Origin of the sequence: Nitrospirillum goiasense (genome assembly GCF_034427435.1) — a bacterium.
In the GTDB taxonomy this organism is placed as follows: domain Bacteria; phylum Pseudomonadota; class Alphaproteobacteria; order Azospirillales; family Azospirillaceae; genus Nitrospirillum.
The window spans coordinates 1,625,438-1,680,487 of record NZ_JAXQNP010000002.1; the positions used below are offsets into that span (position 1 = coordinate 1,625,438).

Annotated in this window: 52 protein-coding genes, 1 tRNA gene, 1 other RNA gene and 3 pseudogenes (2 of these 57 only partly in view); 26 read left to right on the forward strand and 31 right to left on the reverse strand. The window is 67.9% G+C overall.

The features are described from left to right. Together ULB03_RS10020 and ULB03_RS10025 are read left to right on the forward strand one after the other, a co-directional pair. Positions 1-2,174, forward strand: partial view of a PAS domain S-box protein gene (locus ULB03_RS10020; RefSeq protein WP_322483013.1) — the 3' portion only. 895 nt of this gene lie to the left of the window's left edge; only the last 2,174 of its 3,069 coding nucleotides appear in the window; its start codon lies beyond the left edge, outside the window; the stop codon is at positions 2,172-2,174. Next, positions 2,167-3,003: pseudogene (locus ULB03_RS10025) on the forward strand (response regulator); the annotation flags it as partial. The gene ULB03_RS10020 and the pseudogene ULB03_RS10025, both read left to right, overlap by 8 nt. A 131-nt stretch (positions 3,004-3,134) precedes the next feature. Here the strand turns inward: ULB03_RS10025 and rnpB are convergent. The 9 genes from rnpB to ULB03_RS10070 form a co-directional block, all read right to left on the reverse strand. Next, positions 3,135-3,565, reverse strand: an RNA gene (rnpB, locus tag ULB03_RS10030) — RNase P RNA component class A. 87 nt (positions 3,566-3,652) lie between these two features. Beyond that, positions 3,653-4,357 carry an N-acetylmuramoyl-L-alanine amidase gene (locus ULB03_RS10035; protein WP_322483014.1) on the reverse strand — a complete coding sequence of 235 codons (705 nt, stop codon included), beginning with the start codon at positions 4,355-4,357 and terminating at the stop codon, positions 3,653-3,655. Positions 4,358-4,362: 5 nt separating this feature from the next. Further along, a complete protein-coding gene (locus ULB03_RS10040; protein WP_322483015.1) occupies positions 4,363-5,235 on the reverse strand; it encodes a DMT family transporter in 873 nt (290 codons plus the stop codon). Next, the gene (locus ULB03_RS10045; protein WP_322483016.1) at positions 5,232-5,762 is read right to left on the reverse strand and encodes a GNAT family N-acetyltransferase; all 531 of its coding nucleotides are present in this window, start codon (positions 5,760-5,762) and stop codon (positions 5,232-5,234) included. The genes ULB03_RS10040 and ULB03_RS10045 overlap by 4 nt, the downstream gene beginning before the upstream one ends. Before the next feature lie 8 nt (positions 5,763-5,770). Then, entirely contained in the window at positions 5,771-6,076 is a 306-nt protein-coding gene (locus ULB03_RS10050; protein WP_322483017.1) for a type II toxin-antitoxin system TacA family antitoxin, read from the reverse strand. 53 nt (positions 6,077-6,129) lie between these two features. After that, positions 6,130-7,947, reverse strand: a complete 1,818-nt coding sequence (locus ULB03_RS10055) for an ATP-binding cassette domain-containing protein (RefSeq protein ID WP_322483018.1) — start codon at positions 7,945-7,947, stop codon at positions 6,130-6,132. 27 nt (positions 7,948-7,974) lie between these two features. Continuing rightward, positions 7,975-8,757 carry a TerB family tellurite resistance protein gene (locus ULB03_RS10060; protein ID WP_322483019.1) on the reverse strand — a complete coding sequence of 261 codons (783 nt, stop codon included), beginning with the start codon at positions 8,755-8,757 and terminating at the stop codon, positions 7,975-7,977. A 130-nt stretch (positions 8,758-8,887) separates the two neighbouring features. Beyond that, positions 8,888-9,232 (reverse strand): cupredoxin domain-containing protein, encoded by a 345-nt coding sequence (locus ULB03_RS10065; RefSeq protein ID WP_322483020.1) that lies wholly within the window; start codon positions 9,230-9,232, stop codon positions 8,888-8,890. A gap of 26 nt (positions 9,233-9,258) precedes the next feature. After that, the gene (locus ULB03_RS10070; RefSeq protein WP_322483021.1) at positions 9,259-10,482 is read right to left on the reverse strand and encodes a hypothetical protein; all 1,224 of its coding nucleotides are present in this window, start codon (positions 10,480-10,482) and stop codon (positions 9,259-9,261) included. A 246-nt stretch (positions 10,483-10,728) separates the two neighbouring features. Here ULB03_RS10070 and ULB03_RS27410 point away from each other — a divergent pair, with 246 nt between their 5' ends. The 4 genes from ULB03_RS27410 to ULB03_RS10085 all read left to right on the forward strand — a co-directional run bounded on the left by ULB03_RS27410 (position 10,729) and on the right by ULB03_RS10085 (position 13,566). Beyond that, positions 10,729-11,043 (forward strand): DUF4339 domain-containing protein, encoded by a 315-nt coding sequence (locus tag ULB03_RS27410; RefSeq protein ID WP_416211106.1) that lies wholly within the window; start codon positions 10,729-10,731, stop codon positions 11,041-11,043. After that, positions 11,025-11,768: an AIM24 family protein gene (locus ULB03_RS10075; RefSeq protein WP_322483022.1), complete on the forward strand. Its 744-nt coding sequence runs from the start codon at positions 11,025-11,027 to the stop codon at positions 11,766-11,768. Before ULB03_RS27410 ends, ULB03_RS10075 begins: the two co-directional genes overlap by 19 nt. Before the next feature lie 51 nt (positions 11,769-11,819). Then, positions 11,820-13,226 (forward strand): class II fumarate hydratase, encoded by a 1,407-nt coding sequence (gene fumC / locus ULB03_RS10080; RefSeq protein WP_322483023.1) that lies wholly within the window; start codon positions 11,820-11,822, stop codon positions 13,224-13,226. Between the two features lie 109 nt (positions 13,227-13,335). After that, positions 13,336-13,566 carry a hypothetical protein gene (locus ULB03_RS10085; RefSeq protein ID WP_145749856.1) on the forward strand — a complete coding sequence of 77 codons (231 nt, stop codon included), beginning with the start codon at positions 13,336-13,338 and terminating at the stop codon, positions 13,564-13,566. Positions 13,567-13,581: 15 nt separating this feature from the next. Here the strand turns inward: ULB03_RS10085 and ULB03_RS10090 are convergent, their stop codons facing one another. The 4 genes from ULB03_RS10090 to ULB03_RS10105 form a co-directional block, all read right to left on the reverse strand. Continuing rightward, positions 13,582-13,989, reverse strand: coding sequence for a type II toxin-antitoxin system VapC family toxin (locus ULB03_RS10090; protein WP_322483024.1), 408 nt, complete (start codon positions 13,987-13,989; stop codon positions 13,582-13,584). Then, positions 13,982-14,236: an AbrB/MazE/SpoVT family DNA-binding domain-containing protein gene (locus ULB03_RS10095; protein ID WP_322483025.1), complete on the reverse strand. Its 255-nt coding sequence runs from the start codon at positions 14,234-14,236 to the stop codon at positions 13,982-13,984. Before ULB03_RS10095 ends, ULB03_RS10090 begins: the two co-directional genes overlap by 8 nt. A 65-nt stretch (positions 14,237-14,301) precedes the next feature. Further along, positions 14,302-15,000 carry a dethiobiotin synthase gene (gene bioD, locus ULB03_RS10100; protein WP_322483026.1) on the reverse strand — a complete coding sequence of 233 codons (699 nt, stop codon included), beginning with the start codon at positions 14,998-15,000 and terminating at the stop codon, positions 14,302-14,304. After that, positions 14,997-16,178, reverse strand: a complete 1,182-nt coding sequence (locus tag ULB03_RS10105; protein ID WP_322483027.1) for an aminotransferase class I/II-fold pyridoxal phosphate-dependent enzyme — start codon at positions 16,176-16,178, stop codon at positions 14,997-14,999. Before ULB03_RS10105 ends, bioD begins: the two co-directional genes overlap by 4 nt. Before the next feature lie 550 nt (positions 16,179-16,728). Here ULB03_RS10105 and bioB point away from each other — a divergent pair. From bioB to ULB03_RS10120, 3 genes are read left to right on the forward strand one after another with little or no spacing between them, the layout of a single operon-like run. After that, a complete protein-coding gene (bioB, locus tag ULB03_RS10110; protein ID WP_416211108.1) occupies positions 16,729-17,808 on the forward strand; it encodes a biotin synthase BioB in 1,080 nt (359 codons plus the stop codon). Positions 17,809-17,810: 2 nt separating this feature from the next. Continuing rightward, positions 17,811-19,124: an adenosylmethionine--8-amino-7-oxononanoate transaminase gene (locus ULB03_RS10115; RefSeq protein WP_322483028.1), complete on the forward strand. Its 1,314-nt coding sequence runs from the start codon at positions 17,811-17,813 to the stop codon at positions 19,122-19,124. Continuing rightward, positions 19,121-19,336: a ribbon-helix-helix domain-containing protein gene (locus tag ULB03_RS10120; RefSeq protein WP_088871844.1), complete on the forward strand. Its 216-nt coding sequence runs from the start codon at positions 19,121-19,123 to the stop codon at positions 19,334-19,336. Before ULB03_RS10115 ends, ULB03_RS10120 begins: the two co-directional genes overlap by 4 nt. Here the strand turns inward: ULB03_RS10120 and ULB03_RS10125 are convergent, their stop codons facing one another. Further along, positions 19,337-20,161, reverse strand: a complete 825-nt coding sequence (locus tag ULB03_RS10125) for a helix-turn-helix transcriptional regulator (protein ID WP_322483029.1) — start codon at positions 20,159-20,161, stop codon at positions 19,337-19,339. A 134-nt stretch (positions 20,162-20,295) separates the two neighbouring features. On the opposite strand from ULB03_RS10125, the gene ULB03_RS10130 reads away from it, so the two are divergent. Beyond that, a complete protein-coding gene (locus ULB03_RS10130) occupies positions 20,296-21,090 on the forward strand; it encodes a class I SAM-dependent methyltransferase (protein ID WP_322483030.1) in 795 nt (264 codons plus the stop codon). On the opposite strand, the gene ULB03_RS10135 is transcribed toward ULB03_RS10130, so the two are convergent. After that, positions 21,087-21,272, reverse strand: a complete 186-nt coding sequence (locus ULB03_RS10135; protein ID WP_040847295.1) for a DUF1192 domain-containing protein — start codon at positions 21,270-21,272, stop codon at positions 21,087-21,089. The genes ULB03_RS10130 and ULB03_RS10135 overlap by 4 nt on opposite strands. Positions 21,273-21,430: 158 nt before the next feature. Here ULB03_RS10135 and ULB03_RS10140 point away from each other — a divergent pair. Continuing rightward, positions 21,431-22,407 (forward strand): annotated as a pseudogene (locus ULB03_RS10140) (NAD(P)H-quinone oxidoreductase). Positions 22,408-22,623: 216 nt separating this feature from the next. Next, positions 22,624-23,259 carry a DUF1013 domain-containing protein gene (locus ULB03_RS10145; protein ID WP_322483031.1) on the forward strand — a complete coding sequence of 212 codons (636 nt, stop codon included), beginning with the start codon at positions 22,624-22,626 and terminating at the stop codon, positions 23,257-23,259. Positions 23,260-23,415: 156 nt separating this feature from the next. Here the strand turns inward: ULB03_RS10145 and ULB03_RS10150 are convergent, their stop codons facing one another. Then, entirely contained in the window at positions 23,416-24,504 is a 1,089-nt protein-coding gene (locus tag ULB03_RS10150) for an alkene reductase (protein WP_322483032.1), read from the reverse strand. Between the two features lie 264 nt (positions 24,505-24,768). Here ULB03_RS10150 and ULB03_RS10155 point away from each other — a divergent pair. Continuing rightward, positions 24,769-25,364, forward strand: a pseudogene (locus ULB03_RS10155) (UbiX family flavin prenyltransferase). 236 nt (positions 25,365-25,600) lie between these two features. Here ULB03_RS10155 and ULB03_RS10160 read toward each other — a convergent pair. Then, positions 25,601-26,629 carry a glucokinase gene (locus ULB03_RS10160; protein WP_322483813.1) on the reverse strand — a complete coding sequence of 343 codons (1,029 nt, stop codon included), beginning with the start codon at positions 26,627-26,629 and terminating at the stop codon, positions 25,601-25,603. A gap of 848 nt (positions 26,630-27,477) precedes the next feature. On the opposite strand from ULB03_RS10160, the gene ULB03_RS10165 reads away from it, so the two are divergent. Continuing rightward, a tRNA-Val gene (locus ULB03_RS10165) sits at positions 27,478-27,552 on the forward strand. Positions 27,553-27,700: 148 nt separating this feature from the next. On the opposite strand, the gene ULB03_RS10170 is transcribed toward ULB03_RS10165, so the two are convergent. Further along, a complete protein-coding gene (locus ULB03_RS10170; RefSeq protein WP_322483033.1) occupies positions 27,701-28,453 on the reverse strand; it encodes an enoyl-CoA hydratase-related protein in 753 nt (250 codons plus the stop codon). A gap of 347 nt (positions 28,454-28,800) precedes the next feature. Here ULB03_RS10170 and ULB03_RS10175 point away from each other — a divergent pair, with 347 nt between their 5' ends. Beyond that, a complete protein-coding gene (locus ULB03_RS10175; RefSeq protein ID WP_322483034.1) occupies positions 28,801-29,766 on the forward strand; it encodes an RNA polymerase factor sigma-32 in 966 nt (321 codons plus the stop codon). Positions 29,767-29,776: 10 nt separating this feature from the next. Here the strand turns inward: ULB03_RS10175 and ggt are convergent, their stop codons facing one another. The 3 genes from ggt to ULB03_RS10190 all read right to left on the reverse strand — a co-directional run bounded on the left by ggt (position 29,777) and on the right by ULB03_RS10190 (position 34,280). Further along, positions 29,777-31,624, reverse strand: a complete 1,848-nt coding sequence (ggt, locus tag ULB03_RS10180) for a gamma-glutamyltransferase (protein ID WP_322483035.1) — start codon at positions 31,622-31,624, stop codon at positions 29,777-29,779. Positions 31,625-31,937: 313 nt separating this feature from the next. After that, on the reverse strand, positions 31,938-32,525 hold the full coding sequence (locus tag ULB03_RS10185) for a cold-shock protein (protein WP_322483036.1): 588 nt from the start codon (positions 32,523-32,525) through the stop codon (positions 31,938-31,940). Between the two features lie 294 nt (positions 32,526-32,819). Beyond that, complete coding sequence (locus ULB03_RS10190) at positions 32,820-34,280, reverse strand: sigma-54-dependent transcriptional regulator (RefSeq protein ID WP_322483037.1); 1,461 nt, start codon at positions 34,278-34,280, stop codon at positions 32,820-32,822. Positions 34,281-34,530: 250 nt separating this feature from the next. Between ULB03_RS10190 and ULB03_RS10195 the strand changes: the two genes are divergently transcribed. Both ULB03_RS10195 and ykgO read left to right on the forward strand, forming a co-directional pair. Beyond that, positions 34,531-35,529 (forward strand): SAM-dependent methyltransferase, encoded by a 999-nt coding sequence (locus ULB03_RS10195; RefSeq protein ID WP_322483038.1) that lies wholly within the window; start codon positions 34,531-34,533, stop codon positions 35,527-35,529. A 97-nt stretch (positions 35,530-35,626) separates the two neighbouring features. After that, positions 35,627-35,752 (forward strand): type B 50S ribosomal protein L36, encoded by a 126-nt coding sequence (gene ykgO, locus ULB03_RS10200; protein WP_012973122.1) that lies wholly within the window; start codon positions 35,627-35,629, stop codon positions 35,750-35,752. Positions 35,753-35,987: 235 nt separating this feature from the next. Here the strand turns inward: ykgO and ULB03_RS10205 are convergent, their stop codons facing one another. The 4 genes from ULB03_RS10205 to ULB03_RS10220 form a co-directional block, all read right to left on the reverse strand. Beyond that, positions 35,988-38,054, reverse strand: coding sequence for a M13 family metallopeptidase (locus ULB03_RS10205; protein WP_322483039.1), 2,067 nt, complete (start codon positions 38,052-38,054; stop codon positions 35,988-35,990). Positions 38,055-38,138: 84 nt separating this feature from the next. Further along, on the reverse strand, positions 38,139-40,226 hold the full coding sequence (locus ULB03_RS10210) for a M13 family metallopeptidase (protein WP_322483040.1): 2,088 nt from the start codon (positions 40,224-40,226) through the stop codon (positions 38,139-38,141). Positions 40,227-40,417: 191 nt separating this feature from the next. After that, a complete protein-coding gene (locus ULB03_RS10215) occupies positions 40,418-40,903 on the reverse strand; it encodes a TIGR02444 family protein (RefSeq protein ID WP_322483041.1) in 486 nt (161 codons plus the stop codon). Beyond that, complete coding sequence (locus tag ULB03_RS10220) at positions 40,896-42,002, reverse strand: ATP-dependent 6-phosphofructokinase (protein WP_322483042.1); 1,107 nt, start codon at positions 42,000-42,002, stop codon at positions 40,896-40,898. The genes ULB03_RS10215 and ULB03_RS10220 overlap by 8 nt, the downstream gene beginning before the upstream one ends. Positions 42,003-42,186: 184 nt before the next feature. Here ULB03_RS10220 and ULB03_RS10225 point away from each other — a divergent pair, with 184 nt between their 5' ends. The 3 genes from ULB03_RS10225 to ULB03_RS10235 all read left to right on the forward strand — a co-directional run bounded on the left by ULB03_RS10225 (position 42,187) and on the right by ULB03_RS10235 (position 44,184). Further along, a complete protein-coding gene (locus ULB03_RS10225; protein WP_145729585.1) occupies positions 42,187-42,387 on the forward strand; it encodes a YdcH family protein in 201 nt (66 codons plus the stop codon). 256 nt (positions 42,388-42,643) lie between these two features. After that, positions 42,644-43,108 carry a 5-(carboxyamino)imidazole ribonucleotide mutase gene (purE, locus tag ULB03_RS10230; RefSeq protein WP_322483814.1) on the forward strand — a complete coding sequence of 155 codons (465 nt, stop codon included), beginning with the start codon at positions 42,644-42,646 and terminating at the stop codon, positions 43,106-43,108. Further along, positions 43,105-44,184, forward strand: a complete 1,080-nt coding sequence (locus ULB03_RS10235) for a 5-(carboxyamino)imidazole ribonucleotide synthase (RefSeq protein ID WP_322483043.1) — start codon at positions 43,105-43,107, stop codon at positions 44,182-44,184. The genes purE and ULB03_RS10235 overlap by 4 nt, the downstream gene beginning before the upstream one ends. A 22-nt stretch (positions 44,185-44,206) precedes the next feature. Here ULB03_RS10235 and ULB03_RS10240 read toward each other — a convergent pair whose 3' ends face one another. Beyond that, a complete protein-coding gene (locus tag ULB03_RS10240) occupies positions 44,207-44,395 on the reverse strand; it encodes a DUF4169 family protein (RefSeq protein WP_322483044.1) in 189 nt (62 codons plus the stop codon). A 285-nt stretch (positions 44,396-44,680) separates the two neighbouring features. Here ULB03_RS10240 and ULB03_RS10245 point away from each other — a divergent pair, with 285 nt between their 5' ends. Both ULB03_RS10245 and ULB03_RS10250 read left to right on the forward strand, forming a co-directional pair. Further along, positions 44,681-45,799, forward strand: coding sequence for a patatin-like phospholipase family protein (locus ULB03_RS10245; protein ID WP_322483045.1), 1,119 nt, complete (start codon positions 44,681-44,683; stop codon positions 45,797-45,799). 257 nt (positions 45,800-46,056) lie between these two features. Further along, the gene (locus ULB03_RS10250) at positions 46,057-47,955 is read left to right on the forward strand and encodes a propionyl-CoA synthetase (protein WP_322483046.1); all 1,899 of its coding nucleotides are present in this window, start codon (positions 46,057-46,059) and stop codon (positions 47,953-47,955) included. A 324-nt stretch (positions 47,956-48,279) separates the two neighbouring features. On the opposite strand, the gene ULB03_RS10255 is transcribed toward ULB03_RS10250, so the two are convergent. After that, complete coding sequence (locus tag ULB03_RS10255) at positions 48,280-48,756, reverse strand: Hsp20 family protein (RefSeq protein WP_322483047.1); 477 nt, start codon at positions 48,754-48,756, stop codon at positions 48,280-48,282. Between the two features lie 342 nt (positions 48,757-49,098). Between ULB03_RS10255 and ULB03_RS10260 the strand changes: the two genes are divergently transcribed. After that, on the forward strand, positions 49,099-49,557 hold the full coding sequence (locus ULB03_RS10260; RefSeq protein ID WP_322483048.1) for a DUF1465 family protein: 459 nt from the start codon (positions 49,099-49,101) through the stop codon (positions 49,555-49,557). Between the two features lie 274 nt (positions 49,558-49,831). Here the strand turns inward: ULB03_RS10260 and rpmE are convergent, their stop codons facing one another. Beyond that, positions 49,832-50,053: a 50S ribosomal protein L31 gene (gene rpmE, locus ULB03_RS10265; RefSeq protein WP_040848326.1), complete on the reverse strand. Its 222-nt coding sequence runs from the start codon at positions 50,051-50,053 to the stop codon at positions 49,832-49,834. A 286-nt stretch (positions 50,054-50,339) separates the two neighbouring features. Between rpmE and ULB03_RS10270 the strand changes: the two genes are divergently transcribed. From ULB03_RS10270 to ULB03_RS10280, 3 genes are all read left to right on the forward strand, one after another. Next, positions 50,340-52,163 (forward strand): ABC transporter transmembrane domain-containing protein, encoded by a 1,824-nt coding sequence (locus tag ULB03_RS10270; protein ID WP_322483049.1) that lies wholly within the window; start codon positions 50,340-50,342, stop codon positions 52,161-52,163. A 71-nt stretch (positions 52,164-52,234) separates the two neighbouring features. After that, positions 52,235-52,618 carry a type II toxin-antitoxin system RelE/ParE family toxin gene (locus tag ULB03_RS10275; protein ID WP_322483050.1) on the forward strand — a complete coding sequence of 128 codons (384 nt, stop codon included), beginning with the start codon at positions 52,235-52,237 and terminating at the stop codon, positions 52,616-52,618. After that, positions 52,599-52,931: a helix-turn-helix domain-containing protein gene (locus ULB03_RS10280; RefSeq protein WP_322483051.1), complete on the forward strand. Its 333-nt coding sequence runs from the start codon at positions 52,599-52,601 to the stop codon at positions 52,929-52,931. The genes ULB03_RS10275 and ULB03_RS10280 overlap by 20 nt, the downstream gene beginning before the upstream one ends. Positions 52,932-53,034: 103 nt before the next feature. Here ULB03_RS10280 and ULB03_RS10285 read toward each other — a convergent pair whose 3' ends face one another. The 3 genes in view from ULB03_RS10285 to livM are tightly spaced (each overlapping or abutting the next) and all read right to left on the reverse strand, a layout consistent with a single transcriptional unit that may run on beyond the window. After that, entirely contained in the window at positions 53,035-53,760 is a 726-nt protein-coding gene (locus tag ULB03_RS10285; RefSeq protein WP_145729574.1) for an ABC transporter ATP-binding protein, read from the reverse strand. After that, entirely contained in the window at positions 53,760-54,605 is an 846-nt protein-coding gene (livG, locus tag ULB03_RS10290; RefSeq protein ID WP_322483052.1) for a high-affinity branched-chain amino acid ABC transporter ATP-binding protein LivG, read from the reverse strand. The genes ULB03_RS10285 and livG overlap by 1 nt, the downstream gene beginning before the upstream one ends. After that, positions 54,602-55,050, reverse strand: the end of a protein-coding gene (livM, locus tag ULB03_RS10295; RefSeq protein WP_322483053.1) for a high-affinity branched-chain amino acid ABC transporter permease LivM. Its footprint extends 868 nt past the window's final position; only the last 449 of its 1,317 coding nucleotides appear in the window; the start codon falls outside the window, past its right edge; the stop codon is at positions 54,602-54,604. The genes livG and livM overlap by 4 nt, the downstream gene beginning before the upstream one ends.

Genomic DNA, 55,050 nt, shown 5'->3' on the forward strand with positions numbered 1-55,050 from the left:
ATCCGCGCTGGCTGGTGGTCACCCATCGCTCCCCGGCGGATGTGGCCGCGGCGCGCGCGGAGATCTGGGAATTGATGGCGGGCGCCGCGGCCCCCTTGCTGGGACTGTTCGCGCTCCTGTCCTGGTTCTCGGCGGCGCATACCCGCGCCCGGGAGCAGGCGGCGCGCGCCGCGCTCGCCGCCGAGGTGGCGGAGCGGGAGGGCAAACGCCGCGTCGCCGACCTTGAGCAGGCCCATCGCGCCAGCGCTATGCTGGCCGCCATCGTCACCTCGTCGGACGACGCCATCGTCAGCAAGACGCTGGAGGGGCGCATCACCAGCTGGAATCCTGGTGCCGAGCGGCTGTTCGGCTACACCGCCGAGGAGATGATCGGCCAGTTCGTGACGGCCATTTTCCCGGCTGACAAGCTGGAGGAGGAAGAGGCGATCCTGGACCGGGTGCGCCGGGGTGAGACCGTGGGGCATTTCGATACGGTCCGCCGCCACAAGGATGGCCATCTCGTCGACATTTCCGTTGCCGTCTCCCCCATCCGCGACACGGCGGGCCGGATCGTCGGGGCGTCCAAGATCGCCCGGGACATCGCAGAACGGAAACGGGCCGTCGACCAGATGGCCGACTATCGCCGTGATCTGGAACAGCAGGTCGCGGAACGCACGCAGGAGATCGTCGCGGCCAACAGCCGGCTGGAGGCGGCCCTGCGGCAGGCGAACGCGGCCAACGACGCCAAGAGCCGGTTCGTGGCCAACATGAGCCATGAGCTCCGCACTCCCATGAACGCCGTCCTGGGTTTCCTGGCACTGGTGCTGGAGCGCGACCTGCCGCCCGAGATCCGGCGGCAGCTGCTGATGGCCCACCGCGCCGCGCAGGCCCTGCTGGCCCTGATGAACGACCTCTTGGACCTGTCCCGCCTGCAAAGCGGCAGCCTGGTTCTGGAGCCTGTGCTTTTCGACCTGCGCGGGCAGATGCGGGCCTGCTTGGACCAGGTCCGGGAAAAGGCGCGGGAGAAGGGGCTGACCCTGGCGCTGGACTATGTCCTGAGGCCCGATCAGGCACACATCGGCGACCCCGCCCGCGTCCGCCAGATCGTCCTCAAGCTGCTCGACAACGCGATAAAATTCACCCAGAGCGGCCATGTGCGGCTATCCGTGCAGGCGGGCCCCAAGCCGGGGCTGGTGGAACTGGTGGTCAGCGATACCGGGATCGGCATGACGGCGGACCAGGTGGACCGCATCGTCGACCCCTTCTTCCAGGCCGACAGCCGGCCGGCCCGCCGGTTCAATGGACTGGGCCTGGGCGTGTCCATCTGTAAGGAACTGGCGGAGCTCATGGGCGGGGCCATCGCCGTGGAAAGCCGGCCGGGCCAGGGCAGCACGTTCCGGGTCCGCCTGTGGCTGCCGGCCGCGCCGGCGGGGCTTCCCGTGTCCGTCGGGCCTGTCGCCCCGACGGAACGCGCGGCCGCCGCGCGTTCCTTCACCGTCCTGCTGGTCGATGACGTGGTCGAGAACCTGGAGCTGGCCCAGCTTCATCTCAAGGATCGCGGCCATGCCGTCGTCACCGCCCGGGATGGCGAGGAGGCGGTGGCGCTGTCGCTGGACCAACGCTTCGACATCATCCTCATGGATGTGCAAATGCCGCGCTGCTGCGGGAAGGAAGCGACCCGCCGCATCCGTGCGGGCAACGGCGCCTGCGACCCCACCGTTCCCATCATCGGCCTCAGCGCGGACGAGAGCGTGGGGGAACGCCAGGCCTGCCTGGATGCCGGCATGACCGCCTATGTCACCAAGCCGGTCGATTACGACGCCCTGGCCGACCTGATGCAGCGGCTGGTGCCCGGCGGCGTCGCGGCGTCGCCGGCCGGTCCGTTCCCATCGCCGGCGGCCCCGCCCGCTCAAGGGGCGCCCGTCCTGGACGGGGCCGCGTCCCCCGCCGCGCGCCGGGCATTAACCGCATTGCGCGACGCCTTGGAAAGTGATGACGTGGAGCGTATCGACCCCGCCCTGCACAACCTTCGCGAAACCGGATTGGCGGGCCGGCAGATGAGGACACTGGAACGCCTGGTGCACGAATTCGAGTTCGAGCAGGCCCGCGCCATGGTCGCCGGCCTGGATGAGGCCCTGGCCGCCCGGGGGACGACTCCGGCAGCCGTCGACCAAGGATTATCCGCCCATGGATAAGCTATGGAAGATACTGATCGTGGACGACGAGGCGGTGAATCTCCACGTCCTGCGTGACATCCTGTCCGACAACTATGCCCTGGTCTTCGCCAAGGGCGGTCAGCAGGCGCTGGAGTCCGCGCACCGGCACCGGCCGGACCTGATCCTGCTGGACGTCATGATGCCCGACATGGATGGCTATGAGGTCTGCCGCCGGCTGAAGGCGGAGCCGGAGTTGCGCCATATCCCGGTGATCTTCGTGTCCGCGATGGGAACGGTGGAGGATGAGGCCCGCGGCTTCGAGGCGGGGGCCATCGACTATGTCACCAAGCCGGTCTCGGCCCCCCTGGTGCGGGCGCGCGTGCGCACCCACATCGCCCTGGTCGACCAGGCGTCCATCCTGGACCGGCTGTGCGTCGCCGGTGAGTACAAGGACCAGGAAACCGGCGACCATGTGCGACGCATCGGTCATTACGCGGAATTGCTGGCCCGGGCGCTGGGGTGGGGCGAAGACGCCTGCCAGGCCCTGCGGCTGGCGGCGCCCATGCACGACATCGGCAAGATCGCCATACCCGACAGCATCCTATTGAAGCCGGGCCGGCTGGACGCGGAGGAGATGGCCGTCATGCGCACCCATCCCGAGCGGGGGGCGGCGATCATCGGCAGCAACGGCCCGGCCCTGTTGCGGCTGGCCGCCAGCATCGCCCTGACCCATCACGAAAAATGGGATGGAAGCGGCTATCCCCGGGGCCTGGCGGAAACGGACATTCCCATCGAGGGACGCATCGTCGCCCTGGCGGACGTCTATGACGCCCTGCTGTCCCCCCGGCCGTACAAGCGGCCCTGGTCACGGGCGGAGGTCACCGCCCACCTGACCTCCGAGGCGGGCCGCCATTTCGATCCCGCGCTGACGCCCCTGTTCCTGGAGGCGGTGGCGGCCGACCGTGCCGCCGCTGGAGGCGGTTATCCTGGGGGCGGTAATCTGCCAGACGGTCTGTAAGCCGGGTTCTGTCCTGCGGCCCGTCCCCCCGCGAAGGGGGCAGCGGCCGTGGGATGGCCATTCATCTGGGACGCCTGTCGCCAGGCGCCTCGCGCGACCTACCCGGGCGGCGGCTCGGAAGATGCTTTGGCCGGTTGCCCGGCCATGCCGCCCCTATTCGATCTTGCTCCCGGTGGGGTTTACCGTGCCGCCCCTGTTGCCAGGGGCGCGGTGCGCTCTTACCGCACCCTTTCACCCTTACCCGACGTCCATCCCCCGAAGGAGGTGGCCGGCGGGCGGTTTGCTTTCTGTGGCACTTTCCCTAGGGTCGCCCCCGCCAGGCGTTACCTGGCACCGTTCTTCCGTGGAGCCCGGACTTTCCTCCCCCCGGCGGCTTTCGCCATTGCCGGAAGGCGGCCATCCGACCGTCTGGCAGGCGGCGACCCTAGGCGCACGGGGGCATGGATGCAAGCGCGCAAAACAGGGCCCGTGGCATGAGAGGTCTACCCGGTATGGACGGTCAGGCCACCGCCTGTCCCGCTTGGGCGAGCAGGCTGCGCAGGCGGCGCACGGTTTCGGCGTCCGCCGGCTGGCCCAATGCCTCCGGGTGCCAGTGGCGCTGGAAGGCGGTCAGCGTCTCGGTGAAGGTCGCGATCCCCAAATCATAGCCCAGTCCGGCCAGCAGGCCGGCCACCTGGTCCTGATTCCCATCCCAGTCGGGCCCCGGTGCGGCAATGTCCGGCCACAGGCCGATGCCAGCGCCTGCCAAGGCTCGCCAGTCGAACAACTCACCGGGATCCTGCTTGCGGGCGGGCGCCATGTCGGAATGGGCGATGACGTTGCCGGCCGGGATGGGATGCCGCGCCAGGATGCCCTGGCAAAGGTCGGCCACGGCGCGCATCTGCGCGTCGGGGAAGGGGCGATAGCCGTACTCGTGCCCCGGGTTCACGATCTCCACCCCGATGGAGCGGCTGTTGACATCGCTGATCCCGCGCCAGGTCCCGCGGCCGGCATGCCAGGCGCGGCGGCCCTCATCCACCAGCCGCCAGACGGTGCCGTCCTCCGCCACCATGTAATGGGCGCTGACCTCCGCCGCCGGGTCGCACAGCCGGTCCAGGGCGGCCTCGGCCGACGCCATGCCGGTGTAGTGCAGCACCAGCACGTCGACGCTGGTGCCATCCGGCCGGGGGCCGTGGTTGGGCGAGGGGCGGTCACGGAAGCGCATGCGGGTCAACTCGCCGTTCGGGCGGTCACCAGGCGGGGACGGCGCAGCAGCACCACGCCCACGCCGGCGATGGTCACCAGCGTGCCCGCCGCCAGGTGCCAGGACAAGGGCTCATCCAGCAGCATCACCCCGCCCGCGACACCGAACGCCGGCACCAGCAGCATGAAAGGCATGGTCTGGTTGACGGCATAGCGCTGCACCAGCGGGAACCACAGCACATAGGCCAGGATGGTGGAGATCAGCGCCATGAACAGGATGGAGGCCCAGGCCGCCGGTGGCGCCGTCTGGATGGCCGCCCACTGCCCGTCCTCCAGCACCGCGGACATCAGCACCAGTTGCGGCACGGCGAACAGGGCCATGTAACCGTTCAGCGTGAACGGATCCATGGGCGGCATCCATTTCAGTTGGATGCTGGAAAAGGCGAAGGCCGCCGCCGCCAGCACCACCAGCCCCAGATGGGCGGGATCATCCGTGCCGCCGGGGTGGTAGGCGATGATGCCGACGCCGGCGATGGCCGCCGCCATGCCCACCGCCCGGCGCCAGCCCAGCCTGTCCTTGAAGAACACCGCCGCCATGAGGGACGCGAAGGGCACCTGCAACTGGATGGCGACGGAGGCCGCGGCGGCGCTGCATCCCATCAGGCCGCTGAACACCAGGGGGAAGTGCAGGCCCCCCAGCACGAAGGAATAGGCCAGCACCGGCCGCACGTGGGCCCAGGGCAGCCGCCGCCAGGGCACCAGCACCAGCGCCACCAGCGCGAAGCGGATGGCCATGGCGGTGATGGGATGGAACTGGCGCAACGCGAATTTGGAGACGGAGAAATTGATTCCCCAGATGGCCACGACGGCCAGGGCGCGCAGGACGTCCAGCGGCCTCACGTACCACTCTCCTGGAAGAGTGGCGCGATGTCGGCCAAAGGCCGGAACAATCTTCGGGGTGTGTCGGGCAGGGGGAGGAAACTCATGCGTTCATAAAACCGGCGGGCATTATCATCGTAAGCGTCAACGAGCACGGCAAATGACGCGATTTCGCTTCGCAAACAACGGTGCAACGCGTCCGCCAGCAGATATCCACCATATCCATGGCCATGGTGGCGCTTGTCCACCGCCAATCGACCCAGCAGCGTGGCCGGCACCAAGGGATAGCGTGGGAGTTTGCGCGCCGTCTCCGGCGGCAGGTCCGCCAACTGCAAGGAGGTGGCGGATAAGGTGTAGTAACCGGCAACGGTTCCGTCTGGAAGAACAAGAACAAAGGGAGCGGCGATGTTCTTGCGGGCGTCTTGCCCTATCTGCGTCTGGAAATACCGGTCCAGCACTTCCACGCCGCTGGCAAAGGGGCGTCGGTCATGATGCGGGCCAAGTACCTCGACCCGCAGGGAACGCAGTCCGGGATCGGGCGCCGTCATGCCGACCGTCAGGCGCCGGTGGCGTCACGGTAGCGGCGAATTGTGTCGCGCAGCCGGTCGTTCACCGGTTGCGGCTTGCTCAGCGCCTCCACGAAAGCCTGACTGTCCCGGATCGACAGTTCCAGGCGCTGGTGTTCGTCGATGGCGCGTCGCGCCGCGTCCTGCACGCTGGTCAGGACGAAATCGGTGATCGACCGCCCCTGCAGTGCGGCCGCGCGCTCTATCAGATCTTTCTGCTCGGCGGTGATGCGCGCTTCCAGCCGTTCGCTGCGGACACGGCGCTGAGGGGCATCTGTCGCGGGGTGGGCCATCATATCCTCCGTTCCTGCATTGTACGGCTAGTGGCCGGGCATGCAAAGGGAGAACCTCACGCCCCGCTCTCCAGCTCCTCCTTCAGCGCCTCCAGCTCCAGCCAGCGCTCCTCGGCCGTGGCCAGGTCCTGGTGGACCTTGTCCAGATCAGCGGTGGCCTTCTGGAAGGCCGCCGGGTCGCGGGCGTAGAGGGTGGCGTCGGCCAGCTTGGCCTCCAGCTTCTTCACCTGGTCGCCCAGCTTGTCCATCAGCGCCGGCAGCTGGTCCAGCTCGCGCTGTTCCTTGTAGCCCAGCTTGCGCTTGGCCTTCGGGGCCTCCGCCGCCTTGGGGGTGTCCGCCGTCCTGGCCGCGGTGCCGGCGGCCGGGGTGCGGGCCGGACGCTGGACCAGATAGTCGCTGTAGCCACCGGCATATTCCGCCACCACGCCATCACCCTCGACCGCGATGGTGGAGGTGACCAGCCGGTCCAGGAAGTCACGGTCGTGGCTGACCAGCAGCAGGGTGCCGGGATAGTCGCTCAAGACCTCTTCCAGCAGGTCCAGCGTGTCCATGTCCAGGTCGTTGGTCGGTTCGTCAAGCACCATCAGGTTGCTGGGCTGGGCGAACAGCTTGGCCAGTAGCAGGCGGTTGCGCTCGCCACCCGACAGCGCCCGGGTCGGCTGTTCCAGCATGCCGCCGTCGAACAGGAAGTCGCGCATGTAGGAGGCGACGTGGCGGGGTGTGCCGCCCACCACCACGCTGTCGCCGCCGAAGGGCAGCAGCACCTGGCGGATGGTCTGGTTGGGGTCCAGTTGGGCGCGGCGCTGGTCGAACACCACCGTCTCCAGGTTGGTGCCTAGGCGGATGCTGCCGCTGTCCGGCGCCAGTTCGCCCATCAGCATCTTCAGGATGGTGGTCTTGCCCGCCCCGTTGGGGCCGATCAGCCCCACCCGGTCGCCGCGCAGGATACGGGTGGAAAAGTCGCGGACGATGACGCGGGTGTTGCCGTCCGCATCCTGGAAGCTCTTGGCGATGTTGGTCGCCTCGATCACCAGCCGGCCGGAGTTTTCGGCATCCGACACCGCCAGCTTCACCTGGCCCTGGCGGTTGCGGTCGGCGCGGTCCTTGCGCAGGCCCTGAAGGGCGCGGACGCGGCCCATGTTGCGGGTGCGCCGGGCGCTGATGCCCTCGCGCAGCCACTTCATCTCCACCGCGATCTTGCGGTCCAGCTTGGCGTAGGCCAGGTCCTCGGCCGCGAAAACCTCATCCCGCCAGGCCTCATACTCGGCGAAGGGGCGTTCCGTCTCGCGCATGGTGCCGCGATCCAGCCACATGGTCTTGCGCGCCAGGGTGTTCAGGAAGGCGCGGTCGTGGCTGATCAGCAGCAGACCGCCGCGAAAGGCCTGCAGCGCCTTTTCCAGATACTCGATGGTCGGCAGGTCCAGGTGGTTGGTCGGCTCGTCCATCAGCAGGACGTCGGGATCGCTGACCAGGGCCTGGGCGATGGCGGCGCGGCGCGCCTCACCGCCCGACAGGGTCGCGGCCGCGCGGTCGCCGGGCAGGTCCAGTTCGTCCAGCACCGCCTGCACGCGATAGGGCGCGTCCTCCGCCAATCCGGCGCTGACGAAGTCCGCCACCGTGGCATGGCCGCTGAAATCCGGTTCCTGATGCAGATAGCCGATGCGGGCGCCGGGCTGGATGTAGCGTTCCCCCTTGTCCAGGTCGACCAGTCCTGCCAGGGCCTTCAGCAGGGTGGATTTGCCGCTGCCGTTGCGGCCGACCAGGGCGATCTTGTCCCCCCGGCCGATGGCGACGTCCACGTCCTGGAACAGGGTGGTGGCGCCCAGGGTGATCTGGGCGTTCTTCAGGGCGACGATGGGCGGGGTGGGGGCCATGGAGACTTTATGCTCTGAGATGCGGGGTTACTGGTGCGGGCCGGTGGGCGTGCCGGCCCGCAGGCTTTGGATCTTGTCATAGGCGGCGTTCAGCGCGGCCGTCTTTTGGGTGGCGACCTCCACGAACTCCGCCGGCAGGCCCTGGGCCATGACCGTGTCGGGATGGTTGTCGCGCAAGGCCTTGCGCCAAGCCAGCTTGATTTCCGCATCGCTGGCGGTACGGGGCACGCCCAGCACGGTGTAAGGATCGTCCAGCGGGTCGTCATACCCGCAGGCGGCCCCGCCGTGAATGCGGCGGATGCCCTCGAATGTGGCGTCCGGAATGCCGAAGAGGCGGGCGACCTCCGCCAGGAAGGTCAGTTCGGCCGGATGAAGGCGGCCGTCGGCGGCGGCGATGTGGAACAGGCAGCCCAGCAAATCCTCCAGCACGGTCGGCCGGTCGTGGAACATGCCGGCCAACTGGCGGGCGTACGGCTCGAAGCCCACGCTGTCGCGCCTGGCCATGTCGAAGACGCGGCCCACATGGCGCGCCTCCTCCGCCGGGATCTGGAACACGCGCTTGAAGGCGTCGATTTCCGCCCGCTCCACCACGCCATCGGCCTTGGCCATCTTGGCGCCCAGGACGATGACGCCGATGGTGAAAGCCATGCTGCGCGTTTGATCCGGCTGGCCGTCCGGGCCCGGCGGCACCGGTGGCTGGGATGCCCAGGCGTCGGCCGCATGGCCGGCGGCCACCCCCAGCAGCGCACCCAGCGGGCCGCCCACGGCGAAGCCCGCGACCCCGCCCACGATCTTTCCCCAGATGCTCATCGATCCCAGCCTCGGCCATAGCTTGGCCCGCCGGATTTGCCGGGCCGGCCGCACCATAGCCGGCCGGCCCGGTCACGCCAATGGGCTCAACCTGCCGGTACCGGGTTCGCCCCTGGACCCGCCCCTGGGTTCATTGCTGCACGGTGACCAGCAATTCCATGTTGTGATGGATGTCGCAGCTGACGACGACCAGCTTTTCCGTGGTGTCGAAGACGATCTTGTTTTCCTGTCCCGGCGCCTGCAGGTCCAGGTCGAACAGAAAGTGCGGGGTGTAGGAGACGACGTGGTGCGGCTGGTTGTCGTCGTTGCGGATGATGACGATGTCGCCGCGCTTGATGGTCAGGGTCGAGGGCACGAACTGCCCGTTCTTCTGCGTGACGGTGTGGGTCGCCGGCTCCGCCTGCGCGGTGACGGAGGCGAGGCCCAGGGCCATGGCGAGGGTGGCGGTACGGATGGTGGCACGGATCAGGGACATGGTGTTCAGTTCCTTGAGGGACGGGATCAGATGCTGAGGCGGACGGACAGTTGGAACTGCCGGTTCGCCGTGTCGGACGGCTGGTCCAGGGCGGTGCGCAGGGGACGGTTGCTGTCGATGTTCAGCAGCTCGCCGGTCAGGGTGAGGTAGCGCGTGGCGCGCCACGCGGCGCTCAGCACCTCCGCCTTGCCGTGCTCGCTGTAATTGACGCGATCGGTGGGGCCGCGCTCGGCGGTGCCGAAGGCGTCGACGCGAAAGCCGAAGCGGAAATCCCGCCAGTCATAGCCCAGAAGGACGTAGGCGGACTCGAACTCCGTCGTGCTGCGGCTGTCGGGGGTGGCGGCGATGATGGTGACGCCGCGCATCGCTTGCGACATCACGACGAAGCCATAGGGCAGCCGCTGTTCCAGCCCGGCACTCCAGAACCGCGTGTTCCAGGCCACCTGCACCCGGCTGGCGGTGGGGTCGGCGTTGTTATCATAGCGCATGATGGACAGCCGGGGCAGGCCCGGCAGCTGCCAGGTGGCGCCAGCATACCAGCCGGGGGCGTCGTCGATTTCACGATACATGTCGAGGCGGATGGGCGGCTGGCCGGGGGCGCCGGTCAAGGCGTCGGGCGCGCGCGGGCGGTCCAGCAGGCCCACGGGCCTATCATTGAAGGTCCAGCCACGCAGGGACAGGAGCACGCCGGCCGGGTCGTTCCAGCCGTAGACGGCGCCGAACAGATCCACCCGGCCCATGTCGCCGTGCCAAGTGTAGTTGATCTCGCCGCCGATGGTCCGCAACTCATCCCCCACCCAGCTGTTGATGGCGGACGGCGTCAGCGTGTAGGTGGGCGTCCAGCCCGGCCCGTCGTTCTCCAGCGAGATGGGCGGGAAGAAGGCGCCCACCTTGATCGTGATGTCGCGGGTGAAGCCGGGATGCCAGCGGGCATAGGATTCGATGACGTCGAACACCGTCTTCTGGTCCGGATCGATGCGCACCTGGCCTTGGACATCCAGGCCCTGCGCCACCTTCCACACGCCCATGAGATCGGCCTCGGCGAATTTCCCGGTGACGGAACCCGACTTGTCGTCCCCGCCATAGCGGGTCTTGCCCAGGCCGCCGTCCAGCCAGGATTTCTCAGCGCTGGTGGCGACGGTGCGGAAGTCGGCGAAGCCGTTGAGATAGAGATCCATGGCCTGTGCCGGCAGGGCCGACAGGCCCGTCAGCATGACCGCCGCGCATGCGGGCAGGTGGGATGCGCGCATTCCCGTTGTGCTCCTTTTCGGTTCGGGCCCTTTGAGTCGGCCTTACAGGAAAGACGGGGGAGCGAACGGAATATTCCCTGAGAGGTACGGAATCTTTTGTTTGTGGCGGGGGGGGGCCACATGACCGGCCCCGGATGGGGCCAGCGCTGGCCGGGGCGGTGGCATCTTGGTAAAAGGGGGCGATACCAAGGGCGGGTCCGCGGGGGACATGAACGGCCCGGTTGGACAGGGAAAGGGCGTGGCACCATGGCGGAATGGTTCTTCCACAACGGTCAGCAGCAGGCGGGGCCCCTGGATGACGCGGCGGCGCGCAATTTCGCCCGCGCCAATCCAGGCGCCCATTGCTGGCGGGAGGGCTTCACCGACTGGCTGCCCGTGGGCCAGGTGGCGGAGCTTTATGGCGGTACCGCGTCATCCTCCCCCCGCCGCCCCCGCCGGGCGGTGGCGGCATCTGGGGCGCCTTCACCGGCGGCGGCAATCCCTTCGCCTCTTCCGCGCCGGGCCCGGCCAGCGCCCTGGACTACACCATCCATGGCCATGAGATGCAGTATGTGGCGGTGACCCTGGCGCCCGGCGACAGCGCCATCGCCGAGGCGGGCGCCCTGCTGTACAAGGACGCCAGCGTCGAGATGGCCACCATCTTCGGCGACGGTTCCGCCCGCGATGGCGGCAGCGTGCTGGACCAGCTCTGGGGAGCGGGCAAGCGCGTGCTCTCCGGCTCCACCCTGTTCACCACCGTTTTCACCCAGCGGGGCACCGGGCCCGGCACGGTGGCCTTCTCCGCCCCCTATCCCGGCACCATCTCGGCCCTGAAGCTGTCGGATTACGGCGGGCGCCTGATCTGCCACAAGGACAGCTTCCTGGCGGCGGCGCGCGGTGTCGCCATCGGCATCTATTTCCAGCGGCGCATCCTGACCGGCCTGTTTGGCGGCGACGGCTTCATCATGCAGAAGCTGGAGGGGGACGGCATCGTCTTCATCCACATGGGCGGCACCCTGGTGGAGCGCACGCTGGCCCCCGGCGAGGTCATCCACGTGGACACGGGCTGTTTGGCCGCCATGACCGCTGACATCGATTTCGACGTGGAGCAGGTGGGCGGGATCAAATCCATGCTGTTCGGGGGCGAGGGGCTGTTCTTCGCCCGCCTGCGCGGTCCCGGCAAGATATGGCTGCAAAGCCTGCCCTTCTCCCGCCTGGCCGGCCGCATGCTGGCCTCTTCCCTGGTGGGAACCCGGGAGGAGGGGGGTGTGTTCGGCGCCATAGGCAACATCCTCGACAAGCGCTGACATCGGGCGCCGGGGTAAGCTCGGCGTCCCACAGCCTGGAGGATCAATCCCATGACCACCCCATCGCCCCACGGTTTCCGCACCGAAACCGACAGCTTTGGCCCCCTGGAGGTTCCCGCCGACCGCTACTGGGGCGCCCAGACCCAGCGGTCCCTGGGCAACTTCAAGATCGGGGGGCATCGTATGCCCCCGGCCCTGATCCACGCCCTGGGCATCCAGAAGCAGGCGGCGGCCCAGGCGAACGTGAAGCTGGGCGAACTGGATGAGGCGTTGGGCCGCGCCATCATCCAGGCGGCGGCGGAGGTGGCGGCCGGCAAGCTGGACGACCATTTCCCCCTGGTGGTGTGGCAGACCGGCTCCGGCACCCAGAGCAACATGAACGCCAACGAGGTCATCTCCAACCGCGCCATCGAATTGCTGGGCGGGGAGATGGGGTCGAAAAAGCCGGTGCACCCCAACGACCACGTGAACCGCGGCCAGTCATCCAACGACAGCTTCCCCACCGCCATGCACATCGCGGCGGCGGTGGAACTGCACCGCACCCTGGTGCCGGCGCTGGAGCATCTGCGCGACGCCCTGGCCGCCAAGGCCGACGCGTTCAAGGCCATCGTCAAGATCGGCCGCACCCATCTGCAGGACGCCACACCCTTGACCCTGGGCCAGGAATTCTCCGGCTACGCCCAGCAGCTGGCCTATGGGGTGGAGCGGGTGAAAGCCGCCCTGCCGGCGCTGCTGCGCCTGGCCCAGGGCGGCACGGCGGTGGGCACGGGCCTGAACGCCCGCAAGGGCTTCGACGCCGCCTTCGCCGCCGAGGTGGCGGACCTCACCGGCCTGCCCTTCGTCACCGCGCCCAACAAGTTCGAGGCGCTGGCGACGCACGACAGCCTAGTGGAGGTGTCGGGCGTGCTGAACACGCTGGCGGTGTCGCTCATGAAGGTGGCGAACGACATCCGCCTGCTGGGCTCCGGCCCGCGCTGTGGCATCGGGGAACTGAGCCTGCCGGAAAACGAGCCCGGCAGTTCCATCATGCCCGGCAAGGTCAACCCGACGCAGTCGGAGGCCATGACCATGGTGTGCGCCCAGGTGATGGGCAACCACACCACCGTCACCATCGCGGGCGCCACCGGCCATTTCGAGCTGAACGTCTTCAAGCCGGTCATCATCCACAACGTGGCTGAATCCATCCGTCTGCTGGCTGACGCCGCCGTCAGCTTCACCGACAATTGCGTGGTGGGCATCACCGCCAACGAGGACCGCATCGCCAAGTCGCTGCACGAAAGCCTGATGCTGGTGACCGCCCTGAACCCGCACATCGGTTATGACAAGGCGGCCAAGATCGCCAAGAAAGCCCATGCCGAGGGCACCACCCTGAAGGCCGCCGGCCTGGCCCTGGGCTTCCTGACCGAGGCGGAATTCGACGCCTGGGTGAGGCCGGAGGACATGATCCACCCCAGCTGATCCTTGGATGTGGGGCAAGGGGATGCAAAATTCCCCTTGCCTAAATTCCTGTTCTGTGCCTTGATTGTTCCCAGTTTGTTCTTTCGCGTTGTCAGCGATGGAGGACGATATGGCCGGCGCGTTTCAATGGGGACATCTGGACCAGGGAAGCATCGTGGCCGACATGGCCACCGCCGTGGCGGTCTATGCCAACCCCCGCGATGAGATCGTCATCCGCCGCCAGGGCGGTTTCGACGCCGAGGATGACGTGGTGGTCGTGCCGCTGAAGGTGGCCGAAGCCCTTCTGCGCCGCATGGAAAACCTGATCCGTGAGATCCGGGCGGAGACGGCGCTGAGCTGAGGTTCTCAAAAGCCATCAGCCGTGCGGCTGGCGGATCGCGATAATCTCTAGTTGCAAAGCCGCCGCCACCTTTAGCCAGGCGGTGTCGGCGGTTAGTACCTTGGCTTGGCGTTCTTGTCCCAGTGCCAAACAGGCCCGGTCACCCAGGGAAAGGCCAGCAGCCCTCGTAGCAGGGCGGAGTTGGGCCGCCAGAACGGCATGCTGGGGGGAGAAATCGACCAAGTTGATGCCCAACGACAAAACGGCATCGGCCGCGTCGTCTACCGGCCAACCTTCTTCGTGAAGTTTAGTCACCACTTCAGAAAAATTGACGGATGTAATCCAGGAGTTCGACAAGGCGGCGACAACGTGGTCGGCACCTGGTTCGGCTTTTATCAAAGCCAGAACGGCGGATGCATCGAGGACGAAAGGCCCTTCACTCATGTGCGGCTTCGGCCCGCCGCTCGGCGATCAATTCGTCAACCAGGCTGCGATCAGGTGAACCATAGCGGCGGGCGAGCTTCTGCACCCTGGCGACGGCGGCCTCGATAGTTTCCAAGACGATGCGGCCGTCTTCAACCCGGGCCAGCAATTTACCACCAGCTTCCAGTCCCACCGCCCGGCGCACCTCCAACGGAACAACCAGCCGACCATTTGCCGCCATGGTCGCGGCTTGAGGTTTCGGTGTCATTTTTGGCCTCCAGTGGCACGGATTACAAAATATGCCATTTGGGGCTGTTTAAGACAACCTGATCCTCACAGCCCCAACGTCGCCAGCAGCGCGTCGAACGCCGCGTCCGCCTCTTCCACCCTGTCCACCCTCGGCACCGCCGTCAGGGGGATGCCGGGGGCGAAGCGGGTCAGGGTGGCCAGGGTTTCGGCCATGGGCACGGTGGCGCCGGGGGTGGCGCTGACGGCGATGGCAGCGACGTGCAGGCCCCGGCGGGCCAGCACGTCCAGGGCGGTCAGGGTGTGGCTGAGGGTGCCGAGATAGCTGCCGGTGACCAGCAGCAGGGGCAGGTCCAGCGCCACCATCCAATCCAGCACCGTGCGGCTGTCGTCCAGCGGCACCATGGCGCCGCCCACGCCCTCGATGAACAGCGGGGCGGCGGCGAAGGCCGCCTTCTCCCGGCACCATTCGATCATGCCGTCCACGTCCAGGGGACGACCCTCGCGCGCCGCCGCCATGTCGGGCGAGAGCGGCGCGGCGTAGCGGTGCGGGCTGATGCGTGCCACCTCGGCCGGCGTCACCGGCCGGCCCATGGCGGCCAGCAGCTGGGCGGGATCGCTGGCCGCCAGGCTGGCGGCATCCTCCACATCGATACCGCTGACCACGGGCTTCAGGGCGGTGGCGGCGATACCCTTGGCGCGCAGGCGGCGCACCAGGCCGGCTGTCACGAAGGTCTTGCCGATGTCGGTGCCGGTGGCGGTGACGAAGAAGGCGGGGACGGTCATTCGGGGCTCTCGACACTTTTAAGCGGCAGGATGCGGTCGCGGATCAGGCCGGCCAGGCGCTCGATCTCCGCATCCGGCGTGCGGGCGGTGAAGGTGACGCGCAGGCGGGCGGTGCCGGCCGGCACGGTGGGTGGGCGGATGGCGGTGACCAGCAGGCCCTCCTCCTCCAGCAGGCGCTGGGCCCGCAAGGTGACCTCGGCGCCGCCCAGCACGATGGGCACGATGGGGCTTTCGGCAGCGGGCAGGTTCAACAGGGCGGTGAACCGCCGGGCCTTGGCCAGGGGCAGGGCGCACAGGTCGGGGTCGCCCTGGATGATGTCCAGCGACGCGATGGCGCCGGCCACCGTGGCGGGTGGCAGGCCGGTGGAATAGATCAGCGTGCGCGCCCGGGTCTTCACCAGGTCGATGACCGCCTGGGACGCGCAGAGATAGCCGCCATAGCCGCCCACCGCCTTGCTCAAGGTGCCCATCTGCAACGGCACCTGCACCTTGTCACCGAAGGCGAAGCTGGAGCCGCGGCCCTGGGCCAGCACGCCGATGCCGTGGGCGTCGTCGGTCATCAGCCAGGTGTCATGCCGCTCGCACAGGCTGGCCAGGGCGGGCAGGGGGGCAAGGTCGCCGTCCATGGAAAAGACGCCGTCCGTCACCAGCAGGGCGCGGCCGTGGCGCGGCCGGTAGGTGGCCAGCACCTGGGCGGCATGGCCCACGTCGTTGTGGCGGAAGATGCGCAGCGTGGCGCCGGACAGCTTGGCACCGGCCCAGATGCAGGCGTGCGCCAGCTCATCCACCACCACCAGATCCTTGGCGCCGACGAAGGTGGGGATGATGCCGGCATTGGCGAGATAGCCGGAGCCGAAGACGCAGGCCGCCTCCGTCCCCTTCAAGGCCGCCAGCTTCTGCTCCAGCACGGTGTAGAGCGGGTGGTTGCCGGTGACGAGGCGTGAGGCGGCGGCCCCCACGCCATACCGCTCCACCGCCGCCACCGCCGCCGCCTTCACCCGGGGATCGTGGGCCAGGTTCAGGTAATCGTTGCAGGAGAAGGACAGCAGGCGCCGGCCGCCGCGCGTGATCCACAGCCCGCCTTCGCCGTCGCGATCGCTGTCCACCAAGCGGCGGCGCAGCGCGGCGGCGTCCATCTCGGCCAGCTTGGCTTCGGCGAATTCGGTCAGGGACTGCATGGGCGCGCCATTGATTGAGAAGGTCGGGCGGAGCTTAGCCGCAAGAGTCCGCGATACGCGTGCGAAAGTGCGGCGCCTGGGTTGCGGGTGTCAAACGCCGCCCCCATCTCCGCCTATGGATGACGTGAGCAGGGGAAAGGTCGTGCCACTTTTTCGCCGGCGGGAGGCCAGAACACGCGCCTATGGCAAGTGGGCGGTCATCGATATCGCGCTAGGGCTGCTGTTCGGCTTGTTTTGACGCAGGACAGGTGAGGGGGCTGTGGCTGAGGAAGAGTCTCGGTTGGCTGAACGCCTGAACGATTGGTCCTGGCTGTTCGAGATTGTCGGCCAGGTGGTGATCTCAATTCTTGAAGCCGTGTTCCCCTAGAGTCGCGCAATCATCTGTCGCGCCAGGCAGGTTGGCTCTCACCAAGTTTCCCCGCATTCGCCCGCAGCAGGCGCCGCCCCGGTTTTTCTTGACCGGTCCCCACCGCTGCCGTTAGGTGCGGGCTGGCCTTGAGCTTCGGCCCGGCCCCGGTATCGCCCCGGTATTCCCCAAGGAAACGCACCCGTGACCGCCATCGACATCAGCCGCCCCGCCGCCTTCACTCCGGTCCTGGACAGCGACGACGTGCGCACCGACTGGACGCGCGCCGAGATTCAGGCGCTGTTCGACCTGCCCTTCACCGAGCTGGTGTTCCGGGCCGCCGCCGTCCACCGCCGGCGGTTCGATCCCACCCAGGTCCAGATCTCCACCCTGCTGTCCATCAAGACCGGCGGCTGCCCCGAGGATTGCGCCTACTGCCCGCAGAGCGCGCACCATGAGACGGGCCTGAAGGCGTCGAAGCTGATGGAGGTGCAGAAGGTGCTGGCGGAGGCCAAGGCCGCCAAGGACGCCGGCGCCAGCCGCTTCTGCATGGGCGCCGCCTGGCGCAGCCCCAAGGACCAGGACCTGGAATCGGTCTGCGCCATGGTCGAGGGCGTGAAGGCCCTGGGCATGGAGACCTGCGTCACCCTGGGCATGCTGAACTCCGGCCAGGCCCTGCGCCTGAAAGAGGCGGGGCTGGACTACTACAACCACAACCTCGACACCTCGCCCGAGTTCTACGGCAACATCATCACCACCCGCACCTACCAGGATCGGCTGGACACCCTGGCCAACGTGCGGGAGGCCGGCATCAACGTCTGCTGCGGCGGCATCGTCGGCATGGGCGAGGATCTGACCGACCGCGTGGGCATGATCCACACCCTGGCCACCCTGCCGCAGCACCCCGAGAGCGTGCCGATCAACATGCTGGTGCAGGTGGACGGCACGCCGCTGGATGGCGAGGCCGCCCTGGACCCCATCGAGTTCGTCCGCACCATCGCCGTGGCCCGCATCACCATGCCGGCCTCCATGGTCCGCCTGTCGGCTGGCCGCGAGGGCATGAGCGACGAGACCCAGGCCCTGTGCTTCCTGGCCGGCGCCAACTCCATTTTCTACGGGCCCAAGCTGCTGACCACCGCCAACCCGGTGGCCGACCATGACAAGCAGCTGCTGGCCCGCCTGGGCATGACCACCATGGACGTGGTGGAAGAGGGCTGCGCCGATGAGGATCATGCCCATGCCCACCCGGCTGAGGGCGGCTGCTCCGGGGCGTGTGGCCACTGATCATGGCTAACCGAGGGTCGTTTCCTATCCGGAATGATCGGGGCGGGAACGATTGGTTTCCGCGGGGCGGCCAGCACATCTGGCTGCCCTACACCCAGATGAAGACGGCCCTGCCGCCCCTGCCCGTGGTGGCGACGGAGGGGGTACGCCTGACCCTGGCCGATGGCCGGCAACTGGTGGATGGGGTGGCCAGCTGGTGGACGGCCTGCCACGGCTACAACCACCCCCACATCCGCGAAAAGGTGGCTGAACAGCTGGCGCGCATGCCGCACGTCATGTTCGGCGGCCTGGCGCATGAACCGGCCTACACCCTGGCCACCCGCCTGGCGGCGATGCTGCCCGGCGACCTGACCCGTGTGTTCTTCTGCGACAGCGGCTCCGTCTCCGTCGAAATCGCCATGAAGATGGCGACGCAATACTGGCTGAACCGGGGCGTGCCCGGCCGCACCAAGCTGGCGGCCTTCCGCGGCGGCTATCACGGCGATACCATCGCCACCATGGCGGTGTGCGACCCGGAGGAGGGCATGCACAGCCTGTTCGCCGGCTTGCTGCACGAACACCTCATCCTGGACCTGCCGGTGGATGAGGAGTCCACGGCGCGGTTTGAGCGCGAGCTCGCCGCCCATGCCCACACCCTATCCGCCATCCTGGTGGAACCGCTGGTGCAGGGGGCGGGCGGCATGCTGTTCCATGACGCCCAGGTGCTGCGCACCCTGCGCGCCGCCGCTGATCGCCATGGCCTGCTGCTGATCTTCGATGAGATCTTCACCGGCTTCGGCCGCACCGGCGCGATGTTCGCGTGCCAGGCCGCCGGGGTGGTGCCAGACATCGTCACCCTGTCCAAGGCGCTGACCGGCGGCACCATGGCCCTGGCCGCCACCGTGGCCAGCGACCGGGTGTTCCAGGCCTTCTGGTCGGACAACGCCCAGGCGGCGCTGATGCACGGCCCCACTTATATGGCCAACCCCCTGGCCTGCGCCGCCGCCAACGCCTCCCTCGACCTGTTCGAGAGCGAGCCCCGGCTGGCCCAGGTGGCCGCGATCTCCCAGGGCCTGGGGGCGGGGCTGGAGCCCTGCCGCGACCTGGCCGGCGTGACGGACGTGCGTACCCTGGGCGGCATCGGCGTGGTGGAGCTGGAGCGCATCGCCGACATGAACGGCCTGAAGCGGCGTCTCATCGACCGGGGCGTCTGGGTGCGACCCTTCGGCCGCATCGTCTACCTCACCCCGTCCTTTACCATGGACGCCGACGACCTGGCCTTCCTGACCCGCGCCGTGGTCGACGCCGTGACCGAGCATCAGCGAGCCACCGCATGACCCTGCGCAAGCGTTCCGTCCTGATCGCCGGCCACCCCACCAGCGTGACGCTGGAGGAGCCGTTCTGGGAAACGCTGAAGGACATGGCCGTGGCCCGCAGCCTGTCGATCAACGCCCTGGTGGAGGAGATCGACGGCAACCGCGACGGCAACCTGTCCAGCGCGCTGCGCGTCGCGGCGCTGCTGTGGGTGAAGGGCAAAGTCCCGGCCTGATCAGGCGGCCGGCACCCCAGGTAGTGGAACCAGCGTCACCAGCTTCACGTCCGCCTGTCCCGCCAGGGCGAAGGTCAGCTGCTCATAGCGCAGGGGGCCGTCGGCGGGGTGGTGGAAGGCGCGCTCACCGCCGGCGCGGGCGGTGACGGTGTGGGCGTGCCACAGGCCGGCGAACAGGGGGCTGCGCTGGCTGAGGTCCGCCACCAGGGCCTGCATCGCGGGGTCATCCAGATGATGGCTGTAGTCCACCCGGAACTCCGCCACCACCCGTCGCGCCCGCTCCGCCCAATCGGGGATCAGGGCCTGGGCGGCGGGGTTCAGGAACAAATAACGCAACTGGTTGCGGTCGCTGTCGGGGCCAGGCGGGTCCAGCCAGCCGTTGAACAGGCGCGCGGCCGCCGCGTTCCAGGCCAGGGCGTTCCAGGTCCGGTCCAGCAGATAGGCGGGGTGGGCGATGCCCCGCACCAGGGCGTCCAGCGCCGCCGGCACCGGGGCGTCGTCGCCCGCCGTCTTCCCCTGCGGATCATGCTTGCCGGCCAGGTCGAACAGATAGGCCCGTTCCGCCGCCGACAGGCGCAGGGCCTGGGCCAGGCGGCCCAGCGCGGCGGGGGAGATGGAGACGTCGCGGCCTTGCTCGATCCAGGTGTACCAGGTGACGCTGACACCGCTGAGCTGCGCCAGTTCCTCCCGCCGCAGGCCGGGCGTGCGGCGGCGGGGGCCGGGCGCCAGGCCCAGGGCCGCCGGTGACAGCCGCTCCCGCTGCGCCCGCACGAACTCCCCCAACTCCCGCCGTTTGGAGCTGTCCTCGGTCGATCTGTCCGGCATGGGGGTGCCCTTGGGAAAGGGGGTAGCGATTGATACCAGTATAAACCTGGATCTGGTACCAGTTTAAGGGCTTGGGTCAGTCTGCTGTTCCACCCCGGCGCGCCGGGGCTGTCTCAACGGGAAGGAAATCGGGAATGACCACCCAGCATGCACCGCAACCGGTTGGCGGACGGGACCAGGAATCGCTGGTCGCCGGCCAGTTCGGGCCGCAGGCCGCCGCCTATGTCGCCAGCGCCGTCCACGCCCAGGGGGAGGATTTGCGCCAGTTGGCCGGCCTGGTGGCGGGCAAGGGTTACAAGACGGTCCTGGATTTGGGCTGTGGCGGCGGGCACGTCGCCTTCACCGTGGCGCCCCATGTGGGCCAAGTGGTCGCCTGCGACCTGTCGCCCGACATGCTGGACGCCGTGGCGGCGGAGGCCGGGCGGCGCGGCCTGGCCAATATCGAGACGCGGGTGGGCCGGGCTGACGCGGTGCCGGCCGACGACGCGGCCTTCTGTGCCGTGGTCAGCCGCTACAGCGCCCACCACTGGCCGGACCTGGCTGCGGGCCTGGCGGAGGCGCGGCGGGTGGTGAAGCCGGCCGGAATCGCCATCTTCATGGACGTGGTGACGCCGGGCCAGCCGCTGCTGGACACCTTTCTGCAATCCGTCGAGCTGCTGCGCGACCCGTCGCATGTGCGCAATTACGCGGTGGCGGAGTGGCGGGCGGCCCTGGCGGGGGCGGGCTTCCGCGTCACCGGCGTGACGCAACGGCGCCTGCGGCTGGAGTTCACCAGCTGGATCGCGCGCATGAACCCGCCGGACAGCCATGTGGCGGCCATCCGCTCCCTGCAAGGGCGCATGGCGGACGCCGTCACCGGGCATTTCGCCATCGAGGCCGATGGCACCTTCACCCTGGACACGGCGACGTTCGAGGCGGTGCCCGTCTAGCTTTTGAAAAACGCGGCGGCGGCGTTCAGCGAGGCCTGCTTGGCCTTGATGGCGTCGTCCACCCGCGCGATCTCCGCCTCCAGGCTGTTGCGATATTCGCGCAGTTCCCCCACCGACAGGCGGGCGATATCCAGGAAGCTGCTGGGGCGGCTCGGCGGCGGGGCGATGTCGTCGGTGTCCATGGGGCGGTTGCCTTATCCTGGGGAGGGCTGGCCCTCCAGCGTGTTGGTTGTCCCAGCGTGTTGGTTGTCACTGTGCCGCCGGGGGCCTACATGGTGCAAGACCCCAAGCGGCGAGGGGCCATCCCCCGCCGGATGTAAGAAGCGGAGATCTGGAAGCCATGCGCGCCATCGCCATTACCGAACCCGGCGGGCCTGAGGTCCTGAAGCCCATTGAGCGGCCGCTGCCGCAGCCGGGCCCCGGCCAAGTCCTGATCCGGGTAGCCGCCGCCGGCGTCAACCGGCCGGATTGCCTGCAGCGGGCGGGCCTCTACCCGCCGCCGCCGGGCGCGTCCGACCTGCCGGGCCTGGAGGTCGCGGGCACCGTCGCGGCCTTGGGCGAGGGGGTGACGGGCTGGGCCGTGGGCGATGCCGTCTGCGCCCTGGTGAACGGTGGCGGCTATGCCGACCACGCCGTTGCGCCGGCCGGCCAATGCCTGCCCGTGCCCGACGGCTTCAGCATGGTGGAGGCGGCGGCCCTGCCGGAGACCTTCTTCACCGTCTGGACCAACGTCTTCGATCGCGGCCGGCTGGCGGCGGGGAAAGCTTCCTGGTCCATGGCGGCACCAGCGGCATCGGCACCACGGCCATCCAGTTGGCGAAGGCCTTCGGCGCCCGCGTCTTCGCCACCGCCGGCGGGCCGGACAAGGCCAAGGCCTGTGAGGACATCGGCGCCGAGCGCGGCATCGACTACAAGACGGAGGATTTCGTCGCCGTGGTGAAGGAGGCGACGGGCGGCCGGGGCGTCGACGTCATCCTGGACATGGTGGGCGGCGATTACCTGCCCCGCAACATCGACGCCCTGGCCGACCAGGGCCGTCACGTCACCATCGCCTTCCTGCGCGGGGCCAAGGTCACCCTGAACATGGTGCCGGTGATGACCAAGCGCCTGGTCCTGACCGGGTCCACCCTGCGGCCCCGCACGGCGGAGGAGAAGGCCGCCATCGCCGCCAGCCTGGCGGAAAAGGTGTGGCCGCTGCTGGCGCAGGGGAAGGTGCGACCGGTGATCTACAAGACCTTCCCCTTGGAAGAGGCGGCGGCGGCGCACGCGCTGATGGAAAGCAGCGGTCATGTCGGCAAGATCGTTTTGACCGTTTAAGGCCGCGATCTACCCAGGGCAAGAGGGGCCGGGCCTATAAAAAGGCGTGGCCTCGCCCGCCGCGTGCCTCTATATAGCAAGTGTACGCGTCACAGTTTTCCGTCCGGCTGCGTGGGGCCTTCAGCCCGCGCGACGGGCGGATATTGCTTTTCGCGACCTTGTTCACGGGTTTTGATGCGTGTTGGCGGGACATTCCGCCACGGGTTAGGAGGAAGCATGGCACTGCCCTTGATGCCGAAGGCGACCGCGGTCTGGTTGGTTGAAAACACCGCGCTGTCCTTTGAGCAGATCGCCGAGTTCTGCGGCATGCACTCGCTGGAAGTGCAGGCCATCGCCGATGGCGAGGTGGCGATCGGCATGGTCGGGCGCGATCCGGTGGGCAACGGCGAGTTGACCAAGGACGAGATCGCGCGCTGCGAGAAGAACCCGGACCTGAAGCTGCAAATTCGTATCCACGACCTGCCGCAGCCGATCGCGCGCGCCAAGGGCCCGCGCTACACCCCGGTGACCAAGCGCGGCGACAAGCCCGACGGCATCGCCTGGCTGCTGAAGAACCATCCGGAACTGTCGGACGCCGCCATTTCCCGCCTGATCGGCACCACCAAGCCGACCATCGCCGCGGTGCGCGACAAGACCCACTGGAACACCAGCAACATCAAGCCGCGCAGCCCCGTGCTGCTGGGCCTGTGCAGCCAGCGTGAGCTGGAGGCCGCCCTGTCCCGCGCCCGTCGTGGCCTGCCGGAACCGGAGCTGGAGACGACCACCCTGCTGGAAACGGCCGAGGACCGCGCCCTGGCCGCGGAGCAGGCTGCCCTGGAGGATGAGGAGCACGAGGAGGAGATCGAGGAGTGATCCTCTGATCCCTTCGCGGACACAGGAAAAAGGGCGGCCCCGCGAGAGGCCGCCCTTTTTCTTTTCCGGACCATATCCCGAGTCCACCCCACCGGCATGAGAGATGTCATGCCGGTGGTAGACCGCGCCGGCCGGCGCCGGAGGAACACTCTCAACTCAAGCCGCGTTGGGCCAGTCGGTGTAGCCCTTGGCGCCACCGCCGTAGAAGGCTTCCTGCGGGGCCTGGGCCAGGGGCGCGCCGGTCTTCAGGCGGTGGACCAGGTCGGGGTTGGCGATGAAGGGGCGGCCGAAGGCCACCATGTCGGCGCGGCCCTCGGCGATGGCGCGGGCCGCCAGGTCGTGGTCATAGCCGTTGTTGGCGATGTAGGCGCCGCCGAACTTCCGGCGCAGGGCCTGGAAGTCGAAATGCTGCGCGCCGTTGGGGCCACGCGTCTGCCCCTCCACGCAATGCAGATAGGCCAGGTTCAACTCGCCCAGGCGTTCGGCCAGGAAGCCGTAGGTGCCGTTGGGGTCGCTGTCCAGCGGGGTGTTGCCCGCCGCCTGGGTGATGGGCGACAGGCGCAGGCCCACGCGCTCCGGCCCCCACACCTGGGCCACGGCCTGGGCCACCTCCACCGTCAGGCGGGTGCGGTTCTCCACGCTGCCGCCATAGCGGTCGGTGCGGTGGTTGGTGCTGTCGCGGATGAACTGCTCCAGCAGGTAGTTGTTGGCGGAATGGACCTCGACCCCGTCGAAGCCGGCGGCCTTGGCGTTCTCGGTGGCGCGGCGGTAATCGGCGATGATGCCGGCGATCTCCTCCGTCTCCAGCGCGCGGGGCAGGGTGGGCTGGGCGAAGCCGCCCTCGACATAGGTTTCACCGCCCGCTTGCAGGGCGCTGGGCGCCACCGGGGCGGCGCCGCCCTCCTGCAGGCTGGTGTGGGAGATGCGGCCCACATGCCAGAGCTGTAGCACGATGTGGCCGCCGGCCTGGTGCACCGCGTCCGTCACCGCCTTCCAGGCCGTCACATGCTCCGGCGTGTAGATGCCGGGGGTGTAGGCATAGCCGCGCCCCTGGCGGGAGATGTTGGTGGCCTCGGTGATGATCAGGCCGGCGCTGGCGCGCTGGCGGTAATACTCCACGGCCAGCGGGGTGTGGACCCCGTCCATGCCGGCGCGGGCGCGGGTCAGGGGCGCCATGGCGATGCGGTTGGCGACGGGGATGGCGCCGATGTGCGTCGACGCGAAAAGATCGGGGGTGGTGGTCATGATGGAACCCATTCCTATCGGGGGCGTGCCGGGTGGGTGGCGGCCCGGGTGGGGGGCGGCGGTGGGGCAGGGACGGTGGGTAACCGCCCGCCCCTGAACATAGGTCCAGACGGCCGCCGCTTTTAGACCGCAGTTGTGACAAGACCCTTCGCGATACGGAAAGAATACCGCCTCGTTCTCAACGGCATGGATTGGTCCGCCGCAAATCCGGTGGACGCGATGCGGGGGCGGCGTTAGATCCCGAGGATCATGGACAGAGGTATCATGACCACCGCACCCTCCCGCCTTATCGTCGGTATCAGTGGCGCCTCGGGCGTGCTTTACGGCATCCGCCTGCTGGAAATGCTGCGGCCCCTGCCCATCGAAACCCACCTGGTGATGAGCCGGTCGGCGGAGATGACGCTGGCGCATGAGACGGACCTGAAGCCCGCCGACGTGCGGGCCCTGGCCGACGTCAACCATGCCGTCGCCAATGTCGGCGCCGCCATCTCCAGCGGCAGCTTCCGCACCCTGGGCATGGTCATCGCCCCGTGCTCCATCCGCACCATGAGCGAGATCGCCACCGGCGTGACCTCCAGCCTGCTGACCCGGGCGGCGGACGTGGTGCTGAAGGAACGCCGGCGCCTGGTGCTGATGGTGCGCGAGACGCCGCTGCACCTGGGCCACCTGCGCACCCTGACGGCCCTGGCCGAGATGGGGGCGGTCATCGCCCCCCGGTGCCGGCCATGTACATCCGGCCGGACAGCGTGGACGACCTGGTGGACCATACCGTCGGCCGCGTCCTGGACCTGTTCGATATCGACAGCGGCCGCCTGCGCCGCTGGGGTGAGGCGCCGCCGGAGGATGCGGAGGCGGACTGATACCAGCGGCACGAGACAGTGACTCGTGCCGCTGTAGGCCCCGACCGGGGCCGCCGGAGCGAGCACCGCAGGGCACAGCGAGGACAAGCCTAGGCGGACGGACGTCCGCCGCCCGGCGTCTGAGGGAGCATTTGAACGGTCACGTTCAAATGCCGCGCGTATGAGCACATGAAAACGGCGCCACCGATCATCGGGGCGCCGTTTCAGTGAGGCCATGACCCGGTTGCGGATGGCGATCAGCCGTCCAGCTTGGCGGTCAGGCCCAGGAAGGCCGGCAGCGGGTGGGTCACCACATAGGTGGGGATGGGGCCCAGGTAGTCACGCATGCGGCCCTTTTCCACGAAGCGCTTGCGGAAGCGGCTGTGGGTGAAGAAGGGCAGGATGCGCGGGGCGATGCCGCCGGCAATGTAGACGCCCCCGCGTGCGCCGATGGACAGGGCGAGGTTGCCCGCCACCGTGCCCAGCATGCCGCAGAACAGGTCCAGCGCCTCGATACAGGCGGGGTCGCCGGCGTGCTGGGTGCCAGCGGCCGTGACCTGCGCGGCGGTCAGGCGCGCCGGCTCCCGGCCGTCGGCCAGGCACACCGCCTCATAGAGGTTGACCAGGCCGGGGCCGGACAGCACGCGCTCCGCCGACACGTGGTCGAACTGCTTGCGCAGCACCGCCAGGATGGCCGACTCGCGGTCATTGATCGGGGCCATGGTGACGTGGCCGCCTTCGGTCGCCAGGGCGGTCCAGCCCGGCTGGCCGTTGCTGCGCTTGCGCGGGACCAGGGCGGAGACGCCCAGGCCGCTGCCGGGCCCCAGCACGGCGATGGGCGCGTCCGCCACCGGGGCGCCGTCGCCCACCTGCACCCGGTCATCCGGGCCCAGGGTGGGGATGGACAGGGCCACGGCCGTGAAGTCGTTGATGACCTCCAGCCGATCCAGCGACAGCGAGCGGCGCACCCCGTCGATGGAAAACTCCCACGGCAGGTTGGTCATGCGGATGCGGTCGCCGGTGACAGGACCGGCCAGCGCGATGGCCGCCTGCTTCGGCCGTACGCCCGGAGCTTCCAGCGCCAGATAGGCCTCCGCCGCCGCCTCCAGCGAGGGGTAGTCGGCGCAGGGCAGGATGCGCACGCCGGAGATGGTGGCGGCGTGCGCGTCATGGGACGCCGCGTCCGAGGACTCGGAGAGGGCGAACCGGGCGTTGGTGCCGCCGATGTCCGCCAAGAGCGAGAGGCCCTGCATGGGTGACGCCTTCCTTTCCCGTTTCCGTCCCAGTTCACTGTTCCCGTCGCCTTGTCAGCGGCGCCGGTGAGCGCGCGCACCGTCCCCTGACGGGGTGGGCGCGCGCATGGGCGGGCCACATCCTGCCCGCACGACTTCCATACCCGTCTTAGAACGTGGCGGCGACAGCGCTGTCAATATCGTTGGTGCAGGAAATTTGGGGAGGAGCCTGCCCGTCCGATGTAACGCAATTACACGAACTTCTCTTGAATCAACGTGTTGCGTCGCACAACGGTTGAGGTAGGCCGATTTTCGTCCGCCATACGCAATAGCCTGAATAATCAAGATTCTTCCGGCGGCCCTCATTTTCCGCTTGATCAACCGGGGTTCGATCGGCATATTGTGCAGTGCGACATGGCCGCGATCGCGGTTCTGTCGTAACGCACTTCTTGGGCGTTTCCTCCCTAAACTCAGGGCCGTGCCGATAGGCGCGGCCCTTCTTTATTTCCGGGCCCGGAATCATCTCCGGCCCCGCACCTGGGTGACTCGCTTCCAGGCCGCCCCTCAACGAGTCGTTTTTCCAATCCCCGATACCGTGGCTTGCTCCGGTCGGCCCTCCTTATGGTGGCTGCCCCCCCAAGCGGCGCATTGGCAGGGGGCGCATTGCCAAGCGGCGCATTGGCAGGCGGCAACCGTGCCGGCACGCCCCGTCTTTGGCGAGGCCGCTTCTGCGATGCCATTCCGGGAAACAGGTCCTGCGGAGGGGGCTGCCGGGCGAGGAAGAAAATTTTCGGTTTGATGAAACAGAAGGGTTGCCAGCCGGTTCGGGCGATGCTACACACCCGCCCACGCCGATGACCCCGGCAACGGGGCCCCGCAAAAATCGGCGGATTTCGAAGGATGGGCGCGTAGCTCAGCGGGAGAGCACTACCTTGACATGGTAGGGGTCACAGGTTCAATCCCTGTCGCGCCCACCATCCTTCCACAGAAGATCAGCACATAAAATCAGTAGGTTGAAGCCGCGACGGGATGCCGGACGCGGCTTTCGTCTTTTCGGTCGCTCGCTGGCCCGAAGGGATGGGCCCACCCGCGCCGCTTGGCGGGATGGGCCCCATTGGATGCCTGTCAGGCCTTGCCCTTGGAGAGGAAGGCCTGGAAGGCGGCCTTGGCCTCCGGGCTGGTCAGCGCCTGGCTGAACAGCACGGCTTCCCGCGCTATGGTCTCCAGCACCTGGGGCGTGTCATGGCGCATCAGGGCCTTGGTCTGGGCCATGGCCGCGCGGGGTTTGGCCGCCAGCGCCACCGCCTTGGCGGCGGCATGTTCGTACAGCGTGTCGGTGGGGATGACGGCGTTGATCAGGCCCGCCGCGTCCGCCGCGTCCGCCGTCAGCCCCTCACCGGCCATCAGCATGGCGGCCGCCTTGGGATGGCCCAGCAGGCGGGCGGCCAGCAGACTGGACCCCGCCTCCGGCACCAGGCCCAGATTGACGAAGGGCATGGCGAAATGAGCGGTGGGCGCGGCATAGATCAGGTCGCAGTGCATCAGCATCGTGGTGCCGATGCCCACCGCAGGTCCCTCCACCGCTGCCACCACCGGCTTGGGGAAGGTGGCGAGCGCGCGGAGGAAGCGCATCACCGGATTGTCGGCGGTCAGCGCCGGGCCGGCCAGGAAGTCCGCCAGGTCGTTGCCGGCGGTGAAGCTGCCGCCCGACCCCTGGATCAGCACGGCCCCCACCGACTCCTCGGTGGCGGCGCCGGTCAGGGCATCGGCCAGGGCGGTGTACATGGCGCCGGTCAGGGCGTTGCGCTTTTCCGGGCGGTTCAGCACCAGGGTGCGCACCCCGTCCCCATCCTCCACCAGGACCGTGGCGTGACTCATCTCATGTCTCCCAAGGTGCCCCGGCGGCGGCGCGATGTCCCGCCCCGGGGTTAGTGATTGCTTATGCCCGGATGCTGCCGTAGGGGCGCCCGCCGGGCAAGGTCTGGTTGGCGCTGGCTTCCGCCTGTCCATCCTGTGGTGTGGAACCACCGTTCCCGTGGTGCGTTTGGCGGGGTGTTGGGCATGCCGCGCCGCTGTTCAAGACTGTTAACCCAATCTTTAGATGTCCCGGCCAAAGATGACAGCGTGGTGAACGGGATGCGGCGGATTTGCCGTCCCACGCCACGGCATTCTGGGCCAAGTCCGGCGCCGAGGCGCATCCGGACGGTACTGAAAGGGGACGGGCGATGGGTTCATTCTCTTCTGAGTCGGTCGACCTGCTGCGGGCCTACACGGCCCAGGCCAACCGCTACCCCATGCTGTCGCCTGAGCGTGAGCTTGAGCTGGCCAACCGTTGGGCCACCAGCCAAGACCAGCGCGCCGCGGACGAGCTGGTGCACAGCCATATGCGGCTGGCCATCAAGATCGCCTCCCGCTATGCCCGCTCCGGCCTGCCGGTGGGCGACCTGATCTCCGAAGCCAACATCGGCCTGGTGAAGGCGGTGCAGCGCTTCGACCCGGCGCGCGGCTTCCGCCTGGCGACCTACGCGCTGTGGTGGATCCGGGCGGAGGTCCAGTCCTACGTCCTGCACAACTGGTCCATGCTGAAGGGTGGCAACACCGCCGCGCTGAAGCGCCTGTTCTTCAACCTGCGCCAGGCCCAGCGCCGCCTGGGTATCCACGACCGCATGATGACGGACGAGGAGGCGGAGCGCATCGCGGTGGAGATGGACGCCACGGTGGAGGAGGTGCGGGAGATGGAGCACCGCTTCGCCACCCCTGTCGCCTCCCTGAACGTCGCCATGGGCGACGAGGGCGATCAGGAGGCCATGGACCTCCTGGCCGATGACACCGAATCCGTGGAAAGCCGCCTGGCCGAGGGCAGTGAGCTGAGCCAGCGCAAGGGCTTGATGCTGGACGCGCTGAAGGCCTTGGGTGACCGCGAGCGCCACATCTTCATCTCCCGCAACCTGGCGGATGAGCCGGTGACGCTGGAGCGGCTTGCCCAGCATTATGGCGTCAGCAAGGAACGCATCCGCCAGATCGAGACGGGCGCCTACAGCAAGGTGGCCCGCAGCGTGCGCCGGGCGGCCGAGGGTGGCACCGTCACAGCCCCCATCCTGCCCATGGCGGCCAAGCGCGCCAAGTCCGGCGTGGGCCGGGTGCCGACCGCCAACGACATCATGGCCCAGGCCGCCCGCACGGCGGCTTGAGGCCGGTTCCTCAGTCCCCCGCCGCCAATCCCTCGCGGCGGGGGTCGACGCCGCCTTCCAGGCCGGTGGCGGTGCGCTTGATGACATGCAGGCCGCTGGGCATGGACTTCAGCTCCACCGTCTGGCCCAGCGCCTCCAGCCCGGCCTTCAGGGGCGGCGCCCAGGGGCCGTTTTCCAGGGCGGTGGTGCCGTTGCGGTTCACGATGCGCGGTAGGCTGACGGCCTCTTGCGCGTCCAGGCCCCAGTCCAGCGCCGCGATGATGGTTTCCGCGACATAGCCGATGATGGCCGGCCCGCCGGGCGAGCCCACCACCAGCACGGGCTTGCCCGCGCGATCGAACACGATGGTGGGCGCCATGGATGACCGTGGCCGCTTGCCCGCCGCCACGGCGTTGGCCACGGGCAGGCCAGTACCGGGGCTGGTCGGGATGAACGAGAAGTCCGTCAGCTGATTGTTCAGCACGTAGCCGTCCACCGCCATGCCCGACCCGAAGGCGAATTCCACCGAGGTGGTGAAGGAGACCGCCATGCCGCTGCCGTCCATCAGCGACATGTGCGAGGTCGAGGGGATGTCGGCCTGCCATCCAGGGCCGTACAGCGCGCCCTGCTTCTGCGGCGGCACGCCGGCGGCCACGGGGCCCTGGGCCGCGTGCGCCGGGTCGATCAGCTTGGCGCGGTCGGCCAGATAGCCCTTGTCCAGCAGCCCCTTGGGCACGGTGACGAACGCCGGGTCGCCGACATACAGGTCGCGGTCGGCATAGGCCAGGCGGCTGGCCTCCACCATCAGGTGCCAGGCGGTGGGCGAGTCCTTGCCCAGGCCCTTCATGTCGAAATGTTCCAGCAGGCCCAGCATCTCCACGATGGCGATGCCGCCGGAACTGCTGGGCCCCATGCTGCACACCTTCCACTGGCGGTAGGGCGTGCACAGGGGATCACGTTCCTCCACCTTGTAGGCCGCCAGGTCCTGGGCGGTGACCAGGGCGGGAGCCCCGCCGGGTGTGTTGGCCGGCAGGGCGCTGTCGGCCAGGTGCTGAGCCAAGTCCTGGCCCAGGACGCCGTGGTAGTAAGCGTCGGGCCCCTGCGCCGCCAGCACCTCCAGCGTATGGGCCATGGCCGGGTTGCGGAACGTCTCGCCCGCCTGCAAGGGCGTCAGGCTGCCGTCCGGCCCGGTGTGGAAGAACAGGGCCACCATGTCCGGCCGGTCCTTCAACTGCGGCGTCAGTCCTTTCAGCAACAGGGACAGGCGCGGACTGACGACGAAGCCGTCGCGGGCCAACTGGATGGCGGGCTGGAACAGCGTGGCCCAGGGCAGCTTGCCATAGCGCTTGTGCGCCTCCGCCAGCAGGGCGGGGATGCCCGGGGTGCCCACCGCGCGGCCGCCGTCAAAGGCGCGCAGCAGGGGCATGGGGCGGCCGTCGCCGCCCACGAAACGGTCGGGCAGGGCGCCGGCCGGCGCGGTTTCCCGTCCGTCCAGCGACACCAGCTTTTTGGCCTTCGGGTCCCAGATCAGCATATAGCCGCCACCACCCAGGCCGGAGGACTGGGGCTCAACGAGGCCCAGCACCAGTTGCACGGCGATGGCGGCATCCACGGCGCTGCCGCCCTGGCGCAGCATCGCATGCCCGGCCTCCACCGCCAGCGGGTTGGCGGCCACCACCATGTCGGACTTGGTGCGCACCAGCGGACGGGGTGCGAACGGGGAGGCCAGTTCCGGGTCGCCACCCTGGGCGCGCGCCGGACCGCTGGCGGCCAGCGGCGCCAGGGCGAGGGATGCGGCCAGCAGGGCCGGGGCCAGCGTAAGGCCCAGGATGGAGCGGTGGGGGCGGGCGGGGGCGGTCTGCCGGGCGGTCTGGTGCATGCCATAACAATGACATGGCGCTAACAGCCGGGGAACAGGGGAACGGCCGCGGGGCGGTCCACGTTTCCCGGGGCGCCCTCCTGCTACCGCTACCAGGCGTAAAAGACAAAACGCGCCGCCCTGGTGGACGGCGCGTTCCGTGTCTCCGGCCCGCAAATAAAGCTCCCCAACGCCGGTACCCGGATCGTTCCCCCGGAGGGGCGTCGCCATCAGGCACCAGCGGGTCGAGGACGAAGCAACTTACTCAGGTAAACAAGAAGGTCGGCGCCAGGAAGCCCCGGCGCCGTTCCTTCCCTTCCTCAAATCCGAAGGATCAGAGGACTTCCACGCGGTTGGCCTGCGGACCCTTCTGACCCATGCTGGTCGTCAGGCGAACCCGCTGCTCCGGCGCCAGGGCGCGGACGCCCGAACGCTCCAGCGCGGTGATGTGGACGAACACGTCCTTCCCGCCGCCATCGGGGGTCACGAAACCGAAGCCCTTGTCGGCGCTGTAGAACTTCACAGTGCCTTCGACGGTCTCGGTCGGGCCGCTGGCTTCCCAGCCGCCGGCGCGGCGCGGGGCGCCACCACCGAAGCTGTCGCGGCGAGCGCCGCCCATGCCGCCACCCATGCCGCCGCCCATTCCGCCGCCGCCCGGGGTGGCGGTGGACTCATCCACACTGTGGATGGCGGCGACCTGCGGGCCCTTCTGGCCCTGGGACAGGTCGCAATTGATGGTGGTGCCGTCCGCCAAGCTGTCGTGGCCGAAGGCCTGCACGACGGAGGCGTGCAAGAAGGCGTCCGGCGACCCGTCGGACAGGGTCACGAAACCAAAACCTTTCGTGGGGTTGTACCATTTGACGGTGGCGTTGACGCCCCGGCGGGTGATCTGCGGGCTCTGCGGAGAACGGCGCTCATACATGTGATTTGAACTCGAATGTAGTCGATAAAGTGCTTGGCCGGGGGCACCGGTCGCAAGAAGGATCCCCACCACGCGCCCCTCCCAAGCCGGATCTGGCTGCGCAGGAATTTCCTCCTGTGTAGCAGCTTATACCGGAAAAAGCGGGACTGCACCAGCCATGCTATGGCAGGTCGCCAAGTCATTTCCCGCGCGGGCGGCGGGCCTGGGCGCGTAACGGGCGCCCGGCCGTGAATAGACCGCAATAACGGGTGGCGTCAGGCCAAGTGGCCCCCCAGATATTGCGTCGCCGTCGCCTCAGCCGGTTATCTTGATTTTCCATTGCTGAAGCTTGCGGTAGATGGTCGACGGGCTGATTTCCAGCAAGGCGGCGGCGCGGGGCACGTCATCGCCCGTCAGCGCAAGCGCACGTTGAATCGCCTGCTTCTCCAACTGCCACAACGGTACGATTTCACCCGCCTGGGCCGGTGTTCCGGATGCCGGGATCCCGGCCGGGGGCGCGGACGCCACGGTTCCCAATCCCTCGGAAGCCTTGGATTCCTGCGGGTTTTGGCGTGGGGATGCCGGGTCGGCCGCAGCGCTGCGCAACGGTTCCGGCAGCATGGCGCGGGTGACGGCGGTGCCGTCATTCAGCACCACGACATTCCGCAGGATGTTCTGCAACTGCCGGACGTTGCCGGGGAAGTCATAGGCCATCAACGCCGATTCGGCGTCCGCGTCCAGGCGCTGGAAGGCCTTGCCCTCCTCCGCTGCCATGTCGGTCAGGAAGTGGCGGGCGATGAGGCAGACATCGCCCTCCCGCTCACGCAAGGGGGGCAGGTGGATGGGCACCACGTGCAGGCGGTAATACAAATCCTCGCGGAAGCGGCCGGCCGCCACCTCCGCCAGCGGGTCCCGGTTGGTGGCGGAGATGAAGCGGACGTCCACCTTCTCCATCTGCGTGCCCCCCACGGGCTGGAAGGTGCCGGTCTGGACGAAGCGCAGGATCTTGGCCTGCAACTCCATCGGCATCTCGCACACCTCGTCCAGGAACAGGGTGCCGCCATCGGCTTGGCGCGCGGCGCCCGCGCGGTCCCCGACGGCCCCGGTGAAGGCGCCCTTCACATGGCCGAAGATTTCGCTTTCCAGCAAATCCTTGGGGATGGCGGCGCAGTTGATGGCGATGAAGGGGTGGCCCCGGCGGGGGCTGCACCGGTGGATGGCGTCGGCCGCCAGTTCCTTGCCCGTGCCGCTTTCGCCCGTCAGGAAGACGCTGGCCCGGCTGGGCGCCACGCTTTCGATCAGGCGGTAGACCGTCTGCATGGGGGCGGAGGCGCCGACGAAGGCATGGAAGCTGCCCCGGTCCAGCTCCCGCCGGTAATGCGCCACGATTCGCGTCAGGCGGCGGCGTTCCAGGGCGTTGCGCACGGTGACGATCAGGCGGGCGGCGGTGAACGGCTTCACCAGGAAGTCGAAGGCGCCGTCGCGCATGGCCTCCACCGCCACGCTGATGGAGCCGTGGGCCGTCACCACGATGACCGGCAGGTCGGGGTGGCTTTCCCGCGCCGCGCGCAGCACCTCCAGCCCATCCATGTCCGGCAGCTTCAGGTCCAGGACCAGGGCGCCGGGCGGGGTGATCCGCAGGCTTTCCAGCGCCAGGGTCCCCGTCTCCTGGTGCTCCACCTCGTACCCTTCGCTGCGCAGATATTCCATGTAGACCCGCGCCAGGGGGGCGGTGTCCTCGACAAGCAGCACCCGGTTGTGATCCGACTCGGTCATGGGGCTATCCGGTGGGGCGGCGGGGAAAAGCGCAGGAGAACGAGCGTACGATACCAGCCGTCGGAAAAGAGGCTTATTTGCCAGGTGGGTGGGATGCGCGGGTGTCAGGGGCCGAGCGGCTGTTCCACCAGTCGGCGTTACCATCGGCGTCAATGGACCGCACGCGCGTTTCAGCATGGCCATTTCAACCGCCGCGCAATGACTGTACAATATGTTTCCGTGTTAATGATCCATGGGGCTGGTTCCACGCATGTCCGCCCAGCAGGGCTCCAAGGGTGCGGCGTTGCCGCAGGCGACCCTTCCGCGGGCGACCCTGCGGGACCGTTTCGTCGCCTGGTGGGAGGGCTATGACCTCGCGGCGCTGCTCAGCCGCCGACCGCACCCGGACGAGGATGAGGCTGGTGTCGGCGGGGCGCCGGGGGGCAAGCAGTCGGCGCAATCCGCCGCCGACCGCCGGGTCCTGAACCGGTCCGGCAAGCCCCTGTGGACGGCCACCCGCGTGCAGGTGGCGGAAAAGATCTGGGGCGACGGCTACGCCACCCCCGGCGGCAACGACCATATCCCCACCCTGGTGAAGCCCTTGGGCCTGAATCCGGCCATGAGCGTGCTGGACCTCGCGGCGGGCCTGGGCGGTTCCACCCGCAGCATGGCGTCGCAGTTCGGCGCCTGGGTGACGGGCCTGGAATCGAATCCGGTGCTGGCGGAGGCCGGCATGTTCCGGTCCCACAAGGCCGGCATGGCCCGGCAGGCGCCCATCCAGCCCTACGATCCGGAAACCTTCTCCTGGCCCAAGCGTGTCGACGCGGTGTTCGCCAAGGAGGGATTCTACACCGTCCGCAACAAGGATGGCCTACTGGACGCGGTGGAGGCGGCGTTGAAGCCGCGCGGCCACTTCCTGTTCACCGACTATGTGCTGGACAAGGCCAAGGCCGGCGGCCCGGTGTTCAAGGGCTGGCTGGACCATGAGCCGGTGGAGCCGCACCCCTGGACCGTGGACCAGTACGCCCAGGGCCTGCAGCAGCGTAACCTTGATATCCGCATCACGGAGGACATCTCCGACCTGCACCGCAGCCTGATCCTATCCGCCATCCAGGGGCTGGTGGCCCATCTGGAGCAGCACAGCATGGATCACGAAACCAAGGTCGCGGTGGTGGAGGAGGTGGAACTGTGGGCCCGCCGGGTGGCGGTGCTGGATGCCGGCATCCGCCTCTATCGTTTCTACGTGTTGAAGCCGGCGGATATCAGCTGATCGATTTTACGATATGACTCAGGTTGACAGCGGGGCCGGCCCTTACTATTTTCCCGGCCTCGAACCGTGATCCAATCCAAGTGCCCGAGTCCAAATCATGAAGATCGTGAACTCCCTCAAGTCGATGAAGACCCGCCACAAGGCTTGCCGCGTTATTCGCCGCAAGGGTCGCGTGTACGTCATCAACAAGCAGAACCCGCGCTTCAAGGCCCGTCAGGGCTGATTTAAGCGTTTCTGCCCAGTGGCCGGTTCGCCGGCCATCGGAAACAAAAACCGCGCCTGGATGAAGGCGCGGTTTTTGTTTTTGTATCGTGCCGCGTCCGGGCCACTTCTTGCCCAGGAAAAAGCCCCGCCGATCGATTCGGCGGGGCTTTCCCGTGGCCTTGGCCCTTTGGCTGGGCCGACGCCGACTCGCGCTGGCGGCCCCCCTTGCGAAGGGGCCGCCGAATCGTGGTGTCTTACCAGACCTTGCAGGCCTTGGCGCCCCGGTTCATGGGGGCGTCGGCCTTGCAGTTGAAGGCCTTGGCGAACTCCGGATTGTTGGAGACGACGCCGTTCACCCGGTACTCCGACAGGGAATGGACGTCGGTGATCGCCTGGTCGCGCTTGGCGTCGTCGCGCTGGTTGCTGCACCACACCTGGGCATAGCCCAGGAAGAACTTCTGCTCGGCGGTGAAGCGCCCGTCCTTCTTGGCGGCCTTGCCCTTCAGGGTGGCCATCAGGGCCTTCAGGGCGATGGCGTGGCCGCCGTTGTCGGCCAGGTTCTCGCCCAGGGTGGCCTTGCCGTTCAGATGCACATCGTCGATGGCGACGAAGCCGTCATATTCATCCACCACGCACTGGGCGCGGGCCTCGAACTTCTTGGCATCCTCGGGCGTCCACCAGTCCTTCAGGTTGCCGTTCTTGTCGTACTGGCGGCCCTGGTCGTCGAAGCCGTGAGTCATCTCGTGGCCGATGACCGCGCCGATGGCGCCGTAGTTGATGGCGTCGTCGGCGTCCGCGAAATAGAACGGCGGCTGCAGGATGCCGGCCGGGAAGTTGATGTCGTTCTCGGTCGGGTCGTAATAGGCGTTCACCGTCGGCGGGCTCATCTGCCATTCCGACCGATCGTGGGGCTTGCCGATCTTGTTCAACTGGCGCTTGGTCTCGAACGTGGCGGCGCGCTCCACGTTGCCCACGAAGTCGTCCTTCTTGGTCACGACCGAGGAATAGTCGCGCCACTTGTCGGGATAGCCGATCTTGTCGGCGATGGCGTCCAGCTTCTCATGCGCGCGCTTCTTGGTTTCGGCGCTCATCCAGTCCAGCTGGTCGATGTCGACCGAGTATGCCGCCTTCAGGTTCTTCACCATGGTCAGCATCTTGGCCTTCTGCGCGGCGCCGAAGGCGGTCTTCACATAATACTTGCCCAGGTCCTCGCCCAGCGCGTCGTCCGTCTCCATGACGCAGCGCTTCCAGCGGGGCATGTTCTGCTCCACGCCGCGCAGCTTCTTGGAATAGAAGCTGAAGCGCTCATCCACGAAGGGCTTGGACAGGCGGCTGGAGAAGGCGTGGGCGATGTGCCAGGACAGATAGGTCTTGACGTCATCCACCGACGCGCCGGCCAGGATGGTCTGCAGCGCCTTGAAGAAATCGGGCTCCGTCACGTTCAGGGTCTGGAACGCGGGGGCGCCGGCGGCCTTGAAATAGTCGGCCCAGGCGAAGCCGGGGGCCAGGGTGGACAGGTCGCCCACCGGCTTCTTGTTGTTCACCTTCTGGGGGTCGTTGCGGTCGGCCAGGCTCAGCGACGCCTTCGCCAGGTCCGTCTCGATGCGCATCACCGTCTTGGCCTTGGCGTCGGCCACCGCCGGGGCGTCGCCCAGAAGCTGGAAGGTGCGTGACACGTGCTCGACATAGGCTTGGCGGATGCCGTCGAACTTGGCGCCTTCGCGGACGTAGTAATCGCGGTTGGGCAGGCCCAGGCCGCCCTGGTCGATCACGGCGATATCCTGGCGAGCGTCCTCGAAGTCCGTCTGCGCGCCAAAGCTGAAGAGCACGTCCACGCCCGCGGCGTGCAGGGCCGCCACCAGGGCCGGCAACTGTTCCTTGCCCGCCAGCGCCTTGACCTGGTCCAGCAGCGGCTGGATGGGGGCGGCACCCTTGGCGTCGACCCCGGCCTCGTCCATGCACGCGGCATAGAAGTTGCCGACGCGCTCGTTGTCGGCGTTGGGGTGGGCGACGATATCCTCCAGCGCGGCCTTCAGGATCTGCTGGTTGCGCTCATGCAGGGCGTTGAAGCTGCCCCACCGGGACTGATCGCTGGGAATGGGGTTGGCCTTGATCCACGGGCCGCAGGCGTACTGGTAGAAGTTCTGGCAGGGGTCGACGGTGTCGTCGACCTGGGGCAATGCCGCCTCCGTGGCGGACGCCTTGGAGGACGCCTTCTGGGGCGCATCCGCGGCCTTGGCCGCGAGCGGCAGCGCCACCAGGGCGGTGGCCAGGGCGATGGGGGCCGCGCGATTCAAAATCCCCGCGATCGGTTTGTTCATAGGAGGGTGCTCCACCTTCGTTATGTTTCTTTGAAATGAAAGGGGGCGCCGGCGGTGTGCGCCGGCGCCCCTGTCAGATGCCCATCACCAGACGCGGCAGGCCTTCTCGCCGGCCACCATCTTGTCGGTGGGCTTGCAGTTGAACGCCTCCGCGAACTCCTTCATGTTCGAGAGGGTGCCGTTCACCCGGAATTCCCCCAGGGAATGCGGGTCGGTCTGGGCTTGCAGGCGCCGGGTTTCGGGCCGCGCCTCGCCGCACCAGACCTGGGCGAAGCCATAGAAGAAGCGCTGGGCCGCCGTCAGGCCGCCGACCTTGTCGTCCTTCTTGGCACCCAGCCGTTCCATCAGGGCACGGTAGGCCACCCGGATGCCGCCATTGTCGGCGGTGTTCTCGCCCAGCTTGAGCTTGCCGTTCTCCTTCACGTCCCCGTCGGCGACATAGCTGCCGTACTGGTCGACCAGGCACTGGGCGCGGGCCTTGAACTTCTCCGCGTCGTCGGCCGTCCACCAGTCCTTCAGGTTGCCGTTGCCGTCGAACTTGCGGCCCTGGTCATCGAAGCCATGCGTGATCTCATGGCCGATGACCACGCCGATGGCGCCGTAGTTGGTGGCGTCGTCGGCGGCATCGTTGAAGAAGGGCGGCTGCAGGATGCCGGCCGGGAAGTTGATGTCGTTGTGGGCGGAGGAATAGTAGGCGTTGACCGTCGGCGGGGTCATGGACCACTCGCCCTTGTCCACCGGCTTGCCGATCTTGGCCATGTCATAGTGGAACTCGAAGGTCTCGGCCCGCAGGGCGTTGCCCAGGGCGTCGCCGCGGCTGACGGTCAGGGCGCTGTAGTCGCGCCATTTGTCGGGATAGCCGATCTTGGCGGTGAAGGCGTCCAGCTTGGCATGCGCCTTGGCCTGGGTCTCTGGGCTCATCCAGGTCAGGGTGGGGAAGGTCTCATCCAGCGCCTTGCGGATGTCGGCCACCATCTGCAGCATGCGGGTCTTCTTCTCCGGTCCGAAGGCGCGGGCGACGAAATACTTGCCCAGATCCTCGCCGAGGGCCGCGTCGGTCGCGGCCACGCAGCGCTTCCACCGGGGCTTCATCTCCCGGGCGCCGCGCAGGGTGCGGTCATAGAAGTCGAAGTTCTCCTGGACGAAGGCGTCCGGCAGCCAGGTGGCATAGGCGGACAGCGTGCGCCAGGTCAGGTAGGTCTTGATGTCCGCCAGGCTCAGTTCCCGGATCAGCTTGCTCTCCCGCTTCATGTAGTCGGGATTGCTGACGTTCAGCGTGGCCGGGGGCTTCAGGCCGGCGCCATGGATGTAGGCCGTCCAGTTGATCGCCGGGTCCAGGGCCTGCAGCTCGGCGAAGGTCTTGAGATGGTAACGGTTCTCCGGCTCGCGCATGGCCGTGCGGTCCAGCGAGGCGTCGGCCAGTTGCGTCTCGATGCGCATCACCGTCTGCGCTTTGGCTTCCGCATCCGGCAGGCCGGCCAGCGCCATCATCTTCCCGATATGGGCGACGTAGGCGGCGCGCTGCTGCTTGGACTTGTCGTCGTCCTTGAAATAATAGGGCTTGTCCGGCAGGCCCAGGCCGCCCTGGTAGACGCCGGCGATGACTTGGGTGGCGTCCTTGAAGTCCTGCTGCTGGCCAACCCGGTGGAAAGCGTTGACGCCGGCCATGTGCAGGTCGATCAACAGGCCGCTCAGGGCCTTCTTGCTCTTCAGACCGTTGATGCGGGCCAGCAGCGGCTGCAAGGGCGCCAGGCCGCGGGACTCGATGCCCGTCTCGTCCATGCAGGCGGCATAGAAGTCGGCGATGCGCTGCCCCTCGAAAGATGCGTTGGCGGACGTGGACCGTGCCGCCAGCTTCTCCAGCTCATCATGCAGCAGGGCCAGGTTGTCGTCGGCCAGCTTGTTGAAGGTGCCCCAGCGTGACTGGTCGGCGGGGATGGGATTGCGCTTGTTCCAGACGCTGCAGGCGTGAAGGAAGAAGTTGTCGCACGGGCTGACCGCGTTATCCACCACCGGCAGGCCGGGAGCGGCGGGGGTGTCCGGCGCCGGCTGTGCCGCGGCCATCGGCGGTGCCGGGGGCTTGGTGTCGGTGGTGTGGCAGCCGGCCAAGCCGGCGGCGGCGATCAAGGCGGCCACGGCGGCCGATGTGGAAAGGCTGCGTACCCCTGACATGATGACCCATCATCTGTTGTTGTCGTTGTTCCCCGGCGGGAAGCCCCAAAAGGAGTCCGCTGCCGGCCGATGCCGCTGCCCTCGGGCACCGGGCCAGGAACCCAGATGGGGGTCAAAATCGACGTCGCCTGAAATTTTGATGTCGGGCGAAATGATTTGACGGCCGCGACCATATCATAGCCGTCGCGGCGTCAGGAAAGCGCCTTGTGTAACCGCTCTGTAACCAGGCCCGCATCCGGGGGCAGCAGCCGCGCCAGATTGTCGCGCAGGGCCGTGGGGCAAGGGCTTGGCGCCGGCCAGCTTCCGGCCAGGGCCTCCAAGGCCGCCATGTACAGCCGCTCGGCCTCCAGCTCCGCCGCCTTGACCGTCTGGCGCAGGGCCTCGCCCCCGGGCAGGTCCTTGAGGGCGCGGCGGGCGTGGCGCAGGGGGGCGATGACCGGCCCCCGCCACCGGTCGGCCAGGGACCGCGCCGCGCCCATGTCCGCGTCCGTCAGGACATGCCCCCGGGCCGCCGCCCATGCCCCCCACAGCAAAAGGGGCACGTCGGCGCCGAGGGTGTCCTGGGCCTCCAGGCACAGGGCGGCCACGCCGGGCCGCGCGTACAGTTCAAGGGCATAGGGCCAGAGCGGGGCAGGGGCGTGGTCCCCAGGCCCCTCGGGCGCGCGGTCCTCAGGCAACGGGGTCGCCCATGGGCTCGCCCACATAGATGCCCAGGCCGCGCGCCGTGCGCACCAGGGTGCCGTCCACATCGACGGCGGCGTAGGCCTTGATGGCGTCGGCGATGGGCACGTCGATGACCTTGCGGTTGGACCAGGCCACCATGCGGTCGTACCGACCTTGCGCGATCAGGTCCACGGCGTGCACGCCGAAGGCCGAGGCGATCAGCCGGTCACGCGGGTTGGGGGACCCGCCGCGCTGCACATGGCCCAGCACGGTGACGCGGGTTTCCGCCCCGGTCGCCTCCGCGATCAGATGGCCGATATAGCCGCCGATGCCGCCATAGCGCTTTTGCCCATCGCTGAACTCCTGTCGCGCCTTGCCGCCGCCGGGCAGGGTCGCCGCCTCCGACACCACCACCAGGGCGAAGTTGCGGCCATGGGCCCGGATCTGGCGGATGCGGTTGGCCACCCCCTCCACCGTCCATGGAATCTCTGGCAGCAGGATCACGTCGGCGCCGCCGGCGATGCCCGCCGCCAGCGCGATGTGGCCGGCGTCCCGGCCCATGACCTCCAGCACCATGACGCGGGCGTGGCTGGCGGCGGTGGGCTGCAGGCGGTCCAACGCCTCCGTCGCCACGGCGACGGCGGTGTCGTAGCCCACCGACACCTCGGTCAGGCCCAGATCGTTGTCGATGGTCTTGGGGATGCCGACCAGGTTCAGGCCCCCCTCCTGCGCCAGGCGGCGCAGGATGGCCAGGCTGCCGTCGCCGCCGATGCCGATCAGGGCGTCCAGGCCCAGCTCGCGGCAGCCGCTGATGATCTCTTGCGACCGGTCCTTCTTGCTGCCATCCGGCATGGGATAGGCGAAGGGGTCGCCCTTGTTGGTGGTGCCCAGCACGGTGCCGCCCTGGCGCAGCATGGTGCCGTCCACGTCGGCGGGCAGCAGCACGCGGTGGCGCACCGGCCGGTCCAGCAGACCATGGGTGCCTTCCTCGATGCCCACGACCTGCCAGTTGTAGGTCGTGACGGCGCGGTGGACCACGGCGCGGATGACGGCGTTCAGGCCGGCGCAATCGCCGCCGCTGGTCAGGATGCCGATGCGCTTGCCGTTGCTCATGCCGTCGCTCATCATCAAGGGCTGGTTTAGGGGTGCGACCGAAACGACGGTCGAGACCTGAGTTTGAGGAAAACCGGACCTGCCCGCAATCGCCGAAAGACATGCCGAAAGGCAGCACCCCTGCCTGCGGATTTCTGGTATAGATCGCCCGATGATCGAGATCAGCGAACGCTAAAAGGCACGGATGACTGAACAACACACCCTGAAGGAGAAGCTGGCGACGCTTCGGGTGGAGCATCGTGACCTCGACGACATCATCACCCGGCTCACAAGCCAGTTCCCGGTGGATCAGTTGCAGATTCAGCGGCTGAAGAAGCGCAAGTTGCTGCTGAAGGACTTGATCGCGCGGCTGGAAAGCGAATTGCTGCCCGACATCATCGCTTGATGTCATCTACCACCTCGGATGGCCCCCACCCGGGCGTGGCGGGCATGCGGCGCCGGCACTTGCGCGGTCGCCGCCCGCTCCTATAATCCGGCGCTTCTTTTTAGAGCGGGGCGCGTCAAGGCGGAGTCGCCGTGATGCGTGAACCCGCTCGCTGAGCAAGGTCGTGGCACCGGCTGAACCCAGCCCGTTCCAGGCCTGCGGGGGAGCATCACCGGTGAGCCAGAAGCCTGAAAGCGCGCCGCTAGTCGGTATTATCATGGGCAGCCAGTCCGACTGGGCGACCATGCGTCACGGCGCCGCCGTCCTGGAAGAGCTGGGCGTGCCCTTTGAGACGCGCATCGTTTCCGCCCACCGCACCCCCCATCGTCTGGTCGATTACGCCACCACCGCCCGCGACCGCGGCCTGAAGGTCATCGTCGCCGGTGCCGGCGGTGCCGCCCACCTGCCGGGCATGGCGGCCGCCATGACCCCGCTGCCCGTGTTCGGCGTGCCGGTGGAAAGCCACGCGCTGAAGGGCATGGACAGTCTGCTGTCCATCGCGCAGATGCCGGGCGGTATCCCCGTGGGCACCCTGGCCATTGGCAAGGCCGGCGCCATCAACGCGGCCCTGCTGGCCGCCGCCGTCCTGGCCCTGTCCGACAAGCGCCTGGCCGACGCGCTGGACGCCTGGCGCGCCGCCCAGACGGAGCGTGTGGCCCTGGAGCCGCAGGACGAGGCATGAGCAAGAACACGCTTACCGTCGTGCCCCCCGGTTCGACCATCGGCATGCTGGGTAACGGCCAGCTGGGCCGCATGACGGCCCTGGCCGCCGCCAACCTGGGCTATCGCGTCCACGTCTTCGGACCGGATCAGGATAGCCCCTGCGCCCAGGTGGCGTCGGCCGAAACCCTGGCCGCGTTCGACGACTGGGCGGCGCTGGAGGCCTTCGCGCGCGCCGTCGACGTGGTGACGCTGGAGTGGGAGAACATTCCCACCGCCACCATCGATTTCCTGGCCGCCCGCGTACCCACCGTCCCGGGCTCGGGCGTCCTGGCCGTGGCCCAGGACCGGGTGGCGGAAAAGACCTTCGCCAATAAGCTGGGCATCGGCACCGCCCCCTTCCGCGCGGTGAGCGACGTCGAGTCCCTGCGCGCCGCCGTGGCCGACCTCGGCACCCCCTCCATCCTCAAGTCCACCCGCATGGGCTATGATGGCAAGGGCCAGGTGCGCCTGGCCCCCGACAGCGACCTGGCCGCCGCCTGGGAGTCGTTGCGCACCGATGCCGCCGTGCTGGAAGGCTTCGTGACCTTCGCCTGCGAGGTTTCCGTCATCGTGGCCCGCCGGGCCGATGGCGCCATGGCCGCCTTCCCGGTGGTGGAAAACCGCCACGCCAAGGGCATCCTGGACGAAACCCTGGTGCCGGCGGCGGTGCCACCGGCCGTGGCGGATGAGGCCACGCGCATCGCCCGGACCCTGACCGAGGCGCTGGGCGTTGTCGGTCTGCTGGCGGTGGAGATGTTCGTGACGCCGGACGGGCGGGTGCTGGTGAACGAGATGGCGCCCCGGCCGCACAACTCCGGCCACTGGACCATGGATTTCTGCGCGACCAGCCAGTTCGAACAACTGGTGCGCGCCGTCTGTGGCCTGCCCCTGGGCGCCACCGACATCCTGGCCCCCTGCATGATGAAGAACCTGATCGGCGACGACGCGGATCAGTGGCACGCCTTGCTGGCCGAACCGGGCGCCCGCCTGCATCTCTACGGCAAGGCGGAGGCGCGGCCCGGCCGCAAGATGGGGCATGTGAACCGTCCGCGCTGAGGCGGCCGGAAACGGACGTGCGTCACGCCTCGTCGTCAGGGTCCAGATGCTTGCCGTCCAGGTCGGCCGCTTGCCGGTCCTGGCGCTGTTGCTCCGCCGTGCGTTCCGCCTTGGTGCGGCCATGGACGACGCGATTCTCGGCCGCCTTGGCCGCCCGCTCCTCCTTGGCTTTTTGCTTACGAAACCGGTTCAGGTTGACCACGTCACCCACGGTCGTCTTCCCCTCGTCATGATGCCCGGACGGGGCGCGTCCATCGACAATGGCGGTTTGTACGCGCCCTGCATCCCAAGTCACTAACCTAACCTTAACCCAGCATCAGCATTGTTCAAGACGGGTTTGTTCCGCTTGATAGGGCGGGGTATGAATTATCCGCGAAATGGGCTGGACTTTTTCGACAAGCCCCGGCGGTTGTTAACCATGTTGTGCCTGCGGGGCCGGCGAATTCTGTGATTCGCCTTCACCGCGAGGGCGCTTTTCTTCGAAGGTTGGGACGGTATGGACGGTTCTGCGGGTAATGCGACCAAGGGACGGCGGCGTCGGGCGACACCGGTGTCGCCGGTGCCGGCGGCGTCCCCGGGGGCAACGGCCCCGGCCCGGCGCACCGTCAACCTGGCGCTTCAGGGCGGTGGCTCCCACGGCGCCTTCACCTGGGGCGTCCTGGACCGCTTGTTGGAGGATGGCCGCCTGGATGTCGAGGGTATCAGCGGCACCAGCGCCGGCGCCGTCAACGGCGCCTTGCTGGCCTATGGTCTGCTGACCGGCGGGGCGGAGGAGGCGCGGGGCCTGCTGCACCGTCTCTGGCGCCGCATGGCCAAAAGTTCGGCCACCGGCCCCTTGCAGCCCACCTGGCTGGATTGGATGACGGGCGGGGCCCGCCGCAACCTGGACCACTCCCCGGTTTATGCCGGGCTGGATCTCATGGTGCGCATGATGTCGCCCTACCAGTTCAATCCGCTGGGGCTGAACCCCATGCGCGACGTGCTGGAGGGGCTGATCGATTTCGACGTGCTGCGCCGGTCCGAAACCGTGCGCCTGTTCGTCAGCGCCACCAACGTCAATCGCGGGCAATTGCGGGTGTTCAAGGGCCAGGACCTGTCGATGGACGCCCTGCTGGCCTCCGCCTGCGTGCCCATCCTGTTCCAGGCGGTGGAAATCGAGGGTGAGCCGTATTGGGATGGGGGCTACATGGGCAACCCCACGCTCCATCCCCTGCTGCACGACTGCCGCGCCACCGACATCCTGGTGGTCCAGGTGACGCCGCTGCAGCGGCCCACCGTGCCCACGGCACCCAGCGCCATCGTGGACCGCATGAGCGAGATCGGCTTCAACGCCACCTTGCTGCGGGAACTGAAGTCGCTGGAGCTGGTGAACCGCCTGTGCGCCGACCACGGCATCGACCCGGCGGAGGCCGGCGTGCGCCCCGTGTTCCTGCACCTGGTGGAACCGGGGGCGGGCATGGCGGACCTGGGCGTCTCCAGCAAGCTGAACGCCGACTGGGGTTTCCTGACGGAGTTGCGCGACATGGGCCGGGCCGCGGCGGACGACTGGCTGGTCCGCTGCTATGACCAGGTGGGGCGGGAAAGCAGTTTCGCCGCCGGCCGCGCCATCATCTGACCGGCGGTCGGGCGAGCCGGCCTTCTTCCCCTTTCGTGTCGGCGCCTATGGCGGGTGCGTGCGCCCCGGCGCCTGAATCGGTGTTGCCCTCTCCTGACGGGTGGGGCGGGCGGTTCGGGCTTGGCGGCGGCGGGCGACCCGGTAGGATGATCGGGCGCCGTTGATCTGGCTCAAGGCCGCCGTCCCGCCGGCCTGCGACGATCAGGGCATCAAGTAAGAAAGGGACCCGTGCGGCGGGTCCAAGGGGGGATGCGCGGATGAGCGGACGCTACGCGGATGAATACAACCGGTCCCTGGACGACCCCGAGGGTTTCTGGGCGGAGGCGGCGCGAGCCATCGACTGGATCCGCCCCTGGGACCAGGTGCTGGACGACAGCCGGGCCCCCCTGTTCCGCTGGTTCACCGGCGGCCAGCTGAACACCTGCTGGAATGCGCTGGACCGCCATGTGGCGGCGGGCCGGGGCGAGCAGGTGGCGCTGATCCATGACCGGCCCATCACCAGCACCGTCGCGACCTACACCTATCGGGAACTGTTGGACCTGACGGCCCGCTTCGCCGGCCTGCTGGCGGCGCAGGGGGTGGGGAAGGGCGACCGGGTCATCCTCTACATGCCCATGGTGGCCGAGGCGGTCGTCGCCATGCTGGCCTGCGCCCGGCTGGGCGCCATCCATTCCGTCGTCTTCGGTGGATTCGCGGCGCGCGAGTTGGCCACCCGCCTGGACGACGCCAAGCCCAAGGTGGTCGTCTCCGCCTCCTGCGGGATCGAGGGCGCCCGAATCATCCCCTACAAGCCCCTGCTGGACAGCGCCATCGAGCAGGCGACGCACAAGCCCGACCGCTGCATCATCCTGCAGCGGCCGCAGGAAACCGCATCGCTGGTGCCGGGCCGCGACATCGACTGGGCGGAGATAGAGGGGGCCACGCCGCACGATTGCGTGCCGGTGGCCGCCACCGACCCGCTGTACATCCTCTACACCTCCGGCACCACGGGCCAGCCCAAGGGCGTGGTGCGCGACAATGGCGGCCACGCCGTGGCGCTGAAATGGACCATGGAGCATTTCTACGGCTTGAAGCCCGGGGAGGTGTTCTGGGCCGCCAGCGACGTCGGCTGGGTGGTGGGCCACAGCTACATCGTCTATGCCCCGCTGCTGCACGGCGCCACCACCGTGCTGTATGAGGGTAAGCCCGTGGGCACCCCGGATGCCAGCGCCTACTGGCGGGTGATCAGCCAGCACAAGGTCAGCATGCTGTTCACCGCCCCCACCGCCTTCCGCGCCATCAAGCGCGAGGACCCGGACGGGCTGCTGCTCAAGAATTTCGACCTCAGCCATTTCCGCCAGCTCTATCTGGCGGGGGAGCGGTCGGACAGTGACACCCTACGCTGGGCTGAAACCCACCTGAAGGTGCCGGTCATCGACAACTGGTGGCAGACGGAAACGGGCTGGCCGGTGGCGGGTAATCCCGTCGGGCTGGGGCTGATGCCGGTCAAGCACGGCTCCGTCTGCAAGCCCCTGCCGGGCTGGGATGTGAGGGTCCTGGACGCCCAGGGGCATGAGGTGCCACCCGGCACGCTGGGGGCTGTCACCATGCGCCTGCCGCTGCCCCCGGGGGCGCTGCCCACCTTGTGGAACGCGGAGGAGCGCTTCATCCGCAGCTATCTGGCGGAATATCCGGGCTTCTACCAGACCTCCGACGCCGGCTACCTGGACGAGGACGGCTACCTGTTCATCATGGCGCGCACCGACGATATCATCAACGTCGCCGGCCACCGCCTGTCCACCGGTGCCATGGAAGAGGTGCTGGCGGGCCATCCCGACGTGGCGGAGTGCGCCGTCATCGGTGTGCACGACACCCTGAAGGGGCAATTGCCCTTGGGCTTCCTGGTGCTGAAGGCCGGGGTGACGCGGTCGCACGACACCATTGTGGCCGAGGTGGTCCAGCGGGTGCGCGAAATCATCGGGCCCGTCGCCGCTTTCCGCCAAGCCCTGGTGGTGGACCGCCTGCCCAAGACCCGGTCCGGCAAAATCCTAAGGGCGACCATGCAGAAGATCGCCGATCAGGAGGCGTGGGCCATGCCGGCCACCATCGACGACCCCGCAATTTTGGAGGAGATCGGGCAGGCTCTTTCCGAAGCCGGATTTGGGCGAAAACGATAGGAGAAACAATAGGATATCCGCGCCGATCTGTCGCTTCGGGGTAACCCCGATGTGGCAAAATTGTGACGGTGCGTTGACTGATCTGCGGTCTTTGTTGCCAAAGTGGGTTGACTGGCCCGCGTGCCCTGCATACCGTCCGTTTCGAAGTTTGGTACGGGTTGAACGGGCGGGCAAAATCGGCAGCCGGAAAAACGGCGCCACTGGGAGTGTGAAAGAGGCCGCAGCGCAAATGCTGCGGCCCTTTCCATTTTTGGCGTCTGCTTGCCACCAAGGGGTGGGGCCAGGCGTTGCCCGCCCGGCCCCTTCGGTCACTTGCCCTCTGCTTTAATTCGCGACCTGGCCGGTGGGCAGCGCGGTCGTGGCCTGGCTGAGGTTGGTGATCGGGATGTGGCGCGGCTTGGCCGTCTCCGGCACCTCCCGCACCAGGTCGATGTGCAGCAGGCCGTTTTCCAGCGTCGCGCCGGTCACCCGGATATGCTCCGCCAACTGGAAGCGACGCTCGAAGGCGCGGCCGGCGATGCCCCGGTGCAGGTACTGCGCCTGCTGGGCCGACGACTCGTCCTTGCGGGACTTGCCGATCACCGTCAGCGCGTTCTCCTGCGTCACGATGTCGATCTCTTCCTGGCCGAAGCCGGCGACCGCCATGGTGATGCGGTAGTCATCATCGCCCCGCTTTTCGATGTTGTAGGGCGGATAGGCGGTGCCCTGGTCCTCGGTCTTCAGCGCCGACTCCATCAGGCGGGTCAGGCGGTCGAAACCGACGGTGGAACGGAACAGCGGGGACAGGTCGTAACTGCGCATGATAATCCTCCGGTAGAGCGATCACCCCAGCCCCTGGGCGCCATCATGGCCGTCCCGGCGGGTGGAGTTTCATGCCGGCTCCAGGAACCCCTCCAGGGCATTCCCGCCGACGATCTTTCATCTGTGAACGCCCGCGCCGGATTTCAATAGGGGGGCGGCCGGTCCGCCGCTGCGGGGTATTTGTTCAAATCCCCGGCCAAAATCCCCCAGGCTCTTTCCAAAGATTTAAGCCTTTCGCGGCACCCTGGATCCGCAAGCCCTGTGACCAGAAGGTGATCATGGGCCGGCGTGTATTGCGGGGCGGATCGATTCGGCCCTACAGTCAACGTCCGTGCCCGGGTTATGCCGGTGGGAATCTCCCATGCGGTATCCAGGACCAGCCCGGAGAAAGGGACGTCGTTGCTCGAGTCCAATGCCTTTTTTGATCGGACGTACGAGGAGACGATGGCCCTCCTGGTCGAGGCGCGGAACTACGTCGCCTTTCAGGAAGCCAAGGACCAGCGGGGCCTTCCGCCCCAGATTCGCCTGCAGGTCAGCTACGAATCACTGCGCGTCACCAGCCGCCTGACCCAGGTGATGGCTTGGCTGCTGGCCCTCAAGGCGGTGCATGCCCACGAATTGACGGCCGATCAGGTTCTGGGCGACCAGTTCGCGCTGTCGGGCGGCGCCATCTGCAGCGATCCTTCGGGCCCCGATAATGGCGAGCTGCCCGCCGGCCTGCGCTCGCTGCTGCAACGCAGCCACAGCCTCTACATGCGGGCGGAGCGCCTGGAAGACCAATACCGGCGCAGCGTGGCTTAGAGCGAGAGGCGATCATGTCTGATCGCGTTCCGCTCTAATCGCTTTCGTGCCCTCAGACGGCGGGCGGCCCTTTCCGGGGCCTTGCCTCATCCTCGATCTCCAATCCACCCTCGCTCCTCGCAAACCTGCGGGGCCCGCGGCCGCAGGCCTGGGCGCCCTTGAATAAAGAAGGGCAGGGCCTTGACGTGCGGCATGCGGGCAGCAAAAAAGAGCGCCCCGGATGGGACGCTCTTTTTTGAAAGCGTGAGCGGCGTGCGGCGTGGCCGCCCGCGGCTTACTTCAGGCCCAGGCCCGAGAAGCGGCGGTTGAACTTGGCGATCTGGCCGCCAGTGTCGACCAGCTTCTGCACGCCCGTCCACGCCGGGTGCGACTTCGGGTCGATGTCCAGGCGCAGCGTGTCGCCGGCCTTGCCCATGGTGCTCCGGGTCTTGAACGAGGTGCCGTCGGTCATGACGACGGTGATCTCATGGTAGTCCGGGTGAATGTCAGCTTTCATGATCGCCCAAGTCCCAAAACAAAAATCTCGAAATGCGAAGCCGGGCTTATAGCCAAAACCGTCCCCGGGATCAACACCCGATCACGCGCTTCTTGCGCGCGCAGGCGTCACAGCCACGCATGGCTGCGCCACAGGGTGGTGGAGGAACGGTCTGGCGGTGGTTGCCCCACGGCGCTCCAGGCATTACCTAAGCCATCACGCGCGCGGGGCCAAGCTGATTGTTCAGGACCGTTGAATGATGGGGGCGACCGCGCATGCCGCTTGATACAGATTGGGAACATCGCCGGTGACCGACGCCAGCCCGTCCACCCCGCCCGCCCGCAAGTCGTTGCGCCCCCTGGCCTTTCTGCTGCCCTTCGTGCGGCCCTATGTCTGGCACTCGGTGGGGGCGGGTATCGCCCTGCTGTTGGCGGCGGCCACCACCATCGGCATGGGCCGCGGGCTCCAGGCGGTGGTGGACCAGGGCTTCGTCACCAGCAACCCGCACCTGCTGGACCATGCGCTGCTGGTCATGCTGGGCGTCATCCTGGTGCTGGCGGGGTCCACCTATGTGCGCTTCTCCCTGGTTTCCTGGGTGGGGGAACGGGTGGTGGCCGACATCCGCCGGGCGGTTTTCGACCATCTGGTGACCTTGTCGCCCGGATTTTTCGAATCGACCCGCACGGGTGAGGTGCTGTCCCGCCTGACCACGGACACGACGCTGTTGCAGACGGTGGTGGGGTCCACGATCTCCATCGCCTTGCGCAACTCCCTGATGCTGCTGGGCGGGCTGATCATGCTGGCCATCACCAGCGCCAAGCTGACGGCGCTGGTGTTGATCGTCGTGCCCCTGGTGGTGCTGCCCATCGTCATCCTGGGCCGCTCCTTGCGTAAGCTGAGCAAGGACAGCCAGGATCGCGTGGCCGACGTGGGCGCCCAGGTTGATGAGACGCTGGGCGGCATCCGCATCGTGCAGGCTTTCGGGCATGAGGCCATCGAGACGGCGCGGTTCGGTGCCCGGGTGGAAGATGCCTTCATCACCGCCGTGCGCCGCATCCGCGTGCGGGCATTGATGGCCATGATCATCATCTCCCTGGTCATGGGGGCCATCGGCGTCATCCTGTGGATCGGCGGGCACGACGTGCTGGCCGGTCGCATCTCCGCCGGCCAGCTCTCCGCCTTCATCTTCTATTCCGTGCTGGTGGCCGGCGCTGTCGGCGCCATCTCCGAGGTCACGGGCGAATTGCAGCGCGCCGCCGGCGCCATGGAGCGGCTGGTGGACCTGCTGGACACCAAGTCCGACATCGTGGCCCCGGCCAACCCGGTGGCGCTGCCCACCCCGGCCATCGGCACCGTGGCGTTCGAGGATGTGCGCTTCCATTATCCGGCCCGGCCCGACCATGCCGCGTTGGAAGGCCTGGACCTGACGGTGGCGCCGGGCGAGACGGTCGCCATCGTCGGCCCCAGCGGCGCCGGCAAGACCACCCTGTTCCAACTGCTGCTGCGCTTCTATGACCCGCGGGAAGGCCGCGTGCTGGTGGACGGCGTGGACGTGCGCACGGCCACCCCGGGGGACGTGCGCGCCCGCCTCGGCATCGTCCCGCAGGAGGCGGTGATCTTCTCCACCAACGCGTGGGAGAACATCCGCTACGGTCGCCCCGACGCCACGGATGAGGAGGTGCGCGCCGCCGCCCGCGCCGCGCACGCGCTGGACTTCCTGGAAGCCCTGCCCGAAGGCCTGGGCACCTATCTGGGAGAGAAGGGCGTGCGCCTCTCTGGCGGCCAGCGTCAGCGCATCGCCATCGCCCGCGCCATCCTGCGCAATCCTAAGATCCTGCTGCTGGACGAGGCGACTTCCGCCCTGGACGCGGAGAGCGAGCGCGGGGTGCAACTGGCCCTGGAAACCCTGATGAAGGACCGCACCACCCTCATCATCGCCCATCGCCTGGCCACCGTGCTGAACGCTGACCGCATCATCGTCCTGGACAAGGGCAAGATCGTCGCCAGCGGCCGGCACGAGGAACTGATCCGCCAGGGCGGCCTCTACGCCCGCTTGGCGGCCTTGCAGTTCGACGCGGCCAGTGGGGCGCCCAAGGCGGCGGGTGAGGGAGCCGGCGAGGCGGCGGAATAGGGGAGTTGACGCTTGCATAATTTGGCGGCCACGGCACTATGAACTATAGTTCATAGACTGGGATCGCGAATGTGCGGGTCTTCAAGACGAAAGGCGTGGCCCGATTCGCGCGCCGTGAACGGTTGACCGATGGTGGTTTACGGGAAGCGATCGATCGGGCTGAGCGAGGTATTATTGATGCCGACTTAGGCGGTGGCCTGATTAAGCAGCGGGTCGCCCGACCAGGTCAGGGCCGGTCGGGCGGGTATCGGATGATTGTCGCCTACCGAGCCGCCGGCCGCGCCGTATTCCTTTATGGATTCGCCAAGAACGACCGCGAAAACATTGAGGAGGATGAGTTGCAGACCCTCCGCACCATCGGTGCCATCTGGCTCGCGGCGGCGGTGGATAAAATCATGCATGCCCTGGAAAATGGGGATTTGCAGGAGATCCTGGATGACGACCAAGACGCCTAACCGGCTGGCTCAGGAGCTATTGGAAATGGCTGGTGACCAGCATCGCCTTGGTCTCATGGATGAGGCCACCTATCGCAAAATAACGGTGCGGCACCTCGGCTCAAACGCTTCGCCCATGGCGGAACCTATCTCAGGAGAAGAGGTCAGGGCGATGCGCGAACAAGCGCACCTTAGCCAGGCGGCGCTCGCCAAATATCTTAACCTGACGACAGGCTATGTCTCGCAGCTTGAACGCGGGACGAAGCAGGCCAAAGGCGCCGTCCTGGCATTGCTCAATGTCATTCGCCGCAAAGGGATCGAGGCGCTTCAGTAATTAGAGCGAGATGCGATCATGTTTGATCGCATCTCGCTCTATAACCTGTTCATGATAGAGCGGATTTACACGATCAGGTGACTACACCTGATCGCGTTCCGCTCTAATGCGCCCCGCCCTCCAGATAGGCCGCGCGCACCTGTTCGTTGGCCAGCAACTCGCGGCCGGAGCCGGTCAGCACCACCTCGCCCGAGGCCAGGACATAGGCGCGATGGGCCAGTTTCAGGGCGTGGTAGGCGTTCTGCTCCACCAGCAGGATGGTCATGCCGCGTTCCCGGTTCAGCTGCTCGATGACCTGGAAAATCTGGCGGATGATGAGGGGGGCGAGGCCCAGCGAGGGCTCGTCCAGCAGCAGCACCCGGGGCCGGCTCATCAGCGCGCGGGAGATGGCCAGCATCTGCTGCTCCCCGCCTGACAGGGTGCCGGCGCGCTGGGCCTGGCGCTTCTCCAGGATGGGGAACAGGCCATAGCAGGTGGCCAGATCCTCGGCGAAGTGGGCGGGGTCGGCCAGGGTGGCGCCCAGCCGCAGGTTTTCCAGCACCGTCATGCGCGGGAAGATGCGCCGCCCCTCTGGCACCTGGGCGATGCCTTGCGCCGCGATCAGGTGCGGGGGCAGGCCGACCAGGCTTTTGTCCTGGAACAGGATCTGGCCCTGGCTGGGCCTGGGGTTGCCGCAAAGGGTCATCAGCAGGGTGGACTTGCCGGCCCCGTTGGCGCCGATGAGGGTGACGATCTCCCCTTCGTTCACCGTGACGTTGACGCCGCGCAGGGCGTGCACCGGGCCATAGCTGGCGTGGACGTCGGACAGTTGCAGCAGCGGGCCGGCCATCAGTGGGCCCCCACGCCGGCGGTCGTGTCGTCCGCGTCGGGTTCGCCCAGATAGGCCTTGATCACCCGTTCATCATTGCGGATTTCGGCGGGCGTGCCGGCGGCGATGCGGGCGCCATGGTCGACGACGAAGATGCGGTCGGAAATGTCCATGACCAGGCCCATGTCATGTTCGATCAGCAGGATGCCGATGCCGTGTTCGGCGCGGATGCCGGCCAGCAGCTCGGCCAGCGCCCGCGTCTCGCGCGGGTTCAGGCCGGCCGCCGGCTCATCCAGGCACAGCAGCAGCGGGTTGGTGCTCATGGCGCGGGCGATCTCCACCCGGCGTTGCATGCCGTAGGACAGGTTGCCCGCCGCCTCGTCCGCCACGGCCAGCAGGTCCAGCCGACGCAGCCAGTCGCGGGCATTTTCCACCGCCGCCTCTTCCGCCGCGCGCCAGCCCTTCAGGTTCAGCAGACCGGCGAAGGAGAAGACGGACTTGGGCATCAGCGCCTGGTGCTGGGCCACCAGCAGGTTTTCCAGCACCGTCATGCTGGGGAACAGGCGGATGTTCTGGAAGGTGCGCACCACGCCCGTGCGGGCGACGCCATAACCCTTCAGCTTTTGCAGCTCGATGGGCCCCCGGGTCGGATGGCGCAGCAGCAGCCGGCCGGCCGTTGGTTTGTAGAACCCGGTCAGGCAGTTGAAGATGGTGGTTTTGCCGGCGCCGTTGGGGCCGATCAATGCCGTGATGCGGTTGCGGTCGGCCGTCAGGTCCACGCCGTCCACGGCCAGCAGGCCGCCGAAACGCATGGTCAGGCCCCGGACGTCGAGAAGGGGCTCATCCAAAAGCGGTTCAGTCGTCATGGCGCGGCCTCCGCCACGGGCTTGGGCTTGGCGGTGGACAGCCGGATGGTCGGCAGGCGTCCGGCCAACAGGCCGCCGGGCTTCCAGATCATGATCAGGATCATGGCCAGGCCGAAGGCCAGCATGCGGTAGTCGGCGAAGCCGCGCGCCAGTTCCGGCAGCACGACGATGAACAAGGCGGCGATGATCACCCCCGCCTGGCTGCCCATGCCACCCAGCACGACGATGGCCAGGATGGTGGCCGACTCCATGAAGCCGAAGCTTTCCGGGCTGACGAAGCCTTGGCGGGCGGCGAAGAAGCAACCCGCCAGCCCGCCCATCAGGGCGCCGGTGGCATAGGCGGAAACCTTCACCATGGTGGGGTTGATGCCCAGGGAGCGGCAGGCGATCTCATCCTCACGCAGGGCTTCCCAGGCGCGGCCGATGGGCAGGCGGCGCAGGCGGG

Coding starts and splice junctions, on each gene's coding strand:
- rpmE (WP_040848326.1), bottom strand. CDS start 50,053: ATGAAAGCTGACATTCACCCGGACTACCATGAGATCACCGTCGTCATG.
- ULB03_RS10260 (WP_322483048.1), top strand. CDS start 49,099: ATGCCGGTGGGAATCTCCCATGCGGTATCCAGGACCAGCCCGGAGAAA.
- ULB03_RS10090 (WP_322483024.1), bottom strand. CDS start 13,989: ATGAGTGAAGGGCCTTTCGTCCTCGATGCATCCGCCGTTCTGGCTTTG.
- ggt (WP_322483035.1), bottom strand. CDS start 31,624: ATGCACCAGACCGCCCGGCAGACCGCCCCCGCCCGCCCCCACCGCTCC.
- ULB03_RS10075 (WP_322483022.1), top strand. CDS start 11,025: ATGCAGTATGTGGCGGTGACCCTGGCGCCCGGCGACAGCGCCATCGCC.
- ULB03_RS10250 (WP_322483046.1), top strand. CDS start 46,057: ATGAGCGGACGCTACGCGGATGAATACAACCGGTCCCTGGACGACCCC.
- ULB03_RS10195 (WP_322483038.1), top strand. CDS start 34,531: ATGTCCGCCCAGCAGGGCTCCAAGGGTGCGGCGTTGCCGCAGGCGACC.
- ykgO (WP_012973122.1), top strand. CDS start 35,627: ATGAAGATCGTGAACTCCCTCAAGTCGATGAAGACCCGCCACAAGGCT.
- ULB03_RS10175 (WP_322483034.1), top strand. CDS start 28,801: ATGGGTTCATTCTCTTCTGAGTCGGTCGACCTGCTGCGGGCCTACACG.
- ULB03_RS10255 (WP_322483047.1), bottom strand. CDS start 48,756: ATGCGCAGTTACGACCTGTCCCCGCTGTTCCGTTCCACCGTCGGTTTC.
- ULB03_RS10185 (WP_322483036.1), bottom strand. CDS start 32,525: ATGTATGAGCGCCGTTCTCCGCAGAGCCCGCAGATCACCCGCCGGGGC.
- ULB03_RS10105 (WP_322483027.1), bottom strand. CDS start 16,178: ATGCAGTCCCTGACCGAATTCGCCGAAGCCAAGCTGGCCGAGATGGAC.
- ULB03_RS10070 (WP_322483021.1), bottom strand. CDS start 10,482: ATGCGCGCATCCCACCTGCCCGCATGCGCGGCGGTCATGCTGACGGGC.
- ULB03_RS10095 (WP_322483025.1), bottom strand. CDS start 14,236: ATGACACCGAAACCTCAAGCCGCGACCATGGCGGCAAATGGTCGGCTG.
- ULB03_RS10205 (WP_322483039.1), bottom strand. CDS start 38,054: ATGAACAAACCGATCGCGGGGATTTTGAATCGCGCGGCCCCCATCGCC.
- purE (WP_322483814.1), top strand. CDS start 42,644: ATGGGCAGCCAGTCCGACTGGGCGACCATGCGTCACGGCGCCGCCGTC.
- livG (WP_322483052.1), bottom strand. CDS start 54,605: ATGACGACTGAACCGCTTTTGGATGAGCCCCTTCTCGACGTCCGGGGC.
- ULB03_RS10150 (WP_322483032.1), bottom strand. CDS start 24,504: ATGACCACCACCCCCGATCTTTTCGCGTCGACGCACATCGGCGCCATC.
- ULB03_RS10050 (WP_322483017.1), bottom strand. CDS start 6,076: ATGATGGCCCACCCCGCGACAGATGCCCCTCAGCGCCGTGTCCGCAGC.
- ULB03_RS10190 (WP_322483037.1), bottom strand. CDS start 34,280: ATGACCGAGTCGGATCACAACCGGGTGCTGCTTGTCGAGGACACCGCC.
- fumC (WP_322483023.1), top strand. CDS start 11,820: ATGACCACCCCATCGCCCCACGGTTTCCGCACCGAAACCGACAGCTTT.
- ULB03_RS10065 (WP_322483020.1), bottom strand. CDS start 9,232: ATGTCCCTGATCCGTGCCACCATCCGTACCGCCACCCTCGCCATGGCC.
- ULB03_RS10285 (WP_145729574.1), bottom strand. CDS start 53,760: ATGGCCGGCCCGCTGCTGCAACTGTCCGACGTCCACGCCAGCTATGGC.
- ULB03_RS10130 (WP_322483030.1), top strand. CDS start 20,296: ATGACCACCCAGCATGCACCGCAACCGGTTGGCGGACGGGACCAGGAA.
- ULB03_RS27410 (WP_416211106.1), top strand. CDS start 10,729: ATGGCGGAATGGTTCTTCCACAACGGTCAGCAGCAGGCGGGGCCCCTG.
- ULB03_RS10145 (WP_322483031.1), top strand. CDS start 22,624: ATGGCACTGCCCTTGATGCCGAAGGCGACCGCGGTCTGGTTGGTTGAA.
- ULB03_RS10220 (WP_322483042.1), bottom strand. CDS start 42,002: ATGAGCAACGGCAAGCGCATCGGCATCCTGACCAGCGGCGGCGATTGC.
- ULB03_RS10225 (WP_145729585.1), top strand. CDS start 42,187: ATGACTGAACAACACACCCTGAAGGAGAAGCTGGCGACGCTTCGGGTG.
- ULB03_RS10055 (WP_322483018.1), bottom strand. CDS start 7,947: ATGGCCCCCACCCCGCCCATCGTCGCCCTGAAGAACGCCCAGATCACC.
- ULB03_RS10210 (WP_322483040.1), bottom strand. CDS start 40,226: ATGTCAGGGGTACGCAGCCTTTCCACATCGGCCGCCGTGGCCGCCTTG.
- ULB03_RS10085 (WP_145749856.1), top strand. CDS start 13,336: ATGGCCGGCGCGTTTCAATGGGGACATCTGGACCAGGGAAGCATCGTG.
- ULB03_RS10035 (WP_322483014.1), bottom strand. CDS start 4,357: ATGCGCTTCCGTGACCGCCCCTCGCCCAACCACGGCCCCCGGCCGGAT.
- ULB03_RS10115 (WP_322483028.1), top strand. CDS start 17,811: ATGGCTAACCGAGGGTCGTTTCCTATCCGGAATGATCGGGGCGGGAAC.
- ULB03_RS10235 (WP_322483043.1), top strand. CDS start 43,105: ATGAGCAAGAACACGCTTACCGTCGTGCCCCCCGGTTCGACCATCGGC.
- ULB03_RS10280 (WP_322483051.1), top strand. CDS start 52,599: ATGACGACCAAGACGCCTAACCGGCTGGCTCAGGAGCTATTGGAAATG.
- ULB03_RS10120 (WP_088871844.1), top strand. CDS start 19,121: ATGACCCTGCGCAAGCGTTCCGTCCTGATCGCCGGCCACCCCACCAGC.
- ULB03_RS10125 (WP_322483029.1), bottom strand. CDS start 20,161: ATGCCGGACAGATCGACCGAGGACAGCTCCAAACGGCGGGAGTTGGGG.
- ULB03_RS10045 (WP_322483016.1), bottom strand. CDS start 5,762: ATGACGGCGCCCGATCCCGGACTGCGTTCCCTGCGGGTCGAGGTACTT.
- ULB03_RS10135 (WP_040847295.1), bottom strand. CDS start 21,272: ATGGACACCGACGACATCGCCCCGCCGCCGAGCCGCCCCAGCAGCTTC.
- ULB03_RS10170 (WP_322483033.1), bottom strand. CDS start 28,453: ATGAGTCACGCCACGGTCCTGGTGGAGGATGGGGACGGGGTGCGCACC.
- ULB03_RS10245 (WP_322483045.1), top strand. CDS start 44,681: ATGGACGGTTCTGCGGGTAATGCGACCAAGGGACGGCGGCGTCGGGCG.
- bioD (WP_322483026.1), bottom strand. CDS start 15,000: ATGACCGTCCCCGCCTTCTTCGTCACCGCCACCGGCACCGACATCGGC.
- ULB03_RS10060 (WP_322483019.1), bottom strand. CDS start 8,757: ATGAGCATCTGGGGAAAGATCGTGGGCGGGGTCGCGGGCTTCGCCGTG.